Consider the following 56,061-nt stretch of genomic DNA (forward strand, 5'->3'; position numbering starts at 1 on the left):
TTGCTGCTGTCGCTGGGCAGCAAGACCACCAGCGAAGTCTGGGCGCTGGACGCCAATCAGCCGCACCTGCCGTTCGCCTGTCTGGCGCCCCGGGTCGAAGATCACGAATACGACGTCGACCACGGCCTGCTCGGCGGCGTCTGGACGTGGTTCATCCGCACCAACCGCGACGGCATCAACTTCGCCCTGTATCAGGCTGCGGATACCGGCGTACCGCCGAGCGAGGCCGACTGGCAGAACCTGATCCCGCACAGCGATGAAGTGATGCTCGACGGCGTCAGCCTCAACACCGAGGCGGTGACCTTGAGCCTGCGTGAAGGGGGTCTGCCGATCATCGAAGTTCATCCGCAGGGCCAAGCTTCATATCGCGTGCAACTGCCCGATGCGGCCTACAGCCTCCATGTGCAAAACAGCCTGGAGTTCGAGAGCGATCGCATTCGGTTGCGCTACGAAGCGTTGAACCGCCCGGCCCAGGTGCGCCAGTTGATTCTCGCCACGGGCGAGCAAACGGTGCTCAAGGAAACCCCGGTGCTCGGCCCGTTCGATGCCGACGCCTATGTCAGTCAGCGCCTGTGGGCCACCGCCCCGGACGGCACGCAGGTGCCGATCAGTCTGGTGATGAAGCGCGAGATGGTCGGCAAACCCGTGCCGCTGTATCTGTACGGTTACGGTGCCTACGGCTCCAGTCTCGATCCGTGGTTTTCCCACGCGCGCCTGAGCCTGCTCGATCGCGGCATGGCCTTCGCCATCGCCCACGTACGCGGCGGCGGCGAGCTGGGCGAAGCCTGGTATCGCGCCGGCAAGCAGGAACACAAACCCAACACCTTCAGCGACTTCATCGCCTGCGCTGAGTTTCTGGTGCTCAACGGCATCACCACGGCGGACAAACTGGCGATCAGCGGTGGCAGCGCCGGTGGCCTGTTGATCGGCGCGGTGCTTAACCAGCGTCCGGACCTGTTCGGCGTGGCGATTGCCGAAGTGCCGTTCGTCGACGTACTCAATACCATGCTCGACCCAGAACTGCCGCTGACCGTCACCGAATACGACGAATGGGGCAACCCGGAAGAACCGGACGTCTATGATCGGATCAAGGCTTATGCGCCGTACGAAAACGTCACCGCGCAGGCTTATCCACCACTGCTGGTAATCGCCGGCTACAACGACAGCCGTGTGCAATATTGGGAAGCAGCCAAGTGGGTAGCGAAATTGCGCGCAACCAAGACCGACGACAACCTGCTGCTGCTCAAGACCGAACTGGGCGCCGGGCATGGCGGCATGAGCGGGCGCTATCAGGGATTACGTGACGTAGCACTCGAATATACGTTTGTGTTCAAGGTTTTGCAGATTGCCTGAGGAACTCTGCGGGTGGCCTGGGTCTTAACACCAGACTCAACGCCTCCACCGATTCCCCTGTGTAGGAGCTGCCGAAGGCTGCGATCTTTTGATTTTTTAACAGCAAGATCAAAAGATCGCAGCCTTCGGCAGCTCCTACACAAGGAACGTGTGATACCCGGAAAATGTGAAAACAAAAAGACCGCATCGACATGTCCGAACCGACCTTCCTGAACAACGAAATCCGCGACTGGCTGATGGACTGTGGCCTGTTCGATCAATTGCAGCTGGCCGACTTCGCGGCCGCTTCCGGCTACTTCAGCATCAGCACCGTGGCTGAAGGCGAAGCGATTTTTCGCGAGGGCGATGCCGGCAGTTTCATGTGCATCATCCACACCGGCCAGGTCGCCGTGCAGAAAACCGGCGTCGACGGTCAGGTCATCACCATGGCCACCCTGCGCAGCGGCCGTGCCTTCGGTGAAATGGCCGTGCTCGATGGCGAACGGCGTTCGGCCACGTGCATTGCGGCAAGCAACTGTCAGTTGCTGAACCTGGGCAAGGACTCGCTGGAAAAAATGCTCAACGACGCACCGAAAATCGCCGCAAAGATCATCCGCGCCCTTGCCGTCTCGCTGTCCAAACGCCTGCGCATGGCCGACGGTCAATTGGCTGCGCAACAGGTTTAACCGCCGGGGGATTTAGCCTTGTTGCCGTTCGGCTCGATACCCGGCATCGGTTGATCCTTGCTCGGCGGGCTGGGCATTTCGATCGGCACCAGCGGCGGGCTGCCACTGCCGGCGCCCGACTTGGGCAGGGTAATCGGGGTGATCTGCGGATACGGCGTCGGCGTCGCGGTGCCGGGCGAGCCGGGTTGCGGCGTCGGACTGACCGGAATGCTCTGCTGGGCCTGGGCTGCAGTAATCGCGAGCGCGGCCAGGGTAATGACCGTTAGAATGGTGCGCTTCATCAAGGGCTCCGTTTGGCCTTTAGTCTGTGCTCAGGCTACTCCCAACGCGCCTGCTTGCCTTCCCCCCTTTAGAGATTTCCATGAAACGTTTCGTTCTGCTCGACACCACCCCGATCCCCGAAAACGGCGGTGCCCTGTGCCTGTTCGAGTATGGCGAGGACTTCGTCATCAAGATCCAGGGCGGCGACGGCGGGCAATTGATGAACACGCGCATGCACGGTTCCGAAGACGCATTGGCCGAGATTCCCTGCCGCAAGGTCGCCGGCCGGCCGAATTCACGCGTGCTGATCGGTGGCCTGGGCATGGGCTTCACCCTCGCCTCGGCACTCAAGCATTTGGGCAAGGCCGCCGAAGTGGTGGTCGCTGAGCTGGTGCCCGGCGTGGTCGAGTGGAATCGCGGCCCGCTCGGAGAAAAGTCCGGCCGGCCATTGCTCGATCCGCGCACGGTGATCCGCATGGAAGACGTCGCCAAGGTGCTGCAAAGCGAGCCGAACGGGTTCGACGCGATCATGCTCGATGTCGACAACGGCCCTGAAGGCCTGACCCAGAAAGCCAACAGTTGGTTGTACTCGGCCGCTGGTCTGAGTGCCTGCGCCAAGGCCCTGCGCCCCAAAGGCGTGCTGGCGGTGTGGTCGGCCAGCGCTGATCGGCAGTTTTCCGACAAATTGAAGAAGGCCGGTTTCAAGGCCGAAGAAGTCCAGGTCTTCGCCCACGGCAACAAGGGCACCCGCCACACGATCTGGATTGCCGAGAAGCTCAAGGGCTGAGCTAAACTCTGCGCATAACCGTCATCAGTCTTTTACAAAGGTGAACCCATGAGTTCGTCCACCCCCACCAACACGTCGAAGCTGGACCGCATCCTCGCCGACAACCAGCGCGACAAGGAAATGGGCTATCGCGACAAAGCCCTGAAGATGTACCCGCACGTCTGCGGCCGCTGCGCCCGCGAGTTTTCCGGCAAACGCCTGAGCGAACTGACCGTGCACCACCGCGACCACAATCACGACAACAACCCGCAGGACGGCTCGAACTGGGAGCTGTTGTGCCTGTATTGCCACGACAACGAGCATTCGCGTTACACCGACCAGCAGTATTTCGGCGACGGCTCGCTGAGCACACCGAAAATCGCCAAGGCCACGCATAACCCGTTTGCGGCCCTCGCTGGCCTGATGAAAAAAGAAGATTAAAAGCAAAGATCGCAGCCTTCGGCAGCTCCTACACGGTGTACGCCATTAGACTGTAGGAGCTGCCGAAGGCTGCGATCTTTTGATCTTATCCCCGTATAATCGCCCTCTTTTCCCGAAGGCACCCCGCTCGTGGCAGACAAACGGTACAGCTGCATTGGTTTGTATAATCCCAAATCACCGGAGAACGTCGGTTCGGTGATGCGCGCCGCAGGCTGTTATGGCGTGGCCTCGGTGTTCTACACCGGCAAGCGTTATGAACGCGCCGCCGATTTCGTCACCGACACCAAGCGCGTGCACTACGACATCCCGCTGATCGGCATCGACGACCTGAAAAAAATCCTCCCGCTCAACTGCGTGCCCGTCGCTGTGGAACTGGTGGAAGGCGCCCGCCCATTGCCGGAATACACCCACCCCGACCGCGCGCTGTACATCTTCGGTCCGGAAGACGGTTCGCTGGATAAAGAGATTCGCGACTGGTGCGAAGACGTCGTGTACATCCCGACCACCGGCTGCATGAACCTCGCCGCTACGGTCAACGTCGTGCTTTACGACCGCATGGCCAAAGGCCTGAACACCCGCTCCGGGCCGAAATTCCGCTGAAGCGTCGCACATTCGATGGAACAAGCTGACCGCCGCGGCAGTCAGCTTATCTATCAATCGCACCCTGCCTGGAGATAGATCATGAGCGAGCTCAAACGCGTAGAACGCATCGAATCCACCCCGTTCCAGTCGCCTTCGCACAAGAACGTGCACGGCTGGGAACGCGTCGGCTCGTTGACCGGCGGCGTGCTGATGGTCGGCAAGGGCCTGCGCCGTGGCGGCGTGTTCGGCCTGATTCAAGTGGCGCTCGGCGGCATGGCCGTGGCCCGCGGCATCACCGGCCATTGCTCGGCGAAAAGCCTGTTGGAGAAAGGTCGTCAGGACATGAACAACGTACGGGCGAAGATCGAACGCGCCGGAGAAGAACTGAGCAAGCTGAAGACCAACGCCGAAGTTGCCACGGAAACGGCGACCGTTACCGGCAATGATTCGCTGACCTCGCCGAAAGCCGGCGTTTGATCCAAATAATGCGTTGAGGCGAATTACGCCATCGCGAGCAGGCTCACTCCTACAATTGAAACGCGCTCACCTGTAGGAGTGAGCCTGCTCGCGATAGCGGTTTCGAATCCCTTCACCATCAGCCCGCGCGAAAAATCAGGTGATCTTCCCAGTCATCCTCCGGCACGCTGCCTTCGGCGAGCATGCGTCCGGATTGGGAAATTCGCTCGTGGTGCACTGCATCGCGATCACCGCACACCAGGTGATGCCATAACGGCAGATCCTTGCCCTCGCTGACCAGACGATATCCGCAGGTCGGCGGCAGCCATTTGAATTCTTCCGCCTGCCCCGGGGTGAGCTGGATGCAGTCAGGCACAAACTTGATACGGTTCGGATAATCGCTGCACTGACAGGTCTTCAGATCCAGCAGTTTGCAGGCGATGCGCGTGTAATAGACGCTGTTGTCTTCTTCATCCTCGAGTTTTTGCAGGCAGCACAGACCGCAGCCGTCGCACAGCGATTCCCATTCCTCGTGATCGAGTTGATCGAGGGTTTTGCGTTTCCAGAACGGTTCGACTATGGCGGCCATGGTTCAAGCATCAACATCAAGGTGGTGAAAAGGCCGCCAGTCTAGTGCCAGCGGGCGCGGTGGCCAAGCGCCGGCGACTGTCGGTAAATCCGCTTGTCAGCCCCAGCGCCGCCCAGTAGGGTTTTGCAGCGAACTTCTCCCCATCCGTTGCAAGGAATCCGTGCATGAGTGCCAACCCTCGCGTTGCCGATTACGCCATTCACCCGCAGTTCACCGAGCGCTGGTCGCCCCGCGCTTTTAACGGCGAAGCGATCCCTGAAGAGACCTTGCTGAGCTTCTTCGAAGCCGCGCGCTGGGCGCCGTCGGCGTACAACTCGCAACCGTGGCGCTTTCTCTATGCACGCCGCGATACACCGAACTGGCAGCGTTATCTGGGCCTGCTCAACGAATTCAACCGCAGCTGGGCGCAGCATGCTTCAGCGCTGGTGATCGTGATTTCGAAGACCACTTTCGTGGCACCGGGCGCTACCGAGGAAACCCCGGCGCTTTGGAGCACGTTCGATACCGGCTCGGCGTGGGGCCATCTGGCGCTGCAGGCGAGCCTCAGCGGCTGGCACACCCACGGCATGGCCGGTTTCGATCAGGAATTGACCCGCAAGGAACTGAACATTCCTGAGGAATATGCCCTGCATGCGGCGGTGGCGGTGGGCAAGCTCGGTGACAAGGCAACCCTGGCCGAGTACCTGCAAGCCCGCGAAACGCCGAGCCCGCGTCGTCCGCTGAGCGAGCTGGTGGCCGAAGGCGATTTCACCCTTTAAAAGCCACGCCATAAAACCACTGTAGGAGTGAGCCTGCTCGCGATGACGCCGTGTCAGTCGACATCAATGTTGACTGACACACCGTTATCGCGAGCAGGCTCACTCCTACAAGAGGTACCGCGCAGAATCAGTAACCGCGGGTGAAATCCACTTCCCCACGCAACGCCTCACCCGCCTCATACGCCTTCAGGTTCTGGACAAACAAATCCACCATCAGCGCCGGCGACGTTGGTGCCGAGCTGTGCCCGGTCAGCAGCAAGCCCCACGCGGTCCAGAATGGATGGCGTTGCGGCAATGGCTCCTGACGGCAGACGTCAATCACCGCACCGGCCAGGTGCCCTTCCTTCAAAGCCTCGACCAGATCGGCATCGACCACCGCGACACCGCGCCCGGCGTTGATGAACAACCCGGTCGGCTTGAATTGCTTGAACAGCGCCGCGTCGTAGATATCGTGGGTGTGTTCGGTGTTCGGCAGCAGGTTGACCACGTAATCCACCTCGCCCACCAGACGCGGAAGATCGGCCAGCGCGCCGACTTCGACGAACGGCGCCTGTTCGCGGGTGCTGCTGGCGATGCCGTACAACTCGACGCCGAATGGCAGGAGAAATTGCGCGACACTCTGGCCGATGTCACCGGTGCCGACGATCAGTACCTTGCGCCCGACCAGACTCTGGCCGCTGCGGTTGTCCCACTTGCGCTCGACCTGGCTGACCAGCCGCGCCAGCACTTCGCGCTCGTGGCCGAGGATGTAGGTCAGCACGTATTCGGCCATGACCTGACCGAAAATCCCCACCGCACGGGTCAGGCGATAATCGCGGCGCAAGCCGTCGGCGAGCAGCGGCGTGATACCGGCCCAGGTCGATTGCAGCCATTGCGGTTGATGGCCCTGGCGCAGCAGGGTCGCCAGCAGGTCCGGCTGGCCCAGCCAGACCGGGCAATCGGCGGCCTGACGCGCCAGTTCGGCGGAGTCGCCGCTGGTCAGGACTTCAAGCTCGGGCAGTGCCTGACGCAGCAGTCGGGCGTATATCGCGTGGTCGTGTTCGGCAATCAGAACGCGCATCTTCAAACCTTTCGCAAACCGTGCAGACGGCCGCCGGGATCGGGCCGGCCATCGCGGTAAAAACAGTTCCAGGGTTAACCGAGGCCCAGGACAGGGCCTCGCGGGTCAGACCGGGTCGTTGCGTCGCAGCAACTCTTCGGGCAAGTGCTCGATGTACTCGTCCTCGGCCGGTGGCATTTGCAGGTGATAGCCCTGCTTGTCGAGGTTTTCCAGGACCACGGTGATGTCTTCGCTGGCCAGCTTGCGCTCGGGCGACAACACCAGATCGAAGGAATGCTTCGCTTTGCCGAAAGCCGTCATCAGCGCTTCCGGCACGCGCTCGAGCGCATCGCTCTTGAGCACATAGAGATACATGCCGCTGCGCTTGGAGCTTTGGTAGATGGAGCAAATACGTTTCAAGGCTGTTCTCCGGCGGTGGACAGGCTGTCGAGCAGCTTCTGACCGAGCAATTCGCGGCGCCAGCCACGCAGCGAATCGGGCAATTGGTAAGGCCCCTCGGGGAAGCCGCTTTTGACCAGGGCTTCGAGGGTTTTCTTGCGCAGCATCAATTCCGGGGCGATCCCGAGGCGTTCGGCCTCGGCCTGACCCAGCGCGCGCAGTTGCTTGATCAACGCAGCAGCTTCGATCGGCAACGGCTCCGGCACTGCCGGTGGCCATTGATCAGGGCCCACACTGCCAGAGCGCTTGATCAGATCAAGCAGAAACTGGCCGTCCTGACGCACGGTACGCGGGTGCATGTCTTCGATCTTGCCCAGCGCCGCGAGGTTATCCGGCTGCGTGCGGGCCAAGGGCCACAGCGAGTGTTCACGAACAATGCGGTTACGCGGCAAGTCACGGGCGCGGGCTTCTTTTTCGCGCCAGGCGCACAGCTCACGCAGCACGGCCAGTTGCGCGCGGGACAGCTTCCACGCCAGTTTCGCCTCGCGATAGACCTCGTAAGGATCGGTTTCGCGGCGCAGGTTGGCGACCAGTTCGGCGCCATCTTCCAGTACCCAGGCGAACTTGTCGTCGGACAGCTTGGGCCGCAACTCGACGAACACCTCGGCCAGATGCACGGCGTCTTCGGCGGCATAGCTGATCTGGGTTTCGGACAACGGACGCTGCAACCAGTCGGAGCGGGTTTCACCCTTGGGCAGGTCGATGCCGAGCACTTCCTGCACCAATCGCGAGTAGCCCATGGAAAAACCGAGGTTCAGGTAAGCGGCGGCCAGTTGCGTGTCGAACAGCGGCGCCGGCAGGCTGCCGGTCAGGCGCAACAGCACTTCGAGGTCTTCGCTGCAGGCGTGCAGGACTTTGAGGACCGCCGGGTTTTCCAGCAACGCGGCCAGCGGTTGCCAGGCGTTGATGGTCAGCGGATCGATCAGGTAGGCGCGTTTGCCGTCGCCGATCTGCAACAGGCCGGCAATCGGGTAGAAGGTGTCGACCCGCATGAATTCGGTGTCGAGGGCAACGAACGGCAGTTGCTGCCACTCGGCGCAAAACTGCGCGAGGCTTTCGTTGTCGCGAATCCAGTGAATATCGATAGCCACACGGCTCTCCCTTGAAGAATGGCGCGCAGTATATATCGCCACTGGCGATTTACGCGCCTTTGAAGGGCAAGAGCTGTAAGGAAATGTCTTGCCTGCCAGCAAGAATAGTCTGACAGCGGAAACAGAAAGGCCCGTCGCATCAGCGCGACGGGCAGGAAACGCCTCACTGCTTGGCCAGTACGCCGTCGATCACCGCGCCGCGACAGCCGGCAAACATGTCCAGCGCCGGCTGGTACACGCTGCTGCGCACCTCGAGCAGGCCGAGCATGGAGTGGAACAGGTTGTCCTGACTCAGCGGCTTGTCGCGGCTCAGTTGCAGGCAATGCGTATCGACCGAGTAGGCTTTCTGATAGCTGTCGGAGAACCACGCCAGCATCGCTACATGCTTCTGCTGCTCGGGCGCCAGCATGTACGGCGTGCCGTGCAGAAACAGGTTGTATTCGCCCAGCGATTCACCGTGATCCGACAGATAGAGCATGGCGGTGTCGACTTTGTCCTGATTGCTGCGCAGCACATCGATCAGGCTCGCCAGCACATGGTCGGTGTACAACAGCGTGTTGTCGTAACCGTTGACGATACTTTCGCGGCTGCAATTATTCAGCGCGTTACTCTCACAGACCGGGGTGAAGTGTTCGTACTCCTTGGGATAACGCTTGAAGTAATCCGGGCCGTGACTGCCCATCTGGTGCAGAACCAGCACCGTATCTTTATCCAGGTGATCGATAAAGCTCTGCAAACCCTGCAGGAGGATTTCATCGCGGCATTCGCTGTAGGCGCACAACGCCGGGTCCTGCAATTTGCTGACATCCTGCACCGTGACCCGGTCGCAAGTGCCTTTGCAGCCGGACTGGTTATCGCGCCAGATCACATCGATGCCGGCGCGCTTGAGCACATCGAGCAAACCCTCTTCATTCTTCGCCTTGCTGGCGTTGTAATCCTTGCGGCCCATGTTGGAGAACATGCATGGCACCGAGACCGCGGTCTCCGTGCCGCAGGAATGCACATCGGTAAAGGCGATCAGCCCCGCCTCTTTGTCCAGTTGCGGCGTGGTGTCCCGGTCGTAACCGAGAATGCCGAAGTTCTGCGCCCGCGCACTTTCCCCGACCACCAGCACGGTCAGCGATTTGCGGGGCTGGAATTGCAAGTCGGGATTGCGCTGGGCATCTACGCCGATCTTGATGAACGGCTGCTGCGCCGAGACGACTTGCTCTTGCAGGTAGCCGAGGGACGCGCCGATGTAATTGCTCGGCACCAGCATCAGGCGAATTTCATGATGGTTGCGAAACAACGAAGACAACCCCTGATAGTTGGCCAGTGCCACGACACCGATCACCGCCGCAGAGGCGACACTGACAATAACTTTGCTGAACAACTCATGATGCCAGCGCCGATAAGTGACCGGCATTTTCCATAACACCAAACACGGCAAAATACCCAGAAAGACGATATAGGCAAACAACTTCATTGAAAGCAGATCACGCACTTCCGTCGCATTGGTTTCAGCAAAGTTTCGCAACATACCCGCATCGATCATCACGCCGTATTGGCTCATGAAATAAGCCACGCCAGCGCTGATTAAAAACAACAGGGTCAATAACGGTTTGAGCAGGGGGCGGAAAGCGAACAACGTCAGGACAATATTGAACGCGGCGAAGATCATTACGCCGAACGCCAGGCGCAGGGCGCTGCCCTTGCCATCCGCAGCGGTTATCTCGAACAGATGTTGCCAGAGCACCAGGTTGAAACCGAGCAACAAAAAGGCGCTGGCGAACAACGTCACCCATTCCGGGCGCACGGCTTTTAACTTCAACATGATGAGTGACTGTTCCTGAAAGAAGAGCCTCGTCACTTGTGAAAATTTCATTCACCGAGGCATGACAAACTTTAGGCAGCCATGGATCAATTTTTCGTGAAAAAGATGCTAATGATTAGTTGCCTTCGGGCATTGTTCTGGAAGTTTGCGCGTATTTGCGAATGGTTCAGGTTTCATTCAGTTAATTGCCCACCTACGCCCCCTGTAGGAGCGAGCCTGCTCGCGAAAGCGGTGTGTCAGTCAATATTTATTCATCTGATACATCGCTATCGCGAGCAGGCTCACTCCTACAGGGGGATGCGGTGTTATCGAGTTTTCAGGTCTGGCGCGGGATTTTCTGATTTGCCGATCTGCGCGACGCGACGCCTAATCATCAGCTTCCGCAATCGAAGGCCTACTGATGAATCATCACCGCCCCGCCGCTTGGCTGATATTCGCGATCATCCTTGTCGCACTTAATCTGCGCCCATCAATGGCCGCCGTGGGACCGTTGCTGTCGGCGATCCGTGGCGATATCCCGTTGAGCTTCAGCGCTGCCTCCCTGCTGACGATGTTGCCGGTCATGGCCATGGGGCTGGCGATGTTCTTCGGCCTGAGCGTCAGCCAGCGCTTCGGCGCACAGCGCACGGTGCTGCTGTCGTTGCTGATCATCGGGCTGGCGACGCTGTCGCGGTTGTTTATCGATTCGGCTCTTGCGCTGATCCTCAGCGCCATAGTGGCCGGCATCGGCATCGCCATGATTCAAGCGTTGATGCCGGCGCTGATCAAGTCGCGCTTTCCCGACAAAGTAGCGTTATGCATGGGCGTCTACGTGACGTCGATCATGGGCGGCGCGGCGATTGCCGCATCATTGGCGCCACTGGTGATGGTGCAGACCGGTAACTGGCGCGCAGGGCTGGCCGTTTGGGCCGGGCTGGCGGTGCTCGCCTTGCTGGTCTGGTGTCTACAGCACGCGCGTGCCATATCAACAGGGATCAAGCGGGAGTCTGTTATCACCCGCCGTCGCGCCTGGTTGCTGGCGATTTTCTTTGGGCTCGGTACGGCGTCCTACACCTGTGTCCTCGCCTGGCTCGCCCCGTACTACGTGAAAAAGGGCTGGAGCGAACAACACGCCGGGCTGCTGTTGGGTTTTCTCACAGCGATGGAGGTCATTTCCGGCCTGGCGGTGCCTGCGATTGCCAACCGAAGCCGTGATCGACGCGCAATATTGGCGGCTCTGCTGTTACTGATCATCGGCGGTTTCTGCGGGCTGATTCTCGCCCCGGCGCAGCTGGCCCTGCTCTGGCCGTGTCTGTTGGGACTGGGTATTGGCGGTCTGTTTCCGATGAGCCTTATCGTCGCGCTCGATCATTGCGACGACCCGCAGCAGGCCGGTGGCCTCACTGCATTTGTGCAGGGTATCGGTTACCTGATCGCTGGCCTCTCGCCGCTATTGGCAGGGACAATTCGTGATCGGCTGGGCAGTTTTGAAGGCGCGTGGTGGGCGCTGACTGCGGTGATGGTGAGCATGTTGCTGATGGTCGTGCGCTTCAATCCTCGCCATTACACACGTCACTTGCCTTGCCCGGGCTAGAGGCCTCTGGCCATCTTTTCCGCACGAAATAGGCTACGTCGTGTTACTAAAAGTTTCTGTCCCACATGTGTCCGTGAAATGTCCTACGAGGGTTTCTCCTGGCACCATCGTTCCGCTAGGATCGTACGCACACGTTTGCGCGAATTCTGCGCAAGGGGCACAGCGAGACGGAACTCATGCTGAACAGTAATTTGCTTCGCAAGCTCGACATGCAGGATTTGATGGTATTTGTTGCTGTGTATGAGCAGAGCAGTGTCACCGATGTCTCGGAAACCCTGTTTGTCAGTCAGTCCACTGTCAGTTATTGCCTGAAGAAACTGCGCACCAGTTTCGAAGACGAATTGTTCATCAACACCCGCACGGGCATGCGCCCGACTTACAAGGCCTGCAGCATGTACGGCCATGTGCAGAAGATCCTCGAAAGCATCAACCTCTGCCACGCCGGAGCACCGGCCTTCGACCCGAGCCGGCAGGCGGTGACCTTCAACATCTGCGCCCCGGAATATTTCGAGCAGTTGATCCTGCCGCGCCTGTTGAAGCGCTTCGACTTCGACGATTTGCCGGTGATGGTCAACATGCACAAGTTCGAAACCGACGTGCCCGCCGATGAGTTACGCGACGGCTCACTCGACCTGGTGATCAGTTTCGGCCCGCACTTTCACCGCCAGCATGCGGATCTGAAATCACGGATGTTGCTTGAAGATGACCTGGTCTGCGTCTTCGACAAGCGCGCCACGCCATTGGAACCGCGTTTGAGCCTTCAAGCATTTACCGAGCGTCGGCATGTGTTCCCGACGCCGTGGACATCGAGCACCAACATGGTCGACGGCTGGCTGGCGCGCCAGGCGCAGAAACGCCAGATCGTCGCGCGATCGAACAGCTACAGCGCCGCGTTGAAGATGATCACCGGCACTGACTTCATCCTCACCCTGCCCCGGCGCATCCAGCGTTTGCTGACCAACGACGCGGTATTCAAACACTGCGAGGCACCCAACGGTTTGCCGGGCTTCACCCTCGATATGCAGTGGAGCCAGAACGTCGATCAGGACAGCGCCAATGTCTGGCTGCGCGAGCAGGTGATTCAGGTGTGCAGCGAGCTGGAAAGCGCCTGAGCCTCAGATGCCGATCGCGGTCTTGCTGTAGGACTCGCGATCGATGTCGAGCAGTTCGACGCACAGTTGCACTTCGAGCCCGGCCGGCCATTCGCAGAGCTCCTGCAACACCGCCAGCAGGCTTTGCGACAACTGCTTCTTGATTTCTGCCGAGCGCCCGCTGAGCAAGGCCAGCTTCACATGGACGAAGGCACGCTCGCCGAGAGCCGTGCCGACCTTGAAGTGTTCGACCTTGATCGCGCGGCTCTTGATATCGAACTCCGCCCCGAACTGACCGGAACCGACCAGGGTGTTGTTGAGCCTGATCAGGGCAATGTCGGCGTTCAACTGCGTCAGGTTGGCGGTGTATTCCATGTGCAGGTGTGGCATTGCGGATCTCCAGTCGGGGGGTGCGGGGGCGTACGTATAACACATGCGAATCAGCGGACTTTCTGATGGAACTGTCGAGTGGAACGAGGCTGCGAGCTTTTGATCCTTCATTTGAAGATCAAAATCAAAAGATCGCAGCCTCGTTTCACTCGACAGCTCCTACAAGGGATCGTGGTGTTCAGTTGGCCGTTCGCTCATGAATGCTTCCAGTCGCGAACGCAGCCAGCGTTCGGCCGGGTCGCTGTCGACATGACTGAGCCAGACCATCGACAGGTCCAGCGTCGGCGTCTTGAACGGAAACGGTTCCTGGAACAGCGCCCCGGACGCCGCCATCGCCGCTGCGGTATAGTCCGGCAGGCTGGCGATCAGGTCGGTGCCCGCCAGCAGCGCCGGCAGCGCGCTGTACTGCGGCACCGACAACACCACCTGGCGCGTCCGGCCCAGCTCCGCCAGCCATTCATCGGCATAGCCACTGACATTGGCCGTGTGCGACACCAGTACATGCGGGCGAGCGCAATATTCGTCGAGAGTCAGCGGCGTATCAGAGGCGTCGGCGCGCAGGATGCTCGGCTGGATATGTCGCAGCAGTTTGCGTTTGGCGTTGGCCGGCAGGCCACGGGTCTGGCTGATGCCGACGGTGATATCGCCAGCCGCGAGAAGATCGGGAATCCGCCAGTAATCGACATGCTGCACGACGAACACCACGTTCGGTGCTTCCTGGCGCAGAGCGCGCAACAGCGGCGGCAGGAGGCCGAATTCGACGTCATCGGACAGGCCGATGCGAAAGGTCATGGTGCTGGTGGCGGGGTCGAAATCGCGGGTCAGGCTCAGCGCCGCCGACAGCGAGTCGAGTGCCGGTTTGAGATGGCGGTAGATATCTTCGGCACGGGCCGTCGGTTCCATGCGATGACCGACGCGGATGAACAGCGGGTCGTTGAGCATCGTGCGCAAACGGTTGAGCGCCGAGCTGATGGTCGGCTGGCCGAGGAACAGCTTCTCCGCGGCGCGGGTCACGTTGCGTTCGAGCATCAGAGTCTCGAACACCACCATCAGGTTGATGTCGGCCTTGCGAAGTTCATTGCGGTTCATCCATTGCCCCTGCTCCCCGGAATAGCGGCAGTGTAGAAAGGCCTTGGGCATTGCGTCCATAAACGTTTCCGAGACAGCGTTGCAGAAACATCCGCGAACGATTGGAAACAAATCCGCGATAGCCAAAAAAACCCTCTGCGCTAGGCTTGCGTCGATGCGCCACACAGGTTGGCGCGCCTATCGATCGCAGGGAGCGAACCGTATGTATTTCGAAATCTACCGACAAACCCGAGGCACCCCGAGCACCGGCAAAGGCCAATGGCGCTGGCGCCTGCGTGCGCGCAACCACGAGACGGTGGCCAGTGGTGAGTCGTACGTGAACAAGGCCGATTGCCTGCATGTGATCAACCTGATCAAAGCCGTACAGGGCGAGACGCCGATCAAGGAGATTTGAGCCAGGCGACGGTCCTTGTTGTTTCTGGAAAGACGGGCCGTTGGTCGCCATTCAGAACGGTTGCTTGAATACTCATCCGCTATGCTCATCAAAGGTGCATGTGCTGCGATTGTTGCTGCCATGCACCTGACCGTCCATTGATCCCGCAGAGGTTACGCGCGATGAAATCACTTGCCGCAATCTGCCTTGCAATACTGGTCCTGAGCGCCCAGCCCGGCCACGCGGACACCCTCGACGCTTTCGTCGAAGAAGCGGCCCAGCAGAGCCTGTTCCAGAACAACAGCGCACATATCGCGCTGGAAAAGGCCACCCTGCCCGAGGTCAAAGCGTTCGCCAGACAAATGATTGCCGACCATGAGCGTTTCGATAAACAGCTCCGGCAGCTGGGGGAGAGCCAACGCATGGCGGTGCCGACAGAACCTTCAGTAGCCTCGAAAGCCAAGCAACTGCGCCTCGAGTCTCGCGACGATTCCTTCGACCGTATCTACATCGACAGCCAGGCCGAAACCCTCGAGCAAAAACTGATGCTGTTCAAGAAAGAAGCCATGTCGTCGCAAGATCCGCAGCTCAAGGCTTTCGCTCAAGCAGTCTTGCCGGGCATTGAAAAACAGGCGAAAACTGCTCGGGACCTGCAGGAAAAACTCAAACCGTCAGCGGGCGCGCTGAAGTCCGTCAACCCTTGAGCGAACCGCGGAACGATCAAAACTGCAAAAGAATCACACCCACCAATACGGCGATTACCGCAGATACCGCCATCACTTGGGTCGAGGTGAACGCCAGCGCCGCCTCCTTGGAACGGCCGACGAAGCGGCCACGAATCTGATGTAAACCTGGCTGCGCTTCGAACAGGTTGTCCGGGTGCTCGTTGTCCTCAGGTTCACTGGTCTGCTGACCGGTCCAGGCGCTGCGCGCCAGCAAACGATCCAGCAAACCTGGCATGACCGACTGGCCAACGATCGCCTTGATCGTCGACCATCCCAGCCACAACTCTCGCGGCGGGTGTTTGACCACGCTGAAAATCGCTCGCGCTGCCACGTCCGGGTCATGGATCGGCGGCACAGGTTGCGGGCGTCTGGGCAATTTGTTGCGTGCCCAGTCGAACTGCGGCGTGTTGATCGCCGGCAGTTGCACCATGCACACGCGGATACCGCTGCGCTCATGTAGTAACTCGCAGCGCAACGCGTCGGTAAAACCGCGCACGGCGAATTTTGCCCCGCAGTAAGCGGCCTGCAACGGAATGGCGCGATATGCCAGCGCCGAGCCGACCTGAATGATCAGCCCCTTGTTGCGCGGGCGCATCAACGACAGCGCTGCCAACGTGCCGTGGACGGTGCCGAGATAGGTCACCTGGGTGACGCGCTCAATCTCGGCGGCGGACAATTGCTCTATCGGCGAGAGCACTGTGACCATCGCCGCATTGATCCAGACCGTCAAAGGCCCGAGCCTGGCTTCCATTTGCTGCGCGGCCTCCTGCACGGCAAGCGCATCGGCAACGTCGACGCTGACGGCAGCCACCTCGACCCCATACATTTCCAGTTCCTGTTGCGTAGCGGCCAATCCTGCGGGATCGCGCGCCAGCAAGCCGATGCTATACCCGCCAGCGGCAAACCGATGCGCCACCGCGCGCCCGACGCCAGCACTGGCGCCGCTTATCACCACCAAAGGTTGCTCCTGCATGAACCGTCCTCGTTGACGCTCAGTCAATCGGCCCGATATTGATCATCAGGTCGTCACCCAGCCCTTGCACCTTGGCCAGCACATCCACCGGCGTTTCGCTGGAAAAATGCACGACATAGCCCATGCCGCTGCCGTCCTCTTCGATCGCGCTGACCCACAGCTCGACCTCGTCGGCGTCCAGCCCCAGCGCCTGGCCAAACTGACGGTTGCGGTGATCGGAATCGGTTTCGTCCATCGGGTAATCGCTCATGACCAACATCTCCTCGGGGATCAGTCCCCTCACTGGTTGCTCAATGGGGTCTTAAGGATGGACGCCTGCCGCGCGACGACAGTTCGTTTTTTTAATCGAGCATCGAGCGCAGCTTGCGCAACAGGTCCACCGGCGCGTAGGGCTTGGCGATCAATTCGAATTCATTGTCAGTCAGCTCATCCGGCGTCGACTCGTCCGCGCAGTACCCGGTCGTGAGCAGGATTTTAATGGCCGGATAGCGTTGGCTGACTTCCCGCGCCAGTGCCAGCCCGTTCATCTCGCCGGGCATGACCAGATCGGTGAATACCAGGTCGTATTCGCTACTCTGCAGCACGACCAGTGCCTCGCTCGCATCTGCAACGAGGTCAGTGTGATAACCCTGTTCGGACAATACAAAGCGCGCCAGTTCAGCGACTTCGGCGCGGTCCTCGACGATCAGGATGCGCTCGGTGCCCTTGAGGTTTTCCTCGGTTACAGGCGAGCCGGTTGCCGACAGCTGACTGTCATCTGCGGGGAAGAACAGGCGCACCGTAGTGCCGAGTCCCGGCGTCGATTCGATTTTGACCACGCCGCCGGATTGCTTGACGAAGCCGTAGACCATCGAAAGCCCGAGACCGGCACCGTTGCCTTCTTCTTTGGTGGTGAAAAAAGGCTCCATCACTTTGTCGAGATCGTCGGCGGCTATACCCACACCGTTATCGGCAACCGCGATGCAGACGTAACGCCCCGCCGCCAGTCCGGCCTGATGCGGATCCGTCGGATCCGGTACATCGACGTTGCGGGTCTGCACGGTGATCACAGGTTGCTGCTGGTCAACCAGCGCATCGCAGGCGTTGGAGAGCAAATGGTTCAGCGCCATCTCTGCCTGCGCCGGGTCGAGGCGGCAATTCCACAAATCCTCGGCCAACTCGAATTGCGGCTCCGGATCGCAGGATTCCGGCGCCGGCAGCGTTGACCGCTCGAGCAAGGCATTGAGATTGATCACCCGGCCCTCAAGCCGTTGCCGCCGGGAAAACGCCAGCAGATGCTGAGTCAGCAGACGGGCTTTTTCCGCCGCCGCACGGGCGTGACCAGCGCCGACCACGATGCGCTGCGGGTCGATGCTAGGGCGTTTAGCGGTGTGCTGGATCAGCTCGATGTAGCCGATCATCACTTGCAGCAGGTTGTTGAAATCGTGGGCGATGCCACCGGTCAACTGCCCCAGTGCTTCCATGTTCTCGCTGTAACGCAAACCGTCCTCGGCGTCACGGCGTCGGCTGACGTCCATTTGCGAGGCGAAGAAATACACCAGTTGCCCGCGCTCGTTGAATAACGGCGCGATAAACAGCTCGTTCCAGAACGATGAACCGTCCTTGCGATAGTTGAGCACTTCCACGCAGGTTTCGTGGTGATGTTTCAACGCTTGTTTGACCTGTTGCAACACGGCGCGATCGGTCTGCTCGCCCTGCAGAAATCGGCAGTTGCGCCCGAGCACCTCTTCCCGCTCGTAGCCACTGAGTTCAAGAAAGGCATTGTTGGCAAAAATAATGGGATCATCGGCCTGCGCAGGATCGGTGACGATCATGGCCATGCGGCTGACCTGCACCGCCGCGAAGAACACATCTTTGCGCTCTTGCGAAAGGACCGCCACATCGGCTCGGTCGACGATCGGCCTGGAATTTCTAGGCAAGTTGACCTCCGCTGAGTTACTTCCGTTTCGCTGAGACCACCATCACCGGTCGGAGTGCCGCGATCGAACGCCGGCAGCACAGGTGTCCGATGAGTTGCCGCAGACTGTCGAGGGATCCGAAGCGTGTCGCTGATTGTCGAAAGCACACCGAGCACTGCACGCGGTTATCGCGTTCGGCAGCCTGCATAGTCAAATCCGAACCGCCAGGGAGAACCACCGTGGATTTGTTGTTTCTGGGCACGTCAGCCGGCGTGCCGACCCGCCAGCGCAATGTCAGCGCCACGGCATTGATCGCGTCTGCGGGCAAGGGCTGGTACCTGATCGATTGCGGTGAAGGCACCCAGCATCAGGTTTTGCGCACACCGCTGTCGCTGAGCGAGCTGCGGGGGATTTTCATCACTCACGTGCACGCCGATCACTGCCTCGGCCTGCCGGGGTTGCTGGCGAGCACGGGCATGTCGGGGCGCACGCGGCCGCTGGATATTGTGCTGCCGACAGCGCTGCATCCGTGGCTGAAAATGAGCCTTGAGGTGACGCAATCGCACCTGCCCTTTGAGATCAACCTGCACGCCGTGGAAACGCTCACAGAGTGGCGCAACGTCAACGTTCAAGTGCAGACCGTCGAGCTGTCCCACCGTGTGCCGTGTCATGGTTATGTATTTACCGAGTCAGATCCGGAGCCGCGTCTGGACGTGCAGCGCCTCGAGGCCGAAGGCATAGAGCGCGGCCCGCTCTGGGGTCAGCTGGCCCATGGTCAGGACGTAGAGCACAACGGTCAGTTGTTGCATGCGCGGGATTACTTGCTCAGCTCACGACCTGATCGGCGCATCATTGTCTGCGGCGATAACGATCGCCCGGCACTGCTGGCCGAAGTGGCGCAATCGGCAGATGTGCTGGTGCATGAAGCGACATTCGTGCAAGCAGCGATCGACCGCGCTCGCGCCAGTTACGGCCACAGCAGCGCCGCCGCTGTCGCCGGTTTTGCCGAGTCCGCCGGCGTACGCAACCTGGTGCTGACGCATTTCAGCGCCCGCTATCAGGCCAATCCGGCTGTGAGTCCGTCGATCGAAGATGTGCGTAGTGAAGCGGCGTCGCTGTATCACGGCCAGCTGATTCTGGCGCGTGACCTGCAGCGTTATCACCTGGATCGGTCGGGGCATTTGCAGCCGGTGGCGACTGAGCGCAAACCGCTGCAGGTCGCGCCATAATCCGCTACCGCGTCCGCCCGGCTGACAGGCGGACGCTGGCACGCGGGCTTACTTCTTGGCTTCCTTGTCCGGATCCGCCGAGCGTTCGAGAAACGCTTCGGTCAGTTGCGGCAGATGCTTGAGCAGCCATTCGGACATGGCCACTTCCTGCGGCAGAATCTTTTCGCAGGCCTTCTGTGTCTGCTTGTCCCCCGCCGCTTTCGCCGCTGCAATAAGCACGGTGTAACTGGCGATTTCCATGTTTTCGAATACATAACCGGCCATGGCGCCCTTGATCACCTCGTCGCTCATCAAGGAGCCGCCGACGGCCTGACCGAACGCCATCAGCTTGCCGCCCAGGTCTTTGATCGTCGACGAATCACCGCCCAGGCGTTGCAGGCATTCGTCGATGAGTTTCTGCTGGCCGAGGGTTTCTTCGATGTGCTGATCAATGCGCGCCTTGAGCTTCGGGTAATGCTCCAGACGCTTGGACTGCGCCTTGAGCATCTGCTCGGCCTGTTGCTCCATGGCGTGGGCGTCACGCAGCCAGTCGAGCAGATTTTCCTGTGGAGTAGCCATTGTCGAGTCCTCTTCTTGATGATTTCCCAATGATCAACCGGGGCGCGCCGTGAAATGTCAGGCGCGCCCCACGTGCCTTACAGCCCTGGTTTGGCCTGCGCGCCAGAGCCCAGGTCCGCTCCAGTGACCGGCTCGCTGTTGGGGTCGGACATGGTGCGCATCTTCATGTTTTCCAACAGCGCTTCGTCGGCGCTGTCCAGTTGCACGGTGGCCAGACCATCGCCGCCGTCGACTGCTGGCGTCGGGTCTTCGACAAACTCCCAATCGTCGCCCTGGTTCCACGGACCGCGCATGCTTTCGGTGCCTTGCGACATGTTGAAGTACACGTTGGTGAACTCCGGCATGCCCGGCAGCTTGCCTTGCGGGAAGTTGGGCTGGATCGAGTGCAGGGCTTTTTCGAAAGACAACTGGTGGGCAATCTCGCGGGTCATCAGGAAGCCCAATGCTTCTTTTACGCCGGGATCATCGGTCACGTTCATCAAACGCTCATAGACGATCTTCGCCCGAGCTTCGGCGGCGATGTTGGAGCGCATGTCGGCGGTGGGCTCGCCGATGGTATCGACGTACGCCGCCGTCCATGGCACGCCGGCCGAGTTGGTCAGCGGCGAACCGGCACCGTAGAGCAGGCTGGTGATGTGCGAGTCATTGCCGTTGCCATTGAGCGAACGATACAGCTCGCCCTCCTGCTCGACGCCTTCGGCCATCCGGCCTTTTGCGCCTTTGTTGAGCATGACGATGATCGAGCCAATGATCTCCAGGTGACTGAGTTCTTCAGTGGCGATGTCCATCAGCAAGTCTTTGCGTCCCGGATCTTCCTCGGCCAGGGCTTGAGTGAAATAGCGCGAAGCCGCCGCCAGTTCACCTTGTGCGCCGCCAAATTGCTCGAGCAACAGATTGGCCAGCCCCGGATTGGGCTCGGCAACACGAACGGTGTATTGAAGTCGCTTGTTATGTAGAAACATGACAAATCTCCTCAGTCGGATAAGCGTGGCAAGTCGTCGGGTGAAAGCCTGCCTACCCTTTTGTGAAGCATTGTCTTTGCGGAAATTTCAAAAAAATTGCGGTAACAGGACAAATGGTTTGAACCGTATGGGCAAGTGAAACGGCGGCTTGCCGCTGGTACGACTCGCACTTGGTTAAATGGAACCAATGACAAAAGATCGGGTTGTCCGCCCGCGAGTTCGAGCTGGCCGGGCCTGCCTGGGTCAACGCAGCAAATGCACCAGCAACCCGATCAGCGCACAGCCCAGCAGCACCTGAATCACCCCGCGCTTGAAGCGAAACAGCGCAATGGCCGCGGCAATGGCAATCAATGCCGACGGCCAGTCCAGGCTGCCGCTGAAGCCCTGCGGCCAGAGCAGGTGGTAGCCGAAGAAACACGCCAGATTGAGAATCACGCCAACCACCGCGGCGGTGATCGCGGTCAGCGGTGCAGTGAATTTGAGTTCATCGTGGGTCGACTCCACCAGCGGGCCGCCGGCGAGGATGAACAGAAATGAGGGCAGAAAGGTGAACCACGTCACCAGCGCAGCGGCGACCGCGCCGGCGAGAAACACCTGATCGGCGCCAAACACCTGCGACACATAAGCCCCGACAAACCCGACAAACGCCACTACCATGATCAGCGGTCCGGGGGTGGTTTCGCCCAGCGCCAGGCCGTCGATCATCTGCGTCGGCGTCAGCCAGCCGTAGTGACCGACGGCGCCCTGATAGACATAGGGCAGCACCGCATACGCCCCGCCAAAGGTAAGCAGCGCAGCTTTGGTGAAGAACCAGCTCATCTGCGTCAGCGTGCCATGCCAGCCAAACAGCGCAGTCAACACGCCCATCGGCAATGCCCATAGCGCGGCGCCGATCACGGCGAGCATCGCCAGTTTCGTCCAACTGAAGCGGGCATGTGCTGGCGATGGCGTGTCGTCATCGATCAATGCCGGGCCGAAAGACTTGTTCGCCGCGCTATGCCCGCCGACCCTGAACTTCTCAGGCGCCAGTCGACCGCCGAAGTAGCCGATCACCGCCGCGCCCAGCACGATCAGCGGGAACGGCACATTGAGCACAAAAATCGCGGTAAACGACGCCGCCGCAATCGCCCACAGCCAATTGTTCTTCAGCGCCCGCGAACCGATGCGATGCGCCGCCTGCACAACAATGGCCGTTACCGCAGGCTTGATCCCATAAAACAAACCGGCCACCACCGGTACTTCACCGAAAGCGATGTACAGCCAAGAGAGGAAAATAAGGATGAACAGCGACGGCAACACAAACAACGCACCGGCCACAATCCCGCCCCAACTTCGATGCATCAACCAGCCAATGTAGGTCGCCAGCTGCTGCGCCTTCGGCCCGGGCAGCAACATGCAATAGTTCAACGCGTGCAGAAAACGCCGCTCGGAAATCCAGCGCCGCCGCTCGACCAACTCCTGGTGCATGATCGAAATCTGCCCGGCCGGCCCGCCGAAACTGATAAACCCCAGCTTCAACCAGAACCAGAACGCCTCGCGCAAACTCACGGCCTGCGGCTTCACCTCGCCACCACCCGCCAACGGCTGAACTTCACTCATCGAGCTGTCCTTTAGTGCAGTCGGCAGGTTGTACCCGAAAAGCGCAACGAACAAAACGCCAGAAACGAAAAAGCCCCCGTAATCAGCAATGATTACGGGGGCTTTGTCTTGTTCAATAATGGCGGAGAGATAGGGATTCGAACCCTAGGTACCGGTGAAGGTACAACGGATTTCGAATCCGTCCCATTCGGCCACTCTGGCATCTCTCCAACGGCGCGCATCATAACAACACTTTCGTTGGTTGCGAACCCCCCAAACGAAATTTTTTCCGTGCTATCAGATGCTTGCGTCGATTAAAGCGGTACGCCCAGACGAGCGGCGACTTCTTCGTAGGCTTCGATGACGTCACCGAGGCCCTGGCGGAAGCGGTCCTTGTCCATCTTCTTCTTGGTGTCCTTGTCCCACAGACGGCAGCCGTCCGGGCTGAACTCGTCGCCGAGGACGATGGAGCCGTCGCTGAACACGCCGAATTCAAGCTTGAAGTCGACCAGCAGCAGGCCGGCGTCGTCGAACAGTTTGCTCAGGACTTCGTTGACCTTGAGCGACAGTTCCTTCATGCGCGCCAGTTGCTCGGCGGTGCCCCAACCGAACGCCACGACGTGGGATTCGTTGATGAACGGGTCGCCTTTGGCGTCGTCCTTGAGGAACAGTTCGAAGGTGTACGGGTTGAGCTTCATGCCCTCCTCGACGCCCAGACGCTTGACCAGGCTGCCGGCAGCGTAGTTACGCACGACGCATTCGACCGGGATCATGTCGAGCTTCTTCACCAGGCATTCGTTGTCGCCCAGCAGTTTGTCGAACTGGGTCGGTACGCCGGCCGCTTCGAGCTTCTGCATGATGAAGGCGTTGAACTTGTTGTTCACCATACCTTTGCGATCAAGCTGTTCGATGCGCTTGCCGTCGAACGCCGAAGTGTCGTTGCGAAACAGCAGGATCAAGCGGTCAGCGTCGTCGGTCTTGTAAACCGATTTGGCTTTGCCGCGGTAGAGTTCTTCACGTTTTTCCATGATGGGCTCCGCTTGCTAAGTAGGTGGGCTAGGCGATGTGGCGCCAGTCGAGCCCTGAATCTTGATCGGCCAGTTGCAGCCAGTCCGGGTCGCACCCGAGGGTGTCGACAAAACATTGCCGGGCCAGCTGCGGCAGGTTGTTCTTGCTGCTCAGATGGGCCAGGACCAGGTGTTGCAAGCCCTGCCAGCCCAACTCGGCCACCAGGAATGCCGCCTGATGGTTGTTCAGATGTCCGCGTTCGCCGCCCACCCGCTGCTTGAGAAAGTACGGGTAGTGACCACGGGCGAGCATGTCGCGGCAATGGTTCGACTCGATCATCAATGCATCGAGGTCCCGGTAGCCATCCAGCACCCGCTCACAAAACGATCCCAGGTCGGTCAGCAGGCCGAAGCGCCGCTGTTCCTGATCGCTGAAGACGTACTGGGTCGGCTCCTGCGCGTCATGGGCCACGGCAATGACCCCGACGTTCAGTGCGCCGATCTGCATCTGCTCGCCGCCGGCCAGAAAGCCTGCCGGTTCAAGCGGTTTGCGCATCCCGCGCAGCGTGCCGCGACTGAGGTACACCGGCAGATTGTAGCGCCGAGACAGCAAACCCACGCCATGCACGTGGTCGGCATGTTCGTGGGTCACGAGTATCGCGCTCAGTTGCGCCGGGTGCACACCCAGGCGCAACAGACGTCTTTCGGTTTCCCGCAGGGAAAAACCACAATCCACCAGCACGTACGTATCGGCACTGGCGATCAGCGTGCCGTTCCCTTGGCTACCGCTGCCGAGAACGGCAAAACGCATATCGGATCAGCCCAGGTTGTCCTGAATCACGCTCAGCACTTTACGCGCGACATCGGCCGGCGCGACGGTGTTGATGTTCTTTTCGACGGTGACCTGGATGTTCTCGCCCACCTTGCTCAGGCGAACCTGATAACGCTCGGCGCGGGCTTCGACTTCTTCCTTGCTCGGCGCGCTGCCGAACAGGCCGCTGAAGAAGCCAGGCTTGTCGTCTTTGTTCTCGGCTTTTTCGGCCAGGTTGATGTAGTACAGGCCCAGGCTGCGGTTGATGTCTTCAACGCGCCATTCGCCCTGTTCCAGCGCACGGCCGACGCTCGACCAGGCGCGGTCCAGATCGGTACCGACGTTCAACACCGGATTGCCGCTGCCGTCTTCGCTGAGGCTGACGCGGCTCGGCGCATCGAAATCACGCGAGGCCAGCATCGACACCGAACCACCCTTCTCGGAGGTGCGGCTCATGCTCGCGAGCATGTCGTCGACCAGCGCAGCGTCCAGGCCAGTGTTGACCGAACGGTTGGTGAAAGCCACGTCGGCCGTGCTGCCGGCAGGACGCTCGGCGCTGACCACGTAGATTTCACTGGTGTTGCGCTGCACGCCCGGCTCGATGCGCACGCGCACGCGGGTTTCGCTGTCGCTGGCGATACCGGCCGCGCTCAGGCGCTTGGCCATCGAAGCGGACAGTTCGTCGGAGTGCTGCCAGGTGGTAGTGAACTCACCAGTTTGCGGACGCTGTTCATCCAGACGGAAACCGTTGTCCTGGAAGAACTGCAGCGCCACTGGCCATACTTCGGCCGGTGGATGCTGAGCCACGACCCAGCGCGAATCACCGCTTTTCTGCAGCGAGTAATCGGTGGCATCGGCAACCGCCGAAAGCGGCTGAGGGCGCGGAACCACGTATTCGCCCGTCGCGGTGTCGTCGGCCACGTTGCGCGGGATCGGCAACAGCGGATCGAGACGCTTGGCAGTGCTCACATCCGGTGGCAATTGCATCGGTGCAGTCTGTTGCGCTTGCAGGTAATCGCTTCCACGGTCGCGGAAATAACCTTCCGGCCCCCAGACCCATCCGCAGCCACTGGTGCTGGAGATAATCAAGGCAAGTGCGGAAAGTCCGGCCATTCGCTTCATGCGTTGTACTTCCTCAATTAAACCAGGACGCTGCACTGGCGCAGGGCCGAGCGCAGCGTTTCATGACAAGGAGTGCTCAGCCAGGTCAGTGGCAGGCGGATGCCTTCGTGCATCAGGCCCATTTCGACCAAAGCCCACTTCACCGGAATCGGGTTGGCTTCGATGAACAGGTCCTTGTGCAGCGGCATCAGTTTTTCGTTGATTGCGCGTGCGGTGTCGGCGTCGCCTTTCAGCGCGGCCTCGCACAGGTCAGCCATTTCGCGCGGGGCGACGTTGGCGGTGACCGAGATGTTGCCCTTACCGCCGAGCAGGATCAGCTCGACTGCGGTCGGATCATCGCCAGACAACACGATGAAATCCTTGCTCACGCCATCGATGATCGCCTTGGCGCGTTTCAGATCGCCGGTGGCTTCCTTGATGCCGATGATGTTCGGCACGCTGGACAGGCGAATCACGGTCTCGGCCTGCATGTCGCAGGAGGTGCGGCCGGGAACGTTGTAGAGAATCTGCGGAATGTCGACCGCTTCAGCGATGTGCTTGAAGTGCTGGTACAGACCTTCCTGGGTCGGCTTGTTGTAATAAGGAACCACCAGCAGGCAGGCATCGGCGCCGGCGGCCTTGGCGTTGCGGGTCAGTTCGACGGCTTCGCGGGTCGAGTTGGCGCCGGTGCCGGCGATGACCGGAATGCGCCCGGCAACATGTTTGACCACGGCTTTGATGACGGCGATGTGCTCTTCTACATCAAGGGTGGCCGACTCGCCGGTAGTCCCGACGGCGACGATGGCATGGGTGCCGTTCTTGAGGTGGAAGTCCACGAGTTTGCTGAGGCTGTCCCAGTCAAGACGCCCTTGTGCATCCATGGGAGTGACCAGTGCCACCATACTGCCCGCAATCATGAAACCGCTCCTGCCGGAAAAAGAGAGCGGTAATGGTACTGGCGCCAAGATGCTTGCACAAGCGAAGTACTGCGCCGCCGCCATTCCCCTTGGCGCCGCTTTTCGCTACCCTTCAGACTTTGATCGGTACAGATCAGCTTGTACGCCGGGTTTCAGCCTCCCTTTTCGGCCTCCCAGGCCCCGTTCCAGCGTCGCATCGACGCGCTCCCGCACAGTGGAGCGAGCCGCGAGCGCAGGCCGGGTCTCTTTATATGGACCGCCAGAACAGGCACTCCCGACCAGCAACGCCCGTCAACCTACCGACCGCTCATCGCTTTAGGAATGCTGCATGTCCACCCCCACAGTTCGCGAACAATTCCTTGTCATCAGTGCCCTCGGCGCCAACCCCATGGAGCTGACCAACGTCCTGTGCCGCGCCAGCCATGAAAACCGCTGCGCCGTCGTCACCTCCCGCCTGACCCGCCACGGCGAGTGCAGCGCCCTGGTGCTGGAAGTTTCCGGTAGCTGGGACGCCCTGGCGCGCCTCGAAGGCAGCCTGCCGCTGCTGGCCAAGCGTCATGCGTTCACCGTCAACGTGGTGCGCAGCGCGGCGCTGGAAAATCGTCCGCAGGCCCTGCCTTACGTGGCCTACGTCAGCTCGGCCTATCGCCCGGACATCATCAATGAGCTGTGCCAGTTCTTCATGGACCACAACGTCGAACTGGAAAACCTCACCTGCGACACCTACCAGGCGCCCCAGACCGGCGGCACCATGCTCAACGCCACGTTCACCGTGACCCTGCCGGCCGGCACCCAGATCAGTTGGCTGCGCGATCAGTTCCTCGACTTCGCCGACGCAATGAACCTGGATGCCCTGATCGAGCCCTGGCGCCCACAAAACCCAATGTAAGGAAGCTTTCATGGCCGTTGTCATCGACCAACCGGTTGCGGATTTCACCGCGCCTGCGACCAGCGGGCAGACCGTCAGCCTGTCCGAACTCAAGGGCAAGCAAGTGGTGATCTACTTCTACCCGAAAGACAGCACCCCGGGCTGCACCACTCAGGGTCAGGGCTTTCGTGATCAACATGCGGCTTTCAAGGCTGCCAACACCGAAGTCTTCGGCATTTCCCGCGATAGCTTGAAGTCGCACGAAAACTTCAAAGGCAAACAGCAATTCCCCTTCGAGCTGATCAGCGACAAGGACGAGGCGGTTTGCCAGTTGTTCGACGTGATCAAGCTGAAGAAGCTGTATGGCAAGGAATACCTGGGCGTTGATCGCAGCACATTCCTGATTGATAAGGACGGCGTGCTGCGTCAGGAATGGCGTGGTGTGAAAGTGCCGGGGCATGTTGATGCCGTGCTGGCGGCAGCTGAAGCTCTGAATAAAGCCTGATGTTTCTGTTGCGTCTTTGAAGACGCCTTCGCGAGCAAGCTCGCTCCCACAGTTGGAATGCCATCAACTGTGGGGGCGAGCCCGCTCGCAAATAGCCTCTCTGCAAAATCCGGATCAACCGCTAAAGCAACGGCGCCACCACCGGTTCCTTGCGCGGCCATGCATCCAGCACAGCCTTGAACAGCGTCGCCAGCGGGATCGCAAAGAACACACCCCAGAATCCCCACAACCCGCCAAACAACAACACCGCACAGATAATCGCCACCGGATGCAGGTTGACCGCTTCCGAGAACAACAGCGGCACCAGCACGTTGCCGTCCAGCGTCTGAATGATTCCGTAGACCGCCATCAGATAAATGAACTGATCGCTCCAGCCCCACTGGAACAGCGCAATCAGCAGCACCGGCACGGTCACCACTACGGCGCCGACATACGGCACCACCACCGACAAGCCGACCAGCAACGCCAGCAGTGCCGCATAGTTCAGACCCAGGGCGATAAAAGCGATGTAGGTCACGCCGCCGCAAATCACGATCTCGATGCCTTTACCACGGATGTAATTGGCGATCTGCCGGTTCATTTCCTGCGCTACGCGGGTGATCAACGCGCGCTCGCGGGGCAGATAGCCGCGCACCCACTCGCCGATCATCGCCCGATCCTTCAGGAAGAAAAACACCAGAATCGGCACCAGCACCAGGTAGATCATGATGTTCACCAGCAGCGGCAAACTCGACAGCGAGAACGTCAGCGCCCACTGGCCGAACTTGCCGATCTCGCCCCGCGCCGCTTCGATCGCTTGCAAGACTTGCTCATCGGACACCAGATGCGGATAGCGCTCCGGCAATAGAAGCAGCAACGACTGCCACTTGGCGAGCATGCCTGGCAGTTCGTTGAACAGCGTGATCAACTGGTGCCACAACAGCGGCAGAACCACGACGATAAACAGCATCAGCGCGCCCATGAACAGCGCGAACACCAGCCCCACCGCCACGCCGCCGGGCACGCGCAGCCGCTCGAGTGTCACCACCAGGCCCTGCATCAGATACGCCAGCACCATGCCGGCGAGCACCGGGGCGAGCATGCCGCCAAGGGTGAGCACGGCTGTGAAGGCGAGAACCAGCAGCACCGCCAGCACCACGGCTTCTTCATCGGAGAAGTAGCGCTGAATCCAGTCGCGTAACACTTTGAACATCAATAATCCCTTCGATTGTTAACGCGGTCGCTTCAGGCTTTCTTCAACCAGTAACGGTAGATCCCGGCCTCGTCCTCTTCACGCAGCAGCGCATGACCCGCCAGTTTGGCAAAGGTACGGAAGTCGCGCTGCGAACCGGCGTCCGTGGCGATCACCTTGAGCACGGCACCACTTGGCAGTTTATTGAGTTCCATTTTTGCCTTGAGCAACGGCAACGGACAGTTCAGGCCACTGGCGTCCAGTTCCACGTCATGGGCTACAGCGTCAGTCATTGCGTCACTCCGTTCGGGTTATCGAGCTGCCTAGAATATCTGGTCGCGGCTTCGGTGTCCGGCTACAGTAAGGTCTTTGTCCTTCAAGGCTTTGTGCATGACTTTTCTGCGCCCTACCCTGCTGACGCTCGCTTGCCTGCTCGCCTCACCAGGCTTTGCCGACGATCTGCCGTCACTTGGCGACGCCAGTTCTGCCATCGTCTCGCCGCAACAGGAATACCAGCTCGGCCGCGCCTGGCTGGCCATGCTGCGCAGTCAGGTTTCCCAGCTCAACGATCCACAGCTTAAGGATTACGTTGAATCCAGCGTGTACAAGCTCGTCGAGACCAGCCAGGTCTCCGACCGACGCCTGGAATTCATCCTGATCAACAGCCCGCAACTCAACGCCTTCGCAGCGCCGGGCGGCGTGGTCGGGGTCAACGGCGGCCTGTTCCTCAACGCCCAGACCGAAGGTGAATACGCCTCGGTGCTCGCTCACGAATTGGCGCACTTGTCGCAACGCCACTTCGCTCGCGGCGTCGAAGCCTCACAAAGAATGCAGGTGCCGATGATGGCCGCGTTGCTGGCGGGTATCGTCATCGCGGCGGCAGGCGGCGGTGATGCCGGTATAGCCACCATCGCCGGCACCCAGGCTGCGGCGTTGCAGGAACAACGGCGCTTCTCACGGCAGAACGAACAGGAGGCCGACCGTATCGGCATCCTCAATCTGGAAAAGGCCGGGTACGACCCGCGCTCGATGCCGACCATGTTCGAGCGTCTGATGCGCCAATACCGCTTCGATGCCAAGCCGCCGGAATTCCTCCTGACTCACCCGGTCACTGAATCGCGTATCGCCGACACCCGCAACCGCGCCGAGCAGGCGAAACCGGGCGGCATCGAAGACAGCATGCGCTACCAGTTGATCCGCGCGCGGGTGCAGTTGATCTACGAGGAAACCCCGGGGCTGGGAGCCAAGCGGTTCCGCGCCCTGCTCGATGAGAATCCGAAAAACGATGTCGCCCGTTACGGCCTGGCCATCGCCCAGATCAAGGGTGGCCAACTCAACGAAGCACGGGAGAACCTCAAGCAGTTGTTGACCAAATCGCCGAACGAGATCATCTACAACCTCGCGCAGGTCGATCTGGACATCACCAACAATCGTCTGCCCGATGCGCAGTCGCGAGTCGACCGCATGCTCACGCAATACCCGGGCAACTATCCGCTGAACCAGGTGCGCGTCGATCTGCTGCTGAAACAGAATCGCGCCGCCGATGCCGAGAAGGCGCTCGACAGTCTGCTCAAGTCACGCCCGGATGATCCGGACGTCTGGTATCAGGTTGCCGAAACCCGCGGCCTGTCGGGCAACATCATCGGCCTGCATCAGGCGCGGGCCGAATACTTTGCGCTGGTCGGCGACTATCGGCAGGCCATTCAGCAACTGGACTTCGCCAAGCGCAAGGCCGGCAGCAACTTCCCGCTGTCCTCGCGCATCGATGCCCGCCAGCGTGAACTGATGGAGCAGGAGCGCATGGTCAAGGACATGATGGGCTGAGTCTTCCCGCAAGACATAAAGTGCAGACACAAAAAAACCGCCTCTTACGAGGCGGTTTCTCTTTGCCCTTTTGCGGGCTTATTCAGCCAGTTTGAAGGTGATGAAGCTGGCACGACCCTGACGCAGTACGCGCATCGACACCGACCGGTTCTTCGGCAACGCCTTGGCGATGTCGGTGAACTCCTTCGCCGAGCCAATGGCCTGGTTGTTCAGGTGGGTGATCACGTCACCCGGCTGCAGACCGATCAGGGCCGCAGGACCGTCCTGCACTTCCTTGATTACCACACCACCTTTGAGGTCGTAGGTTTTCTTCTGCTCGGCGGTCAATTCACCGACCGCAACACCGAGGCGGTTGCTGCTGCTTTCAGCGCCGGACTTCGGCAACGCGTTCAGCTCTTTGTCTTCGTCCGGGATCGCGCCGACAGTCAACTCGACGTTCTTGCGCTTGCCTTCACGAATCACTTCCAGATTGGCCTTGGCGCCAGCCTTCAGCGCGCCGACCAGATGCGGCAGATCAGCCGACATGACGATCGGCTGACCGTTCATGCTCAGGATCACGTCGCCAACCTGCAGGCCGCCCTTGGCCGCAGGGCCGTCATCCTGGATCTGCGCAACGAGGGCGCCGGCCGGCTTGTCCAGACCGAACGACTCGGCCAGATCCTTGTTCACTTCCTGAATGACCACGCCCAGCCAGCCGCGGCTGACTTTGCCACCACTCTTGAGCTGGTTGGAAACGTCCATCGCCACGTCGATCGGGATCGCGAACGACACACCCATGAAGCCGCCGGAGCGGGTGTAGATCTGCGAGTTGATGCCTACCACTTCACCGTTCAGGTTGAACAGCGGGCCACCGGAGTTGCCCGGGTTGATCGGCACGTCGGTCTGAATGAATGGCACATAGTTTTCGTTCGGCAGGCTACGGCCGACGGCGCTGACGATGCCTTGGGTCACGGTGTGGTCAAAGCCGAACGGCGAACCGATCGCGACGACCCACTGGCCGGCTTTCAGGTCCTGGGATTTGCCGAGTTTGAGCACCGGCAGATCCTTGCCTTCGATTTTCAGCAATGCCACGTCGGAACGTGGATCGGTGCCGATCAGCTTGGCCTTCATCTCACTGCGGTCAGCCAGACGGACGAGGATTTCGTCGGCATCGGCGATCACGTGGTTGTTGGTGAGAATGTAGCCATCCGGCGAAATGATGAACCCCGAACCCAGCGATTGCGCTTCACGCTGGCGCCCGTCGCCACGTGGCGAGCGCTGTTGAGGTGGCATGCCGCGCTCGAAGAATTCGCGCAACATCGGTGGCAGGCCTTCCAGATCCGGCATCTGCTGATTGACGCGGCGGTCCGGCAGTTTCTGCGTGGTGCTGATGTTCACCACCGCTGGCGAAGCTTGTTCGACCAACTGGGTGAAATCAGGCAGATCGGCCGCTTGCGCAGCAGGGACCGCCTGACCGAGCAACAGCACAGTGGCAAAGATGGAAAGGTAAGACTTCAAACTAGGTATCGACATACAGCTCCCGTTACGACGAGCAGGGTTAAGCGATATGGAGCAAAGGAACACCGGAAACCACAGACCGGCATTTTTGTTCCGGGAACAACAAACAAGGCCAGAGCCGTGAGGCTCTGACCTATAAAAAATTTTCAGGGGTTTTGCAAATGAAAATGCTCAGCAAACATTTCGACGTCTCGACGACGAAGTGGAAATGACTGAAATCAGCTCACTGCTTGCTGGTCGCAGCGCCATCGTTGTTACGCATCGATAGAGCGATTCGTTCGGCAGTACCAATCGGGATTTCGCCCACCACCGTGACCATCATTTCACCTTGCGGCGTGGTCAGGCGACGCGATACCGCGACGGTCGGACCCAGCTGAGTGCGGGTGTCGGTGACGGTTGCACCGTTCAACGGCTCAAGAAACACCGAGAACCGCGCCAGGCCATCGTCGTACATCAGGCTGCTGACCTGGGTCTTGGTCTGCGCATCCTTGTGCGAACTGCTGCTGGTCAGCTCGAAGCCTGGCGGCAGCCAGTCCGAACGCCAGTTCTGCACGGTCTTCGCTGCGGAAGCCTTGTCATTGCCGATAGTGATCGGCTTGCAATCGGCGTCTGCCAGCAATTCTTTGTCAGAAGGGATTTCATCAGTGTCGAGACTGGTGAACTGGAAACGTTCGAGCAACTGACCTTTATCGTTCAACAGCAACGACTTGAGCGGCAGCGCGGTTTTCTTGTCCAGATGCAGTTCGAAACCGTAACGGTGCTGATCACGAGGGGTCAGCGACACGATCACCGCGTCACGGCCGGCAACGCGCGACTTGCCGATAACCGCAAGGTCATACCAGTTCTTCAGCTTTTTGGGATCCAGCGCACGGGCGGCAGCGTTGGGTGAATCACCCAATCCCGCAATCAGGGTGCCGCTGACGCATTGAGTACGGCCATCAATGCGCACGACTTCCTGAGCCGAGCCGTCGAGCTGCAACAGCCGCTCGCGGACCTGACCATTCTGGACACGATGCCAGATGTTGTGCGTGGAAAAACTGCCGTTGCGCTCGTAAACGAAAGTACCGTTGAAGCTTTGCTGCTGCTCGGCCTGGCCCAGACGGGTCAACCAGTCCTGGGCCTCATCAGCGTGGGCTGGAACAACGAACCAGCCACTGAGCAGAAGCGAAAGTAGAGGGATGGCGCGCATGATCCTCCTTAACGGTTTTCCAGGCTTGCAGCACGTGCGTATGGCAGCGCGCTTTCAGTTCCCTTGAGTGCAGCCTGCTGAGCGTGCTGACGCAGATAGCCTGGCAGACGCTGATCATGCCAGCCTGGCTGACCTTGCAAAACGCCATTGGCCATCGGGCCAGTCGCTTCCGAGCTTTCGCTGTAACCAGCCAGAACTGCCGGACCCTTGACCTGTGGAGTGGCCAGAGTTGGTTGATTCGACTGCTGCGCCAATTCGACGCCAGCGATTTCGTCCTGGTTGTACAGGCGAACACCGGCCAGAACAGCCACGGTCACCGAAGCGGCAACAGCGAGGCGACCCAGGTTACGCCATGGGCTGCGGGATACTTTGGCCGGAGCCGTTTCGTCTTCCAGCGCAGCAGACACTGCCGCAGCGATATCCAGACGCGGAAGCAGCAGATCCTTGTGCATGGCTGCCCGAGCGATCTGGTAACGAGCCCAGGTCTCACGGGTATCAACATCATCCAGTGCGCTGAGCACTCGACGCAATTCCAGTTCGTCCGCTTCGTTATCCATCACTGCGGACAGCGATTCCTGCAGGGCTTCACGACTCATGGCGTTCCTCTCTTGGCTGTCGCCGCTGTCTCAGTTTTCCTGCAACAACGGTTGCAGGGCTTTGTCGATGGCCTCCCGAGCGCGGAAAATCCGGGAGCGCACGGTACCCACCGGACACTGCATGACGCTCGCAATGTCCTCGTAACTCAGACCATCGAATTCACGTAAAGTTAAAGCCGTACGCAAATCCTCTGGCAGTTGCTGGATGGTCCGATGGACAGTGCCTTCGATCTCATCCCGCAGCAACGCACGTTCTGGTGATTCGAGATCCTTGAGGCCGTGATCGCCATCGTAGAACTCTGCATCCTCCGAACTTACATCGCTATCCGGCGGCCGACGGCCGCGGGAAACCAGGTAGTTCTTCGCCGTGTTAATGGCAATACGGTACAGCCACGTATAAAACGCACTGTCACCGCGGAAATTTCCAAGTGCCCGATACGCCTTGATAAAGGCTTCCTGAGCAACGTCCTGGGCTTCATGGGTGTCGTGCACAAAACGCACGATCAACCCGAGAATTTTGTGCTGATATTTCAGCACCAGCAGATCGAAAGCTCGCTTGTCGCCACGCTGAACGCGTTCGACCAGCTGCTGATCCTCTTCCTGGGTTAGCATGAACACTCCTCGATAAGCCCGGAGGAGACTTGCATTACTAAACGACCAGACTTGCAAACATAGACTCGGGCTTTTCGCAAAAGTTCTCCCCCTCCAAGCAAGTTTCCTGCGGGCTCTGATTTGGCACGCACGAAAAACGCAGCGCGGGATAAACCGGCTGCGCGAATAATCTTGTTATCGGTTTCGCCGGCAGGAATCCAAACGCAGATTCCGCACTGAAGCCGACACTGTCCCTGGTTTCTGGCACCGTCTATTGATCTTGGGCCTTTGGCAAAAGTTCCAATTATTTATAGCCGGACCCACCTGACATTGCGCAACCGTGGGCGGAAAAGTCTGTTTCAGCGCCGATACAGGTGTCTTTTCCCACACACTGGGAAAAAATCTTCCGACGAAGCACAGCGCTTTTTACCCCGCTGTAGTCTCACAATGCCATCTGGGCCCGGCTATTGTGCCGTCCAACCCCTCTATATACTAGTGGGCTGTGTGGCTGTCTTGACTCGCCGATCCAGCTGTCTTGCGCCAACCCCGATCCGGGTCGCTTTGAGCGGAATCCTGAAATGAGCCAACAGTTCCAACACGATGTTCTGGTGATTGGCAGCGGTGCTGCCGGTTTGAGTCTCGCGCTGACCTTGCCCGGTCATCTGCGCATTGCCGTATTGAGCAAGGGCGACCTCGCCAACGGCTCGACCTTTTGGGCTCAAGGTGGGGTCGCCGCCGTGCTGGACGACACTGACACTGTCGAATCCCACGTCGACGACACCCTTAATGCCGGAGGCGGTTTGTGCCACGAAGATGCCGTGCGCTTCACCGTCGAGCACAGCCGCGAAGCCATTCAATGGCTGATCGACCAGGGCGTGCCGTTTACCCGTGACGAAAAGTCCGGCACAGAGGATGGCGGTTTCGAATTTCACCTGACCCGCGAAGGCGGCCACAGCCATCGGCGGATCATCCACGCGGCCGACGCCACCGGCGCTGCGATCTTCAAGACCTTGTTGGCCCGGGCCAAAGAGCGCGCGAACATCGAATTGCTGGAACAGCGTGTCGCCGTCGATCTGATCACCGAGCGCCGTCTGGGCCTGCAAGGCGAGCGGTGTCTCGGCGCCTACGTGCTGAACCGCGCCACCGGCGAAGTCGATACTTACGGCGCACGCTTCGTGATCCTCGCCTCGGGCGGCGCCGCCAAAGTCTACCTTTATACCAGCAACCCGGACGGCGCCTGCGGTGACGGCATCGCCATGGCCTGGCGCTCCGGCTGCCGGGTGGCCAATCTGGAATTCAACCAGTTCCACCCGACCTGCCTCTATCACCCGCAAGCCAAAAGCTTCCTGATCACCGAAGCCCTGCGTGGCGAAGGTGCGCATTTGAAGCTGCCCAACGGCGAGCGCTTCATGCACCGCTTCGACAAACGCGCCGAGCTGGCGCCGCGTGACATCGTCGCGCGGGCCATCGACCATGAAATGAAGCGCCTGGGCATCGACTGCGTTTATCTCGACATCAGTCACAAGCCCGAATCGTTCGTCAAAAGCCACTTCCCGACTGTTTATGAGCGCTGCCTGGGCTTCGGCATCGACATCACCAGTCAACCGATCCCGGTGGTTCCCGCGGCGCACTATACCTGTGGCGGTGTGATGGTTGATCAGCACGGTCGCACCGACGTGCCCGGGCTCTACGCCATCGGCGAAACCAGCTTCACCGGTCTGCACGGCGCCAACCGCATGGCCAGCAACTCGCTTCTGGAATGCTTCGTCTATGCCCGTTCGGCAGCGACAGACATTCTCGCGCAGCTGGATGATGTTGCGGCGCCGAGCGCCCTGCCCGTCTGGGACGCCAGCCAGGTCACCGACTCGGACGAAGACGTGATCATCGCGCACAACTGGGACGAATTGCGTCGTTTCATGTGGGACTACGTCGGCATCGTGCGCACCAACAAGCGCCTGCAACGGGCACAGCATCGGGTGCGCTTGCTACTGGACGAGATCGACGAGTTCTACAGCAACTATAAAGTCAGCCGTGACCTGATCGAGCTGCGCAATCTGGCGCAGGTGGCCGAGTTGATGATCAGCTCGGCCATGGAACGCAAGGAAAGTCGCGGCCTGCATTACACCCTCGACTACCCGGACCTGCTGCCGGAAGCGCTCGACACTATTCTGGTGCCGCCCACCTACGCCGGCTGAACTTGAGCCGCACTCGCAGGCGTCGGTGCAGATCCGCCGCCTGCGAATCCCGTGGCACGCAGATCGATCTGACCCGCCATTGCCCGCGCAAGCGAAAACGCAGAACCACGATCAGCGGCAGCGCCAGGCTGTCCGGTCGTAACTGCGCGGCCTGCCAACCGCACGCCCGATTCCAGACCTGCCAGCCATCGCCGTCGCGTCGCAATCCGCAAAATGCATTCGGGTGACTCAGCAGAATCTGCCGGGGCATCACCCAAAAGCCATGCAACAGACAGCCGGAAACACCGGCCAGACTGGCCCACAGCGGAATCGACAGTAGACACAACGAGCCCACGGCGAACGCCTGGGCCAACAGATACGCCGCCAGCAACTGCCGTGAGGCATGCCAGCGGCATTCGAACGTATTACTTGGGCTGAACACGATCCAGGATCATCCGGACCATGCGTTGCAGCTCAGGGTCTTCCGACTCGCTGCGCTCCATGAACCAGCCGAACATGTCCTGATCCTCACAGGTCAGCAAACGCACGTAGAGATCGCGATCCACCTGATTCAACGTTGCGTAAACCTCCTGCACGAACGGCACCAGCAACACGTCAAGCTCAAGCATCCCGCGACGGCTGTGCCAAAAGAGGCGATTCAGTTCAACTTGTTCGACCATGGAGCCCTCCTCGAATTTGCCGGGCAGTATACAGCCCCGGCGCGGCCCGCACAGTCGGCTTTGGTCGGGCACCCTTGATCCTTTATCAACTACCCATTTCAACCCTGCCCCCTTATGATGTGCCCCAGTCTATTTACCCTGCGATGACCCATGGCCGATTCTGCTTTTTTCTGCACCCTGTCTCATGAAGGCGTACTCGCGGTTCGCGGTGCGGACGCCGGAAAATTCCTGCAAGGCCAGTTGACCTGCAATATCAATTACCTGAGTGACACCCGCGCCAGCCTCGGCGCCCGTTGCACGCAGAAAGGCCGGATGCAGTCGAGCTTCCGTATCCTGCTGGAAGGTGACGGTGTGGTGATGGCGATGGCCAGCGAGCTGCTCGAGCCACAACTGGCCGACCTGAAAAAGTACGCGGTGTTCTCCAAATCGAAACTGACCGATGAAAGCGCCGCCTGGGTGCGCTTCGGCCTGGAGCATGGCGACGCAGCCTTGACCAGCCTCGGTCTGGCCCTGCCGGCGGAAACCGATAGCGTCGTGCGCCACGAAAGCCTGATTGCGATTCGCGTCTCGCCCGAGCGCGCCGAACTCTGGGTGCCCGCCGCCCAGGCGCAAAACATCCAGAGCCAACTGTCCTCGACGCTGCCCGAGGGCGATCTGAATCAATGGCTGCTCGGCCAGATCCGCGCCGGTATCGGTCAGGTCATGCCAAGCACCCGCGAGCTGTTCATCCCGCAGATGCTCAATCTGCAGGCGGTCGGCGGCGTGAGTTTCAAGAAAGGCTGCTACACCGGCCAGGAAATCGTTGCGCGCATGCAGTACCTGGGCAAGCTCAAGCGTCGCCTGTATCGCTTGCGCCTTGACACGGCTGAGCTGCCGGAGCCCGGCACTCAGTTGTTTGCCCCAAGCCACAACAGCTCGATCGGCGAAGTGGTGCTGGCGGCCAATGCCGAGGGAAACATTGAACTCCTGGCCGTGTTGCAGGCCGAAGCTGCCGAAGCCGGTGACTTGCATCTGGGCGCCCTCGAAGGCCCCGCACTGCACCTGCTCGACCTGCCTTACGAACTGGATCGCGACCGCGAAATCCAGCGCTGATCGCAGCATTGTTGCGACACCCTAGAGAGTCCAAATGAGCGAACTGGCGGAAAAGGTCCAACAGGATTTGGTTGCGGCCATCGATAACGATGACCTGGTTCTGCCAACGTTGCCGGAAGTGGCCCTGCAAATCCGCAAGGCCGCCGAGGATCCGGAAATCAGCGTCAGCGATCTGAGCAAAGTCATCGGCCGTGACACTGCGCTGTCGGCGCGCCTGATCAAAGTGGTCAACAGCCCGCTGCTACGCGCCGCGCAGGAAGTTACTGACCTGCACACCGCCATCACCCGCCTGGGCATCAACTACAGCAGCAACCTGGCGATCGGTCTGGTCATGGAGCAGATCTTCAACGCCCGCTCCGAAGTGGTCGAACAGAAGATGCGCGAAGTCTGGCGCAGCAGCCTGGAGATCGCCGGTGTGAGTTATGCGCTGTGTCGTCGTCACACTCAGCTCAAGCCGGATCAGGCGGCGCTCGGCGGCCTGGTGCATCAGATTGGTGTGTTGCCGATTTTGACCTACGCCGAAGACCACAACGAGTTGCTCTCGGATGCGGTCAGCCTCACCCATGTGATCGAGCAGATTCATCCATTGCTGGGCGAGAAGTTGCTGCGGGTCTGGGAGTTTCCCGAACGGCTGGTGCAATTGCCATTGCTGTACGAGGACTTTCAGCGCGACTCGGCCAAAATCGATTACGTCGATTTGGTGCAAGTAGCGAACCTGTATTGCCGCAAGGGTACCGACCATCCTTTCGCGCGGATTGATCCGCTGAGTGTTCCAGCGTTCAGAAAGCTGGGGATTGATCCGGAGAACAAACAGTTTTGCGCGGATCTGGAAGAGTCGCGGTCGATGTTTTACTGATCCGGGACCGAGGCGCGGCTTTCGCGAGCAGGCTCGCTCCCACAGGAAAAATGCATTTTCAATGTGGGAGCGAGCCTGCTCGCAAAGAAGATCACCCAGCGATAAAACTCACCCGCACCTTCAACCCCGCCTGCTCACCGTCATGCAAGGTGATCTGCGCCAGATGCGCCCGGCAGATCTCGCCGACAATCGCCAGGCCCAGGCCTGATCCGGCGACCTGCTGATTACGCCGGTAAAACCGCTCGAACACGCGATCGCGCTCTTCCTGCGGAATGCCTGGGCCGTCGTCTTCTACCTCAAGCACTGCCGGTGCCGTCACCCGCAAGATCACATTGCCACCCTGCGGGGTATGCGCCAGTGCGTTATCGACCAGATTGCTCAACAGTTCGTTAAGCAAGGTCGGTTCGCCACGCAGCCACACCGGCTCATCCGCCTCCAAGGCCAGCGCTACGCCGCGCTTGTGCGCCAGAGGCGCCATGGCCATACCCAGCTCGCGCGCCAATTGGCTCAGATCGAGCAGTTGCGCGCCGCCCTCGGCGATCGCCCGCGCACCGTTTTCGACGCGGGCCAGCGACAGCAGCTGATTGGCAAGATGCGTCAGGCGATCGGTGCTTTGTGCGGATGACTCGAGGGTTGTGCGCCAGGTCTCCGGCTCGTTTGAACGCAGGCCCAATTCCAGCCGAGCTTTCAGCGCCGCCAGCGGCGTACGCAATTCGTGGGCAGCATCGGCGATGAACTGCGCTTGTCGCTCGAACTGGCCGCGCAGGCGCTCGGTGAAGTGGTTGAGCGCGCGAACCAATGGCCCGAGTTCATGCTGGACTTCGACCAGCGGCAGAGGCCGCAAGTCGTCGGGCTGGCGCTCTTCCACTGCAGTGCGCAAGCGTTCCAGCGGGCGCAATGCCGCACTGACCGCAAACCACACCAGCAACAATGCACCCACGGCCAGCATGCCCAGGCGCAGCAAGGTATCCGCCGCCAGACTGCGCGCCATGCTGACCCGCGCTTCGTCGGTTTCGGCCACGCGAATCTCCGCCATGCCGTTCATGTTCGGCTCACTCACGGCTTTGAGCAGGCTGACCACGCGTACGTTCTGGCCGTTGTACTTGGCATTATAGAAGCGTGCGAGCGCCGGATAGCTGTCCGTGCGCGGCGTGCCGGGCGGTGGCCCGGGCAGATTCTCGTAGCCGGAAATAAGCTTCTGGTGGATGTCGTTGACCTGGTAATAGATGCGCCCGGCGCTGTCGTAGGCGAAGGTGTCCAGTGCCACGTAAGGCACGTCGGCGCTGAGACTGCCATCGCGCTGCGACAACCCCGCCGCAATGGTCCGCGCCGAGGCCAGCAGTGTGCGGTCATACGCGGTGTCGGCGGCTTCGCGACCATTCCAGTAAGCGCTCAAGCCACTGGCGAGCATCAGCACCACCAGCAACCATCCGAGGTTCCACAGCAACCGCCAGCGCAGGCTGCTGGGCTTATGCATCGCGGCTTTCCAGCAGGTAGCCGAGGCCGCGGAAAGTCACGATGGCCACGGGCTGGCCGTCGAGCTTCTTGCGCAAGCGGTGCACGTAGATTTCGATCGCGTCGGGGCTGGCTTCTTCGTCGAGGCCGAATACCTGGGCGGCGAGCTGTTCCTTGCTCATCACTCGCCCCGGCCGCGCGATCAACGCTTCGAGAACGGCTTGCTCGCGTGACGTCAGGGTCAGCAATTCTTCGCCGAGGGTGAAGCGTCGGGTGTCGAGGTCATACGCCAGCACACCACAGCGCTGCTGACGCTCGCCGCCCAGGACACTGCGGCGCAGCAAGGCTTTGACCCGCGCTTCCAATTCCGTCAGTTCAAACGGCTTGGCCAGATAATCGTCAGCACCGAGATTGAGACCATGTACGCGGTCCTTAACGTCACTGCGCGCCGTCAGCATCAGGACGGGCAGGTTCTTGCCGCGGGCACGCAGACGGGCCAGTACCTCGAAACCGTCCATGCGCGGCAGGCCGACGTCGAGAATCGCCACGGCGTATTCCTCACTGCCGAGCGCCAGGTCGGCGGCCACGCCATCGTGCAACACATCCACGGTCAGACCGGTGCTCTTGAGCGCCTGAGCCACGCTTTCGGCCAGTTGCAGATGGTCTTCGACGAGCAGGACACGCATGGATTGTTACCTCGTTCAGGGTCGGCCGACGCCGCGCTTTGCCGCGGAGTTTACAGCCGCAACCGCCGCTGTGAAGCCTGAAAACCGTGAAAGACAACTGAAAGGTTGCTGAAAGGTTAGCCGGTTAGAGTCGGCCCACGGACAGTTTCGACTGTCGCCGCTGCTGCCACACAGCGCAACGCAAAACGCCACGAAGCGTTTTCGACCAATAAGAACAATAATCGGAGTAACCCGCATGTCGTACATGCACACCCGGGCTTTCTCACAGGCCGACACCCTTCGCTGCAACCCCGCCCTCGCCGGTTTTTCCGTGACGGGCTACGCCGTTTTTCCTTCCGATATTCCAGTCAATGCGTCCGCGCAACGAACACCTGCGCCCGCTGCTGAGCAAAGCGTTGCCCTTTGGTAATTCTGCACGTCCATAACAACAACTCCCAAGGAGACTCAGATGAACTTATCACTGCGTAAAGTTGCGCTCGCCGCTGGCGCGATGCTGTTTGCCGGGCAACTGCTGGCCGAGCCGAAACGGCCTGAATGCATCGCCCCCGCCTCCCCCGGCGGTGGTTTCGACCTGACCTGCAAACTGGTGCAGAGCGCACTGGTCAACCAGAAGCTGCTGAGCAAGCCGATGCGCGTGACCTACATGCCCGGCGGTGTCGGTGCGGTGGCGTACAACGCAGTGGTTGCGCAACGTCCGGCGGATGCCGGCACGCTGGTCGCCTGGTCGAGCGGTTCGCTGTTGAACCTGGCTCAGGGCAAGTTCGGTCGCTTCGATGAAACCAACGTGCGCTGGCTCGCGGCGGTCGGCACCAGCTATGGCGCCATCGCGGTGAAAAGCGATTCGCCCTACAAGACCCTCGACGATCTCGTGCAGGCATTGAAGAAAGATCCAGGCTCGGTGGTCATCGGCTCCGGCGGCACCGTCGGCAGCCAGGACTGGATGCAAACTGCATTGATCGCCAAGGCCGCCGGGATCAATCCCCGTGAGCTGCGCTACGTGGCACTCGAAGGCGGCGGCGAAATCGCCACTGCTCTGCTCGGCGGTCACATCCAGGTTGGCAGTACCGATATCTCCGACTCCATGCCGCACATCCAGAGCGGTGACATGCGCCTGCTCGCGGTGTTCGCCGACAAGCGTCTCGACGAGCCGGAAATGAAAGACATCCCGACCGCCCGCGAGCAGGGCTACGACATCGTCTGGCCGGTGGTGCGCGGCTTCTACCTCGGGCCGAAAGTCAGCGACGAAGACTACGCCTGGTGGAAAGACGCGTTCGACAAACTGCTGGCCTCCGACGAGTTCGCCACCCTGCGCGATCAGCGTGAACTGTTCCCGTTCGCCATGACTGGCGCGGAACTGGACACCTATGTGAAGAAGCAGGTAGCCGACTACAAAGTGCTGGCCAAAGAGTTCGGCCTGATCCAGTGATCGTCTCTGTCTAGTGGCCGCGCTCCCCGCTTCGGGGGCGCGGCACAGGAGTTCTCATGCTTATTCAACGCATTTTCGCCTCGGTGTTGCTGCTGGTTTGCGCCGGTCTGGCACTGATGGCGTGGCCGTACCAGGCGGCTTTTTCCTACGAACCGGTCGGCCCGCGCGCCTTCCCGCTGCTGATGCTTGGCCTGATGGGCCTGGCGCTGCTGTACATGGTGTTCCGGCCGGCGCCGATCAAACACAGTGAAGACGAGCCGCCGCTGGACCGCGAAACCCTGACCAAGATTGCAATCTGCGTCGCACTGTTGCTGGTGTTCGCCGGCCTGTTCGAACCGCTGGGTTTCATCCTCAGCAGCATCGTGATCGGCATTCCGATGGCACGCCTGTACGGCGGGCGCTGGGTGCCGAGCATCGTCGTCACCACGCTGATGGCCATTGGTCTGTACCTGTTGTTCGATCGGGTGATGGAAGTCCCGCTGCCCCTTGGCCTGCTCGACGTGCTGGAGAACTGATATGGATACCCTCGGTTATTTGGGTCAAGGCTTCGGCGTCGCGCTGAGCCCGTACAACCTGGTCACGGCGCTGACCGGCACCTTGATCGGCACCGTCGTCGGCCTGCTGCCGGGCCTCGGCCCGATCAACGGCGTGGCGCTGCTGATCCCGATTGCGTTCGCACTCGGTTTGCCGCCGGAGTCGGCGTTGATCCTGCTCGCGGCGGTGTATCTGGGCTGCGAATACGGCGGCCGGATCAGCTCGATCCTGCTGAACATTCCCGGCGAAGCATCCACCGTCATGACCACCCTCGACGGCTACCCGATGGCCCGCCAAGGCATGGCCGGTGTGGCGTTGTCGCTGTCGGCGTGGAGTTCGTTCATCGGCGCGTTCATCGCCACGTGCGGGATGGTGTTGTTTGCGCCGCTGCTGGCGAAGTGGGCGATTGCTTTCGGACCGGCGGAATACTTCGTGTTGATGGTGTTTGCGATCGTCTGTCTCGGCGGCATGGCCGGTGATCGACCATTGAAGACCTTTATCGCGGCATTGATCGGCCTGTTCCTGTCCAGCGTCGGCATCGACGCGAACAGCGGCGTGTACCGTTTTACCGGCGACAATATTCACCTGACCGACGGCATTCAATTCGTGGTGCTGGTGCTGGGTCTGTTCTCGATCAGCGAAATCCTCTTGCTGCTGGAAAAAACCCATCGCGGCCAGGAAGCGGTAAAAGCGACCGGGCGCATGATGTTCAACTTCAAGGAAGCGGCTTCGGTGTTCGTGGTGAACATTCGTTGCGGCCTGCTCGGTTTCATCATGGGCGTGTTGCCGGGTGCGGGCGCGACATTGGCCAGCGCCGTGGCCTACATGACCGAGAAACGCATCGCCGGTGCGAGCGGCAAGTTCGGCCAGGGCGATGCCCGTGGCCTGGCTGCACCGGAAACGGCGATCGGTGCTTCGGCCTGCGGCGCGCTGGTGCCGATGCTGACACTGGGCGTACCGGGTTCGGGCACCACGGCGGTGATGATCGGCGCGCTGTCGCTGTACAACATCACCCCAGGCCCGCTGCTGTTCCAGCAACAACCGGATATCGTCTGGGGCCTGATCGCGTCGTTGTTCATCGCCAACATCATGCTGGTGATCCTCAACATCCCGATGATCCGCATTTTCACGCGCATCCTCGCCGTGCCGAACTGGGCACTGGTGCCGGTCATCGCGATCATCACCGGGATCGGCGTCTACGCGGTTCACGCCACCACTTTCGACCTGTTCCTGATGGTCGGCATCGGCATCTTCGGGTACATCCTGCGCAAGCTCGACTTCCCGTTGTCGCCGGTATTGCTGGGCTTCATCCTCGGCGGTCTGATGGAGCAGAACCTGCGTCGCGCGCTGTCGATTTCCAACGGTGCGCTGGAAATCCTCTGGTCGAGCCCGATCACTTTCGGTGTGTGGGTGCTGACCGCGCTGATGCTGCTGTTCCCGCTGATTCGCATCTGGCGCAAACGCGCGGTCGCTCGTCGCGCTATCGCCGATGTCTGATCGCTCGTCCCTGAAAGCCTGGTGGGGCACCCCGCTGGTCGGTCTGCTGGGCGGTTTCATCGCCAGTCAGATCGGCTGGCCACTGCCGTGGATGGTCGGCTCATTGCTGGCGATCATCCTCGTACGCTGCCTTACCCCGTGGCAACTGGCGGAAATCCCTGGCGGGCGCAAGTGCGGCCAGTGGATCGTCGGCATCGGTATCGGCCTGCACTTCACCCCGTTGGTGATGGAGCAGGTGCTCAGTCATTTCGGTCTGATCTTCTTCGGTGCGCTGGTCACTAGCCTGTCGGCGGTGGTCGGGGTGTGGCTGATGCGCCGCACCGGCGAGGATCGCGCCACCGCATTTTTCTCGAGCATGCCCGGCGGTTCCGGAGAGATGGTCAACCTCGGCGCGCGCAACGGTGCTTTGCTCAGCCATGTCGCGGCGGGGCAAAGTCTGCGGGTACTGGTGGTGGTGTTGTGCGTGCCGGCGGCGTTCAAGTATCTGCTCGGTGACGGCACGCCGATTTCTCATGCCGGCAGCGTCGATTGGCGCTGGTTGGCGATTCTGTTTCCGGCGGGTGCCCTGCTCGCCTGGCTCTGGCAGCGTCTGCGCCAACCCAATCCATGGCTGTTCGGGCCGTTGCTGGTCAGCGCGGCGGTGAGCATCACCTGGGATTTGCACATCGGTTTGCCCAACGGCGGCAGCCAGATCGGCCAATGGCTGATCGGCAGCGGTTTGGGCTGTCACTTCAATCGGCAATTCTTCCGACGCGCGCCGTCGTTCATGGGCCGGACGTTGATCGGCACGGCGCTGACCATGTTGATCGCGTCGCTGGCGGCGTTGGGCTTGAGTGCGCTGACCCATCTGGATCTGCGTTCGCTGACTCTGGGCATGATGCCGGGGGGGATTGCCGAGATGAGCCTGACGGCAGAGACCCTGCAATTGTCGGTGCCACTGGTGACGGCGATGCAGGTGATGCGGTTGTTGTTTGTGCTGTTTCTGGCGGAGCCGTTGTTCAGGTACTGGAATCGCAATGCCGCATGAGTCTTAAGACCGAGTCGCCCCAATCGCGAGCAGGCTCACTCCTACAGGGGAATGTATTGCAAAGTAGGAGTGAGCCTGCTCGCGATGCGTTTAGATTGGTGGAAGGCGCCAGTCGATCGGCGTTTCGCCATTCTGTTCGAGAAACTTGTTGGTCCGGCTGAAATGCCCACAGCCCAAAAACCCTCGATAGGCCGACAAAGGTGATGGATGCACCGAGGTCAGCACCAGGTGCTTGGTGGCGTCGATCAGCTTCTGCTTGCTCTGCGCATGGGCGCCCCAGAGCATGAACACCAGATGCGGCTGCCGTTCGCTGACCACCTCGATGATGCGGTCGGTGAAGTGTTGCCAGCCCTTGTCCTTGTGCGCATTGGCGTTGGCGCGTTCGACGGTCATGGTGGTGTTGAGCAGCAGCACGCCCTGATCGGCCCAGCTCTGCAGGTAGCCGTGGTTGGGAATGTCGATGTTGAGGTCGCGCTTCAGCTCTTTATAGATGTTGACCAATGATGGCGGCGCCGGCACGCCCGGTTGCACCGAGAAGCACAGACCGTGGGCCTGGCCCGGGCCGTGATACGGATCCTGACCGAGGATCACCACTTTCACCTTGTCCAGCGGCGTCGAGTTCAGCGCATTGAAAATCAACGGCCCAGGCGGGTAGACCTCCTTGCCGGCCGCCCGCTCCTGCTGCAGAAAGCTGCGCAACTCTGCCATGTAAGGCTGGTCGAACTCAGCACGCAGTGCCTCCTTCCAGCTCGGTTCGAGTTTGATACGGTCGTCAGCAGTCATGGTCATTTCCGGCAAAAACAATGGGGCGAACCCTAGGAAAGCCGGCCACGCTTGTCAATTGATCTGACGCAGATCCGGCACTTTCCCCCACAGCGATCATACTGATCGCTCAAATTTCCGATCGAGGTCACGATGAATCTGCACTTCGAAGAACGCACCGGCACCGACGGCGCCCGCATCGGCATCGCCAGCCTGGATGCCGAAAAGTCGCTGAACGCGCTGTCCCTGCCGATGATCAACGCCCTCAGCGACAAATTGAAAGTCTGGGCCGATGATCCGCAAATTGTCTGCGTATTGCTGCGCGGCAACGGTGCCAAGGCCTTCTGCGCCGGCGGCGAGGTGCGCAGCCTGGTCGAAGCCTGCCGCGCTCATCCCGGCGAAGTGCCGCCACTGGCCGCGCAGTTTTTCAGCGCGGAATATCGCCTGGATTACAGCCTGCACACCTATCCGAAACCGCTGATCTGCTGGGGCCACGGTTACGTGCTGGGCGGCGGCATGGGCCTGTTGCAGGGCGCCAGCACGCGGATCGTCACGCCGAGCAGCCGTCTGGCGATGCCGGAAATCAGCATTGGCCTGTATCCGGATGTTGGCGCCAGCTGGTTTCTCGCACGGCTGCCGGGCAGGCTCGGCTTGTTCCTCGGGCTGACCGGCGCGCACATCAACGGTCGCGATGCGCTGGATCTGGATCTGGCCGACCGCTTCCTGCTCGACGAACAGCAACCGCAACTGATCGAAGGCCTGCTGCAATTGAACTGGCAGGAACAGACCGCCATGCAGCTCAACAGCCTGCTCAAGGCTCTGCAGCAGGAGGCTCTTGAGCAAATGCCCGAAGCGCAATGGCTGCCGCGTCGCCAGCAGATCGACGAATTGCTCGACGTCAGCGACGTCACCTGTGCGTGGAAAGCCATCAGCCTGCACCGTGACAGCAGCGATCCGTTGATTGCCCGCGCGGCGAAAACCATGGCCGAGGGCTCGCCGCTGACCGCGCATCTGGTCTGGCAACAGATCCTTCGCGCGCGGCATATGTCGCTGGCCGAAGTATTCCAGATGGAATACACCCTGAGCCTCAACTGCTGCCGGCACCCGGAATTCAGCGAAGGCGTGCGCGCACGTTTGATCGACAAGGATCAGAAGCCGCACTGGCACTGGCCGGATATCAATAACGTGCCGGATGCGGTGGTCGAGGCGCACTTCCATAAAGTCTGGGAGGGGCGACATCCCTTGGCAGATCTGATCCAGTATTGAGCTGACGCGTTGCTCGCGATGGCGACTGGCTTTCCATCGCGAGCTGGCTCAATCGGGCGCCATACGACTCAGACATTCAGCTCGTAAAACTGGATGATTTCCATCATCGCCCGCTGCGCTTCATCGTCGCCCTTTATCAAAATGTCTTCGACATCCCTCAGTGGCGAAAGCGGGTGCAGACGTTCAGCAATTTGCCCTGCGGTGTAGTCCTGAATCGTTGCTCCTTGGCTGACTCTTATGAAGCCGATAGCGCTTTCACCTGCGGCAAAATGATTGGAAACCCGGATTTTCGGTGCCATGCCGTAATCCACCACGATCACCAGATCATCGCGATCACGGTGAAATTTCAGGTTGTCGATAGTCAGCCTGCGCTCGGAAAAATCGATTCCATCCAGGCCACCTCCGCTGTTGATGATCACATCTCTGCCGAGGCCATCGTATCGGTAGATATCATTTCCAGCGCCGCCGGACAGCGTGTCGTTGCCCGGCCCCCCCAGCAGCAGATCATCACCGGGGCTGCCCGTGAGCATGTCGTCACCCTGCATGCCGCGAATCTCTCCGGCGCCGGTTATCGTGTCGTTGCCACGACCGCCCACCAAGGGAAGTGCTCGTCCGTCTCGCAAGGCAGTGAAACGCGCGGGATTGCTGACGATGACGCCAGTATGAGAAGTGTCGGGCGCGGGGCTCAGCTGACTTGATTCCAAGAGTTGCTTCACACTTACGACCGACCCATCGCCGAACTTTACGAGCTCAATCCCGGCCCCCTCAAGTTCACCGTTGAGGGGCAAGACGATGCGGACTTTCTGCGTCCCGCCCCATTGGATATCGAGAGTCGGATGGAGCATTTTCGCCCTCGGCGGATTGCGGTAAGCCGCGCGACCTGGGTTGGGCTCCGGCTCGACATGGGTGGTTTCTATCAACGCAGCACCCCAGCTCAAGTGCAGTGCATCGCGCTGTGCATCTGCTGGCAGAACGACCGTGTCCTGATCGATCAATCCGAACTCGTCTTTCCACCCCGCTGCGCCAACTTCTGCTCGGTGGAAAACCGGGTTCGGTACATCCGCAATCGTGGTGGTCGCTCCGGCGTGCGCTTGGACGATGTAGGTGTCGGCACCGTCTTCGCCGTAGAGCCAATCGTCACCTGAGCCGCTGAGCAGATAGTCGGCGCCCTCGGAGCCCAGCAAGGTATCGTCCCCTGCCCCTGCGGATAAATACGCGCCCGGTGTTCTGTCACCGACAGTGCCGTAGTCGAGTGGGGAGCCTGCATAAGCGACAATCAGATCATCTCCCGCACCGCCATGAAAAACGTTCTCCACTTCGATATTGACTCGCCCACCGACGTCGTCGCCTTGGACGATTTTGTTTTTGATCGTTGTGCTTTCGATATCCCATCGGAATTCCCTGCGCACCGTTTCGCTCGAACTGAAACTTGCCGCCGGATAGACGTACCAGCCTTCAAGGGCGCCGGACTCCTGCCGGTCTTCAACCAATACATCCCCGATATTGAATGAAAAACCGCTGGCAGAACCGGATCGATAATAGCGAGGCGCCAAGCTTGAGGAGGGCATTGTTCCCTCAGCTTTCACCTGTTTATGTTCGACCCGCGTTGTGGTTTTCGACTGCCTTTCACTGACCACGGCTTGCCCGCCATCAGCTTTCATCCACTGCGGCGTTTCAGACAGTGAACCTGCTTCGACGCTGTGATCGATCAGCTCAGTGTGGGTGGTGTAACCGGTGTCGCTGGTGGTGATATGACTGCGAACCCAGAACCCTTGTTCATTCAGGGTAAAACCAGTGGCGTGTCTGCGGGCGGAGCGTTTTGAATTGATTTGCGCGAGGAATTCCTCGGTCCAGTCAACCGTTTGAACAGATGCCACTGGGCGTGGCTTCGGAGCAGTTACATCGTCTGACTGAAGCGGGTCCTCAACTCTGCTTTCAACGGTTCCTGGGGCGGTTACACCTTCCGGTACGGGTAACTCAGGCACCTCCATCTGCGGCAATGTTTTGTGCAAGACATCGTCATAACCCAGTACCACGCCGTCGCTGAAACTGAATGTGGAGTCCTTCCACTTCTCGTGATTCTTGATGAGTATCGCGTCGCCCATGCCATTGGCCAGTCGCAACACCGTGCCGACGGTAACTTCGATAACGTCGGCCTTCAGGCTTTGCGCGGAAAACCCTGCACCGAACCTGATGATGTTGCGGCCACCAGAATCGGTAACAACATCCAGGCCATCGCCAGTGCCGAAATAATAAATGTCAGCACCCTCCAGCCCGTCCAACACGTCGTGACCGGGACCGCCATCAAACACGTTGTCGCCGGAATCACCGCGAAGGTAGTCCGTGCCTTCTGCGCCCAGCAACGTGTCGTTGCCGGCGCCACCGAGCAACGTGTCGTTACCTGAGCCACCGTCCAGATAATCGGCATTCAGCTCGGTTTCAGCGCTATTTTCGTAATCGCCGGCAAGAATGTCGTCGCCCGCGCCGCCGTACAGTGTGTCGGCACCGAAGCCACCCTGTAAGGTATCGTTTCCTTCGCCGCCCTGAAGCAGGTCATTGTTGATTCCGCCCGGCTGCAGGTCAGACACATCGCCATCCAGGAAATCCGCTCCTGCCCCACCCAGCAGCGTGTCCGACCCCCCCATGCCACGCAGCGTGTCGTCCCCCGCACCGCCATCGAGGAAGTCGTTACCCTGATAACGAACAGGATGGTCAGGGCTATCGCCGATCAGATCGTCATTACCTTCGCCGCCGAAGATCAGATCATCGCCACCGCCGCCCCAGAGCCTGTCGTCACCGGGACCACCGTCTAGCAGATCATCGCCAAAAAAATCTGCGGCGTTACCGTTGACGCCGTCGATTACGTCGTCATCACCCTGCAAAGTGTCGTTGCCAAGGCCGCCATACAACGCGTCGCTGCCACCGTTACCGGCGAGCAAGTCATCACCGCTACCGCCGTCCAGCACATCGTTGCCATGATGCTTGCTGGGTAGCCCCCCGCCCCAATCGAGATTGTCACCGAGCATCGTGTCATCGCCGCTGCCACCGGCCAGGGTGTCGTTCCCTTGCTCGCCTTTGAGCAAATCGTCGTCAGCCCCGCCGTCGAGCAGGTCCTGACCCCAGCCGCCGCTGATGAAGTCCTTGCCACCCTGCCCATACAGCACGTCATCACCGCCCTCGGAGGCACTGTTAATCGAGGCCTTTGAATAGACCGTTCGATGACTGGTGACACCGCCAGCTATGGCGACGTCAGCGCGCTTGACCGCCCAACCCTGTTCCAGCGCACCGGTGGTTTCGTCTCCGGATAAAACGTCGTCGCCAGCGCCGCCGATCAGGGTATCCCGGTCGTTGCCACCGAGCAGAACGTCTCGGGATGCCGTACCGATAAGCAAATCGTCGCCCTGCCCGCCGTCGAGCCAGTCGCCGCGACTTGCCTTGGCCTTGGCGTCACCGTCGGCCATGGCCTTTTCGATTGTCGTCTGCTTGTCGCCGAATACCCGATCGTCTCCAGCCTTGCCGAACAATCGATCAGAACCACCCAGGCCGAGAACAACGTCGTCTGCAGCGGAACCGTAAAGTACGTCGGCCTTGTTGCGCTGTTTTACCTTGGGCAGCAGCACAACGTTGCCCAGCTCATCAAAGGAGGGTTGATCGCCGGGGGTAGTGGGATCAGCGTCTTTGGCTTTCCAGTCGCCCTGAAGTGTCAGATCTGCAACTGTGACCGGCTGCCCCTCATGGTCGGGGAGTAGGATGCCAAGCATCCCGGGCTGGAAGTTCTTGATCACCACCAGATCGCTCTGGCCGTATTTGATGTTGAGCGTGTCTTCAATGAGCGTCAGGGTGATTGCCTGATCCTCGGTAGACCAAATGTTGCTCGAAGGTGTGCGGCGCTTCAGCGTGGGGATCGGCGCGCCGTTGATCCACAGCTGCCCATTGGCGTTGGCATCGAAAATCTCATCAATGCCATCGCCGCTGAAGAACTCGTAGCGGTCACTGCCCTCGCCTCCGATCAAAGTGTCGTTGCCCTTACCTCCGATCAGCACATCATCACCGCCCATTGCGTACAGCGCATCATTGCCATCGCCTCCGCTTAGCGAGTCATTGCCGCGGCCTCCTTCAATGACATCGTTACCCGCCAATCCGGCGATCGAGTCATTTCCCACGCCGCCATACAGATGATCGGCATTGGTGCCGCCGGCGAAAGATCGCCCATCGTCATCACCGAACGTGACCAGCGGGTTCAACACACCGGTGGTCATCCGCGCCTGTTTGCCTGAGGCGAGATCGGCGTAGGAATACTTCTGCAGCGTGTGTTCCCCAAACGAGCCTTGGGTCCGGGCAATCAACCGCGCCAGCATCTGCGCACGATCCACCAGCCACTGCGCGGTGATAAAACCTTCGCCGGTCAACGGATCGTAGAGTTCAAGTTTGCGGCCGGGATAACCGTCGGTTCGCTCTATGACGACTTCGCTGAGTTGCTGTAAGGAGTTGCGCAACGCCAGGCCGAGCGGTGTCTCCTCGCCTGCCAGTTTCGCCCATGCACTCGCATTGCCAAACTCGCCGATTGTTCGGGTGACGATGCTTTGCGACTGCTCTGGGGAAAACGCCGAAAAGAATGCGTAAGCGTTGCTGGCGAAGGTTTCGTTGGTGGTGGGTGTAGCAGCGGAATCGCCATCGTAAGTGCGCTTGAACATGTCGAGAAATTCGTTCTGGCCGTAGCGCAATATCAGGTCGACCACGGCGGCGACAGGTGTGCCTTTCACTACATGCTGGATCAGTGGATTCACACTGCCACTGGCTAGAGCAATGTTGATCTGCTCCGGCACCACTGAAAGCAGACTTTGCAGTGGGTTGATGCCGAAATTGCTGATCGCCGCTCGCAGGCCGACGCTGTAGGAGTCGATGGCGAAGAGAATGTTTTTATAGTCGTCGAGCCGGTTGGCTTTTGCCTGAATGGGTGGGCCGTCATCTTCCGCATCCGGTTCGCCCGCAGAGATCAGTCTCCACGTTTCATAGGGAGGTTTACCGCCCAACAGGCTGAAGCCGACCGTTCCGGACCAACCGGCATTGCGTTTCACGGCGGTATCGTCCTCCCCGCAAACCTCCTTGAACAGTGCCTCGCCAATCGCGCTGGCATCGATTTCAGCGATCTGGCTGATCGACGGAACGGTCCAGGGCGCCAGTTGACCGGCGAGGGATCCTTCCAACAAGGTATTGATGAAATTGGCAGCGACCTGATTGGATGAAAGCTGCATCAGATCTTCATTGAAGATTTGATTCAGCCTCAGTTCGCCTTGGCGCGAGGTGTAACCGCGAATCAGGGCAGAGTAGGCACCGTTTCCACCGTTTGCATCGATGGCCACGGCAAGCCAGAGCCTGGCGTTTTTCAGAACCTCTCCAACCTCTTTATCGGCAGCGAAGACCTCTGAGACTTTTCCGCCAATAATATCGAATAGCTTTTGATACAGGGGAGCGCAGCTAGCCCCTGCTATTTTCAGCGCATCGTACTGAACTCTATCTGAACGCAGCTTTATACCCTTGCAAATATTGGCAGCGGAAAAAATTGCTGTTTTTTCCATATCGCTAAAAACATAACTCATTGTTACTTCCTTGTAATAACAGAGCGTGAAAGATAATCACTGAGATACTTGAGCATCTCAGGTGCTTCGCGTAATGACGCTAGTCCGAGCCCTACGCTACCGTGCCCGCCAGCAAAGTCGAAGTTATCGAGATTGATATTGCAGAAAAAATTCAACTTGCCGAAATCAAGATCTTCCAATTCAGCTCTGCTGAACATTGCCAGTTTCTCGTCAGTCAGCTTTTCTTCGGAAGCCGGGCGAATCAAACCATCGCAGTAAATTAGCCGAGGAGTGCCATCACGCCGCGGCCAGCCGGTAATTACAAACGTTCTAACGGAAACCTCATTCTTGAAGTGCGGCGGAGGTGCATCCAGCCAAATCTCCAGCCCCGGATAATTTTTCAATTTCACAATCAACTCATCCGGCCAGTTGACGTGCCGATAACCGCGCTCATGAGGCTCGGTGGTTTCTTTTCTGGTAAAAAGTCCGGCATTCAATTTATAAAGCCGCCAACTTTTGGGTATCGGCTCCAGGCGCAGATCCTGGTAACGGTGCAGTCCCGCGCCGGTCCACCAGAAAAAACCCTTCAGAGCAATTGCCAGGCAAGCTTTCTTATTCACCATTTCAGGCATGCCAACGTAAAACTCCGGGACCATCGTCTTATCCACATAGGCACCGCCTAATATCGGCACCTGCTTCATGCTCGCCAGCTTGTTCTGACAGGCTTTCTCGTTTGCCTGGTGAATAGCCGCCGACTCGGCGGATTGTTCTTTTTGGATATAAAATTCCGCTACGCAGTAACAGACATACACCAACAGGCCATACTTCAATAACCTTTTGAACCACTTGATCGCCTGCTTACGCCACTTCCTGGACATTTCAACCCTCCCGATCAAACTGCGGAACGGTTGATATATCGTCATGCCCGGACATCGCCCTTTCAAAAATCTCAAAGTATTGGCTCACGCCCGATTTCACACTGAACCGACTTGCCGTCAACTTCGCAGCGCTGGCAAGACCATCGTACTCACCCGCCGATGTCAAAACCTTGCATACATTTTTGGCAATTTCTTGATGATCGAAGAAATCCACCAGCACTCCATTAATCCCATCAACGATCACTTCCTTTACCGGGGCCGTATCCGACGCAATGACCACGCAACCAGACGCCATCGCCTCCAATAACGACCACGACAAAACAAACGGATACGTCAAATAGACATGGACTTTCGAACACTGCAGCACCGCCCGGTAAGTCTGGTAAGAAAGCTTTCCTGTGAAATGCACTCTGGAGTGATCAAAACTTACTTCCGCCTCCATCCTGCGGCGCCAGTTTGCATACCCAACCGGCTTACTCCCATAACTGACGCTATCGCCGCCAACCACGATGACTTGCGCACCCGGGCACTCAGCCTGAATACGCGGGATCGCTCGCATAAAGCTGTGAAAGCCGCGATAAGGCTCAAGGTTTCTCGCGACAAAGGTAACGATCGGCTGCCCGGCTCTGAGCTCGATTCCGTCAGGCAACCTGACGGCCCCGACTTTCGCCCTATCAGAACCTTGTATGACACCCTCGTGAATGACCCGAATAGCCGACCGGTAAGCGGCCGGAAAAAGGCTGCGCTGCCACTGCGTAGGCGAAATTGCGATATCACATTGTTCAAGATTCAAAAGATGCAGCGAATTGAGCACCCGCAGCCGTGACGATTCCGCCGTGGCCCGCGCAAACTCGGGGTCGAAGCCGGAATCGGCGCCCTGCGCTCGATAGTAGTACTCGCAATAGTGGATAAGCGGCGTATCGGGATAGACGTCCTTGGCGAACAGCGTCTCTCCCCATCCGGGATGAGCGAGAATCGCGTCTGGTCGATAACCCGACCGTTTCAGCCTGCTCAGGATTGCGAAAACTCGCTGCCCATCCATCACGGCTTGTTCGTAGCGAATCAGATAGGGGTGTGTATTACCGGGCGCTCGGCTGGTCGCTCGATAGCGATAGATTTTCACCCCGACGACGCCCGGTGCCGTGTCCCGGCCTATCGCCACAACCTCGTCATGCCGGGCCATCGCCGCCAGTACCACATGACGGAACTGACCCGGAAAATTTTGGTGAACAACCAGAAGCTTCATAGCGCTAACGTCCATTTTTCGCCGCTATTGAGCTGAGGATCTCTCGCGTCGTTCGGCATCCACAAACGCTAACAAATGCCACGAAATGAAACTGTAGGACGCTTCCGGGAATCC

General features: G+C 59.9%; 55 protein-coding genes and 1 tRNA gene (1 of these 56 running past the window's edge). 23 read left to right on the top strand and 33 right to left on the bottom strand.

Annotation, left to right across the window (positions count from 1 at the left end):
• Positions 1–1,353, top strand: partial view of a S9 family peptidase gene (locus AEQ63_RS07440; protein WP_064362538.1) — the 3' portion only. The gene continues 702 nt to the left of window position 1, outside the view; the window shows 1,353 of its 2,055 coding nt (coding positions 703–2,055); its start codon lies off the left edge, out of view; the stop codon is at positions 1,351–1,353.
• Positions 1,354–1,544: 191 nt separating this feature from the next.
• A complete protein-coding gene (locus AEQ63_RS07445; RefSeq protein ID WP_042607432.1) occupies positions 1,545–2,018 on the top strand; it encodes a cyclic nucleotide-binding domain-containing protein in 474 nt (157 codons plus the stop codon).
• Here AEQ63_RS07445 and AEQ63_RS07450 read toward each other — a convergent pair.
• A complete protein-coding gene (locus tag AEQ63_RS07450) occupies positions 2,015–2,299 on the bottom strand; it encodes a hypothetical protein (protein ID WP_064362540.1) in 285 nt (94 codons plus the stop codon). The two genes, AEQ63_RS07445 and AEQ63_RS07450, sit on opposite strands and share 4 nt — an antisense overlap.
• Before the next feature lie 80 nt (positions 2,300–2,379).
• On the opposite strand from AEQ63_RS07450, the gene AEQ63_RS07455 reads away from it, so the two are divergent.
• The 4 genes from AEQ63_RS07455 to AEQ63_RS07470 all read left to right on the top strand — a co-directional run bounded on the left by AEQ63_RS07455 (position 2,380) and on the right by AEQ63_RS07470 (position 4,545).
• Positions 2,380–3,066: a spermidine synthase gene (locus AEQ63_RS07455; protein WP_064362541.1), complete on the top strand. Its 687-nt coding sequence runs from the start codon at positions 2,380–2,382 to the stop codon at positions 3,064–3,066.
• 48 nt (positions 3,067–3,114) lie between these two features.
• Positions 3,115–3,486: a YajD family HNH nuclease gene (locus tag AEQ63_RS07460; RefSeq protein ID WP_003222612.1), complete on the top strand. Its 372-nt coding sequence runs from the start codon at positions 3,115–3,117 to the stop codon at positions 3,484–3,486.
• A 129-nt stretch (positions 3,487–3,615) separates the two neighbouring features.
• Positions 3,616–4,086, top strand: coding sequence for an RNA methyltransferase (locus tag AEQ63_RS07465; RefSeq protein WP_007911337.1), 471 nt, complete (start codon positions 3,616–3,618; stop codon positions 4,084–4,086).
• Between the two features lie 81 nt (positions 4,087–4,167).
• A complete protein-coding gene (locus AEQ63_RS07470; protein ID WP_042607429.1) occupies positions 4,168–4,545 on the top strand; it encodes a YgaP family membrane protein in 378 nt (125 codons plus the stop codon).
• A 118-nt stretch (positions 4,546–4,663) separates the two neighbouring features.
• On the opposite strand, the gene AEQ63_RS07475 is transcribed toward AEQ63_RS07470, so the two are convergent.
• Positions 4,664–5,113, bottom strand: coding sequence for a YcgN family cysteine cluster protein (locus AEQ63_RS07475; RefSeq protein WP_016771232.1), 450 nt, complete (start codon positions 5,111–5,113; stop codon positions 4,664–4,666).
• A gap of 164 nt (positions 5,114–5,277) precedes the next feature.
• On the opposite strand from AEQ63_RS07475, the gene AEQ63_RS07480 reads away from it, so the two are divergent.
• On the top strand, positions 5,278–5,871 hold the full coding sequence (locus AEQ63_RS07480) for a nitroreductase family protein (RefSeq protein WP_064362544.1): 594 nt from the start codon (positions 5,278–5,280) through the stop codon (positions 5,869–5,871).
• A gap of 127 nt (positions 5,872–5,998) precedes the next feature.
• Here the strand turns inward: AEQ63_RS07480 and AEQ63_RS07485 are convergent, their stop codons facing one another.
• The 4 genes from AEQ63_RS07485 to AEQ63_RS07500 all read right to left on the bottom strand — a co-directional run bounded on the left by AEQ63_RS07485 (position 5,999) and on the right by AEQ63_RS07500 (position 10,273).
• Positions 5,999–6,931, bottom strand: coding sequence for a D-2-hydroxyacid dehydrogenase (locus tag AEQ63_RS07485; RefSeq protein ID WP_064362546.1), 933 nt, complete (start codon positions 6,929–6,931; stop codon positions 5,999–6,001).
• Between the two features lie 105 nt (positions 6,932–7,036).
• Positions 7,037–7,330, bottom strand: coding sequence for a YcgL domain-containing protein (locus AEQ63_RS07490; RefSeq protein ID WP_041478850.1), 294 nt, complete (start codon positions 7,328–7,330; stop codon positions 7,037–7,039).
• On the bottom strand, positions 7,327–8,460 hold the full coding sequence (rnd, locus tag AEQ63_RS07495; RefSeq protein WP_064362548.1) for a ribonuclease D: 1,134 nt from the start codon (positions 8,458–8,460) through the stop codon (positions 7,327–7,329). The genes AEQ63_RS07490 and rnd overlap by 4 nt, the downstream gene beginning before the upstream one ends.
• Before the next feature lie 163 nt (positions 8,461–8,623).
• Complete coding sequence (locus AEQ63_RS07500; protein WP_064362551.1) at positions 8,624–10,273, bottom strand: phosphoethanolamine transferase; 1,650 nt, start codon at positions 10,271–10,273, stop codon at positions 8,624–8,626.
• Between the two features lie 400 nt (positions 10,274–10,673).
• Here AEQ63_RS07500 and AEQ63_RS07505 point away from each other — a divergent pair, with 400 nt between their 5' ends.
• A complete protein-coding gene (locus tag AEQ63_RS07505; RefSeq protein ID WP_064362553.1) occupies positions 10,674–11,846 on the top strand; it encodes a cyanate transporter in 1,173 nt (390 codons plus the stop codon).
• 176 nt (positions 11,847–12,022) lie between these two features.
• Complete coding sequence (locus AEQ63_RS07510) at positions 12,023–12,958, top strand: LysR family transcriptional regulator (RefSeq protein ID WP_064362555.1); 936 nt, start codon at positions 12,023–12,025, stop codon at positions 12,956–12,958.
• A gap of 3 nt (positions 12,959–12,961) precedes the next feature.
• On the opposite strand, the gene AEQ63_RS07515 is transcribed toward AEQ63_RS07510, so the two are convergent.
• The gene (locus AEQ63_RS07515) at positions 12,962–13,327 is read right to left on the bottom strand and encodes a 5-carboxymethyl-2-hydroxymuconate Delta-isomerase (RefSeq protein WP_064362557.1); all 366 of its coding nucleotides are present in this window, start codon (positions 13,325–13,327) and stop codon (positions 12,962–12,964) included.
• A gap of 159 nt (positions 13,328–13,486) precedes the next feature.
• A complete protein-coding gene (locus AEQ63_RS07520) occupies positions 13,487–14,416 on the bottom strand; it encodes a LysR substrate-binding domain-containing protein (protein WP_064362559.1) in 930 nt (309 codons plus the stop codon).
• Positions 14,417–14,618: 202 nt separating this feature from the next.
• On the opposite strand from AEQ63_RS07520, the gene AEQ63_RS07525 reads away from it, so the two are divergent.
• Positions 14,619–14,810 (top strand): YegP family protein, encoded by a 192-nt coding sequence (locus AEQ63_RS07525; RefSeq protein ID WP_016771242.1) that lies wholly within the window; start codon positions 14,619–14,621, stop codon positions 14,808–14,810.
• 161 nt (positions 14,811–14,971) lie between these two features.
• Positions 14,972–15,493: a DUF4142 domain-containing protein gene (locus tag AEQ63_RS07530; protein WP_064362560.1), complete on the top strand. Its 522-nt coding sequence runs from the start codon at positions 14,972–14,974 to the stop codon at positions 15,491–15,493.
• Between the two features lie 16 nt (positions 15,494–15,509).
• Here AEQ63_RS07530 and AEQ63_RS07535 read toward each other — a convergent pair whose 3' ends face one another.
• From AEQ63_RS07535 to AEQ63_RS07545, 3 genes are all read right to left on the bottom strand, one after another.
• Positions 15,510–16,487, bottom strand: coding sequence for an SDR family oxidoreductase (locus tag AEQ63_RS07535; RefSeq protein WP_064362562.1), 978 nt, complete (start codon positions 16,485–16,487; stop codon positions 15,510–15,512).
• A 19-nt stretch (positions 16,488–16,506) separates the two neighbouring features.
• The gene (locus AEQ63_RS07540) at positions 16,507–16,737 is read right to left on the bottom strand and encodes a hypothetical protein (RefSeq protein WP_064362564.1); all 231 of its coding nucleotides are present in this window, start codon (positions 16,735–16,737) and stop codon (positions 16,507–16,509) included.
• 91 nt (positions 16,738–16,828) lie between these two features.
• Complete coding sequence (locus AEQ63_RS07545; protein WP_082367747.1) at positions 16,829–18,406, bottom strand: histidine kinase famiy protein; 1,578 nt, start codon at positions 18,404–18,406, stop codon at positions 16,829–16,831.
• Positions 18,407–18,624: 218 nt separating this feature from the next.
• Between AEQ63_RS07545 and AEQ63_RS07550 the strand changes: the two genes are divergently transcribed.
• Positions 18,625–19,614 carry a ribonuclease Z gene (locus tag AEQ63_RS07550; RefSeq protein ID WP_064362565.1) on the top strand — a complete coding sequence of 330 codons (990 nt, stop codon included), beginning with the start codon at positions 18,625–18,627 and terminating at the stop codon, positions 19,612–19,614.
• Positions 19,615–19,662: 48 nt separating this feature from the next.
• Here the strand turns inward: AEQ63_RS07550 and AEQ63_RS07555 are convergent, their stop codons facing one another.
• The 8 genes from AEQ63_RS07555 to dapA form a co-directional block, all read right to left on the bottom strand.
• Positions 19,663–20,172 (bottom strand): ferritin-like domain-containing protein, encoded by a 510-nt coding sequence (locus tag AEQ63_RS07555; protein ID WP_042607417.1) that lies wholly within the window; start codon positions 20,170–20,172, stop codon positions 19,663–19,665.
• Between the two features lie 77 nt (positions 20,173–20,249).
• Positions 20,250–21,134: a manganese catalase family protein gene (locus tag AEQ63_RS07560; protein ID WP_064362567.1), complete on the bottom strand. Its 885-nt coding sequence runs from the start codon at positions 21,132–21,134 to the stop codon at positions 20,250–20,252.
• Positions 21,135–21,377: 243 nt separating this feature from the next.
• The gene (gene chrA, locus AEQ63_RS07565) at positions 21,378–22,733 is read right to left on the bottom strand and encodes a chromate efflux transporter (RefSeq protein ID WP_064362570.1); all 1,356 of its coding nucleotides are present in this window, start codon (positions 22,731–22,733) and stop codon (positions 21,378–21,380) included.
• Between the two features lie 119 nt (positions 22,734–22,852).
• Positions 22,853–22,942, bottom strand: a tRNA-Ser gene (locus AEQ63_RS07570).
• Positions 22,943–23,026: 84 nt separating this feature from the next.
• A complete protein-coding gene (gene purC / locus AEQ63_RS07575; protein ID WP_016771262.1) occupies positions 23,027–23,740 on the bottom strand; it encodes a phosphoribosylaminoimidazolesuccinocarboxamide synthase in 714 nt (237 codons plus the stop codon).
• Between the two features lie 28 nt (positions 23,741–23,768).
• Positions 23,769–24,530: an MBL fold metallo-hydrolase gene (locus AEQ63_RS07580; protein ID WP_042607414.1), complete on the bottom strand. Its 762-nt coding sequence runs from the start codon at positions 24,528–24,530 to the stop codon at positions 23,769–23,771.
• Between the two features lie 6 nt (positions 24,531–24,536).
• On the bottom strand, positions 24,537–25,652 hold the full coding sequence (bamC, locus tag AEQ63_RS07585) for an outer membrane protein assembly factor BamC (RefSeq protein ID WP_042607413.1): 1,116 nt from the start codon (positions 25,650–25,652) through the stop codon (positions 24,537–24,539).
• Positions 25,653–25,669: 17 nt separating this feature from the next.
• A complete protein-coding gene (gene dapA, locus AEQ63_RS07590) occupies positions 25,670–26,548 on the bottom strand; it encodes a 4-hydroxy-tetrahydrodipicolinate synthase (protein ID WP_064362572.1) in 879 nt (292 codons plus the stop codon).
• A gap of 328 nt (positions 26,549–26,876) precedes the next feature.
• Between dapA and AEQ63_RS07595 the strand changes: the two genes are divergently transcribed.
• Together AEQ63_RS07595 and AEQ63_RS07600 are read left to right on the top strand one after the other, a co-directional pair.
• Positions 26,877–27,437, top strand: coding sequence for a glycine cleavage system protein R (locus AEQ63_RS07595; protein ID WP_042607411.1), 561 nt, complete (start codon positions 26,877–26,879; stop codon positions 27,435–27,437).
• 10 nt (positions 27,438–27,447) lie between these two features.
• A complete protein-coding gene (locus AEQ63_RS07600) occupies positions 27,448–27,921 on the top strand; it encodes a peroxiredoxin (protein WP_064362574.1) in 474 nt (157 codons plus the stop codon).
• Positions 27,922–28,042: 121 nt separating this feature from the next.
• Here AEQ63_RS07600 and AEQ63_RS07605 read toward each other — a convergent pair whose 3' ends face one another.
• Positions 28,043–29,113, bottom strand: coding sequence for an AI-2E family transporter (locus AEQ63_RS07605; protein WP_041478862.1), 1,071 nt, complete (start codon positions 29,111–29,113; stop codon positions 28,043–28,045).
• A gap of 32 nt (positions 29,114–29,145) precedes the next feature.
• Positions 29,146–29,385, bottom strand: coding sequence for a sulfurtransferase TusA family protein (locus tag AEQ63_RS07610; RefSeq protein ID WP_064362576.1), 240 nt, complete (start codon positions 29,383–29,385; stop codon positions 29,146–29,148).
• Positions 29,386–29,482: 97 nt separating this feature from the next.
• Between AEQ63_RS07610 and AEQ63_RS07615 the strand changes: the two genes are divergently transcribed.
• Positions 29,483–30,916, top strand: a complete 1,434-nt coding sequence (locus AEQ63_RS07615) for a M48 family metalloprotease (protein WP_042608135.1) — start codon at positions 29,483–29,485, stop codon at positions 30,914–30,916.
• 78 nt (positions 30,917–30,994) lie between these two features.
• Here AEQ63_RS07615 and AEQ63_RS07620 read toward each other — a convergent pair whose 3' ends face one another.
• The 4 genes from AEQ63_RS07620 to rpoE form a co-directional block, all read right to left on the bottom strand.
• The gene (locus tag AEQ63_RS07620) at positions 30,995–32,428 is read right to left on the bottom strand and encodes a DegQ family serine endoprotease (RefSeq protein ID WP_042608136.1); all 1,434 of its coding nucleotides are present in this window, start codon (positions 32,426–32,428) and stop codon (positions 30,995–30,997) included.
• 208 nt (positions 32,429–32,636) lie between these two features.
• Entirely contained in the window at positions 32,637–33,602 is a 966-nt protein-coding gene (locus AEQ63_RS07625) for a MucB/RseB C-terminal domain-containing protein (protein ID WP_064362578.1), read from the bottom strand.
• An 8-nt stretch (positions 33,603–33,610) separates the two neighbouring features.
• Positions 33,611–34,198, bottom strand: coding sequence for a sigma-E factor negative regulatory protein (locus tag AEQ63_RS07630; RefSeq protein WP_008077804.1), 588 nt, complete (start codon positions 34,196–34,198; stop codon positions 33,611–33,613).
• A 30-nt stretch (positions 34,199–34,228) separates the two neighbouring features.
• Entirely contained in the window at positions 34,229–34,810 is a 582-nt protein-coding gene (rpoE, locus tag AEQ63_RS07635; protein WP_003172477.1) for an RNA polymerase sigma factor RpoE, read from the bottom strand.
• A 557-nt stretch (positions 34,811–35,367) separates the two neighbouring features.
• On the opposite strand from rpoE, the gene nadB reads away from it, so the two are divergent.
• On the top strand, positions 35,368–36,984 hold the full coding sequence (gene nadB, locus AEQ63_RS07640) for an L-aspartate oxidase (protein WP_064362580.1): 1,617 nt from the start codon (positions 35,368–35,370) through the stop codon (positions 36,982–36,984).
• Here nadB and AEQ63_RS07645 read toward each other — a convergent pair.
• Together AEQ63_RS07645 and AEQ63_RS07650 are read right to left on the bottom strand one after the other, a co-directional pair.
• Complete coding sequence (locus AEQ63_RS07645; RefSeq protein ID WP_064362582.1) at positions 36,953–37,405, bottom strand: protein YgfX; 453 nt, start codon at positions 37,403–37,405, stop codon at positions 36,953–36,955. The genes nadB and AEQ63_RS07645 overlap by 32 nt on opposite strands.
• A complete protein-coding gene (locus AEQ63_RS07650; RefSeq protein WP_007911418.1) occupies positions 37,389–37,643 on the bottom strand; it encodes an FAD assembly factor SdhE in 255 nt (84 codons plus the stop codon). Before AEQ63_RS07650 ends, AEQ63_RS07645 begins: the two co-directional genes overlap by 17 nt.
• A 150-nt stretch (positions 37,644–37,793) precedes the next feature.
• On the opposite strand from AEQ63_RS07650, the gene ygfZ reads away from it, so the two are divergent.
• On the top strand, positions 37,794–38,735 hold the full coding sequence (gene ygfZ, locus AEQ63_RS07655) for a CAF17-like 4Fe-4S cluster assembly/insertion protein YgfZ (protein ID WP_064362584.1): 942 nt from the start codon (positions 37,794–37,796) through the stop codon (positions 38,733–38,735).
• Positions 38,736–38,769: 34 nt separating this feature from the next.
• Positions 38,770–39,591 (top strand): HDOD domain-containing protein, encoded by an 822-nt coding sequence (locus AEQ63_RS07660; protein ID WP_042608142.1) that lies wholly within the window; start codon positions 38,770–38,772, stop codon positions 39,589–39,591.
• A 91-nt stretch (positions 39,592–39,682) separates the two neighbouring features.
• On the opposite strand, the gene AEQ63_RS07665 is transcribed toward AEQ63_RS07660, so the two are convergent.
• Both AEQ63_RS07665 and AEQ63_RS07670 read right to left on the bottom strand, forming a co-directional pair.
• Complete coding sequence (locus AEQ63_RS07665; protein WP_064362586.1) at positions 39,683–41,068, bottom strand: sensor histidine kinase; 1,386 nt, start codon at positions 41,066–41,068, stop codon at positions 39,683–39,685.
• Entirely contained in the window at positions 41,061–41,732 is a 672-nt protein-coding gene (locus AEQ63_RS07670) for a response regulator (protein WP_034153139.1), read from the bottom strand. The genes AEQ63_RS07665 and AEQ63_RS07670 overlap by 8 nt, the downstream gene beginning before the upstream one ends.
• Positions 41,733–42,180: 448 nt before the next feature.
• Between AEQ63_RS07670 and AEQ63_RS07675 the strand changes: the two genes are divergently transcribed.
• Genes AEQ63_RS07675 through AEQ63_RS07690 form a run of 4 tightly spaced genes read left to right on the top strand, consistent with a single transcriptional unit; the run spans position 42,181 to position 46,216 of the window.
• Positions 42,181–43,158 (top strand): Bug family tripartite tricarboxylate transporter substrate binding protein, encoded by a 978-nt coding sequence (locus AEQ63_RS07675; protein ID WP_042608144.1) that lies wholly within the window; start codon positions 42,181–42,183, stop codon positions 43,156–43,158.
• Between the two features lie 56 nt (positions 43,159–43,214).
• Positions 43,215–43,673 carry a tripartite tricarboxylate transporter TctB family protein gene (locus AEQ63_RS07680; RefSeq protein WP_039760883.1) on the top strand — a complete coding sequence of 153 codons (459 nt, stop codon included), beginning with the start codon at positions 43,215–43,217 and terminating at the stop codon, positions 43,671–43,673.
• A 1-nt stretch (position 43,674) separates the two neighbouring features.
• Positions 43,675–45,189, top strand: a complete 1,515-nt coding sequence (locus AEQ63_RS07685; protein ID WP_042608145.1) for a tripartite tricarboxylate transporter permease — start codon at positions 43,675–43,677, stop codon at positions 45,187–45,189.
• Positions 45,182–46,216 (top strand): AbrB family transcriptional regulator, encoded by a 1,035-nt coding sequence (locus AEQ63_RS07690; RefSeq protein WP_064362588.1) that lies wholly within the window; start codon positions 45,182–45,184, stop codon positions 46,214–46,216. The genes AEQ63_RS07685 and AEQ63_RS07690 overlap by 8 nt, the downstream gene beginning before the upstream one ends.
• A gap of 90 nt (positions 46,217–46,306) precedes the next feature.
• Here the strand turns inward: AEQ63_RS07690 and ung are convergent, their stop codons facing one another.
• Positions 46,307–46,999 (bottom strand): uracil-DNA glycosylase, encoded by a 693-nt coding sequence (gene ung / locus AEQ63_RS07695; protein ID WP_064362590.1) that lies wholly within the window; start codon positions 46,997–46,999, stop codon positions 46,307–46,309.
• Positions 47,000–47,131: 132 nt separating this feature from the next.
• Between ung and AEQ63_RS07700 the strand changes: the two genes are divergently transcribed.
• Positions 47,132–48,244 carry an enoyl-CoA hydratase/isomerase family protein gene (locus AEQ63_RS07700; protein WP_064362591.1) on the top strand — a complete coding sequence of 371 codons (1,113 nt, stop codon included), beginning with the start codon at positions 47,132–47,134 and terminating at the stop codon, positions 48,242–48,244.
• 68 nt (positions 48,245–48,312) lie between these two features.
• Here the strand turns inward: AEQ63_RS07700 and AEQ63_RS07705 are convergent, their stop codons facing one another.
• The 3 genes from AEQ63_RS07705 to AEQ63_RS07715 are packed head-to-tail and all read right to left on the bottom strand — an operon-like array spanning position 48,313 to position 55,947.
• Positions 48,313–53,844 (bottom strand): calcium-binding protein, encoded by a 5,532-nt coding sequence (locus AEQ63_RS07705; RefSeq protein ID WP_064362593.1) that lies wholly within the window; start codon positions 53,842–53,844, stop codon positions 48,313–48,315.
• Between the two features lie 2 nt (positions 53,845–53,846).
• Positions 53,847–54,701, bottom strand: a complete 855-nt coding sequence (locus AEQ63_RS07710) for a hypothetical protein (protein WP_064362595.1) — start codon at positions 54,699–54,701, stop codon at positions 53,847–53,849.
• Between the two features lies 1 nt (position 54,702).
• Positions 54,703–55,947: a glycosyltransferase family 4 protein gene (locus AEQ63_RS07715; protein ID WP_064362597.1), complete on the bottom strand. Its 1,245-nt coding sequence runs from the start codon at positions 55,945–55,947 to the stop codon at positions 54,703–54,705.
• Between the last annotated feature and the right edge of the window lie 114 nt (positions 55,948–56,061).

Source organism: Pseudomonas sp. RIT-PI-o (assembly GCF_001297215.1).
In the GTDB taxonomy this organism is placed as follows: Bacteria; Pseudomonadota; Gammaproteobacteria; order Pseudomonadales; family Pseudomonadaceae; genus Aquipseudomonas; species Aquipseudomonas moraviensis_A.

Coding starts and splice junctions, on each gene's coding strand:
- AEQ63_RS07685 (WP_042608145.1), top strand. CDS start 43,675: ATGGATACCCTCGGTTATTTGGGTCAAGGCTTCGGCGTCGCGCTGAGC.
- AEQ63_RS07600 (WP_064362574.1), top strand. CDS start 27,448: ATGGCCGTTGTCATCGACCAACCGGTTGCGGATTTCACCGCGCCTGCG.
- chrA (WP_064362570.1), bottom strand. CDS start 22,733: ATGAGTGAAGTTCAGCCGTTGGCGGGTGGTGGCGAGGTGAAGCCGCAG.
- AEQ63_RS07485 (WP_064362546.1), bottom strand. CDS start 6,931: ATGCGCGTTCTGATTGCCGAACACGACCACGCGATATACGCCCGACTG.
- AEQ63_RS07630 (WP_008077804.1), bottom strand. CDS start 34,198: ATGAGTCGTGAAGCCCTGCAGGAATCGCTGTCCGCAGTGATGGATAAC.
- AEQ63_RS07595 (WP_042607411.1), top strand. CDS start 26,877: ATGTCCACCCCCACAGTTCGCGAACAATTCCTTGTCATCAGTGCCCTC.
- AEQ63_RS07505 (WP_064362553.1), top strand. CDS start 10,674: ATGAATCATCACCGCCCCGCCGCTTGGCTGATATTCGCGATCATCCTT.
- AEQ63_RS07500 (WP_064362551.1), bottom strand. CDS start 10,273: ATGTTGAAGTTAAAAGCCGTGCGCCCGGAATGGGTGACGTTGTTCGCC.
- AEQ63_RS07715 (WP_064362597.1), bottom strand. CDS start 55,947: ATGAAGCTTCTGGTTGTTCACCAAAATTTTCCGGGTCAGTTCCGTCAT.
- AEQ63_RS07675 (WP_042608144.1), top strand. CDS start 42,181: ATGAACTTATCACTGCGTAAAGTTGCGCTCGCCGCTGGCGCGATGCTG.
- AEQ63_RS07525 (WP_016771242.1), top strand. CDS start 14,619: ATGTATTTCGAAATCTACCGACAAACCCGAGGCACCCCGAGCACCGGC.
- AEQ63_RS07710 (WP_064362595.1), bottom strand. CDS start 54,701: ATGTCCAGGAAGTGGCGTAAGCAGGCGATCAAGTGGTTCAAAAGGTTA.
- AEQ63_RS07670 (WP_034153139.1), bottom strand. CDS start 41,732: ATGCGTGTCCTGCTCGTCGAAGACCATCTGCAACTGGCCGAAAGCGTG.
- AEQ63_RS07705 (WP_064362593.1), bottom strand. CDS start 53,844: ATGAGTTATGTTTTTAGCGATATGGAAAAAACAGCAATTTTTTCCGCT.
- AEQ63_RS07605 (WP_041478862.1), bottom strand. CDS start 29,113: ATGTTCAAAGTGTTACGCGACTGGATTCAGCGCTACTTCTCCGATGAA.
- nadB (WP_064362580.1), top strand. CDS start 35,368: ATGAGCCAACAGTTCCAACACGATGTTCTGGTGATTGGCAGCGGTGCT.
- dapA (WP_064362572.1), bottom strand. CDS start 26,548: ATGATTGCGGGCAGTATGGTGGCACTGGTCACTCCCATGGATGCACAA.
- ung (WP_064362590.1), bottom strand. CDS start 46,999: ATGACTGCTGACGACCGTATCAAACTCGAACCGAGCTGGAAGGAGGCA.
- AEQ63_RS07700 (WP_064362591.1), top strand. CDS start 47,132: ATGAATCTGCACTTCGAAGAACGCACCGGCACCGACGGCGCCCGCATC.
- rpoE (WP_003172477.1), bottom strand. CDS start 34,810: ATGCTAACCCAGGAAGAGGATCAGCAGCTGGTCGAACGCGTTCAGCGT.
- AEQ63_RS07530 (WP_064362560.1), top strand. CDS start 14,972: ATGAAATCACTTGCCGCAATCTGCCTTGCAATACTGGTCCTGAGCGCC.
- purC (WP_016771262.1), bottom strand. CDS start 23,740: ATGGAAAAACGTGAAGAACTCTACCGCGGCAAAGCCAAATCGGTTTAC.
- AEQ63_RS07665 (WP_064362586.1), bottom strand. CDS start 41,068: ATGCATAAGCCCAGCAGCCTGCGCTGGCGGTTGCTGTGGAACCTCGGA.
- AEQ63_RS07460 (WP_003222612.1), top strand. CDS start 3,115: ATGAGTTCGTCCACCCCCACCAACACGTCGAAGCTGGACCGCATCCTC.
- AEQ63_RS07625 (WP_064362578.1), bottom strand. CDS start 33,602: ATGCGCGCCATCCCTCTACTTTCGCTTCTGCTCAGTGGCTGGTTCGTT.
- AEQ63_RS07660 (WP_042608142.1), top strand. CDS start 38,770: ATGAGCGAACTGGCGGAAAAGGTCCAACAGGATTTGGTTGCGGCCATC.
- AEQ63_RS07690 (WP_064362588.1), top strand. CDS start 45,182: ATGTCTGATCGCTCGTCCCTGAAAGCCTGGTGGGGCACCCCGCTGGTC.
- AEQ63_RS07510 (WP_064362555.1), top strand. CDS start 12,023: ATGCTGAACAGTAATTTGCTTCGCAAGCTCGACATGCAGGATTTGATG.
- AEQ63_RS07480 (WP_064362544.1), top strand. CDS start 5,278: ATGAGTGCCAACCCTCGCGTTGCCGATTACGCCATTCACCCGCAGTTC.
- AEQ63_RS07650 (WP_007911418.1), bottom strand. CDS start 37,643: ATGGTCGAACAAGTTGAACTGAATCGCCTCTTTTGGCACAGCCGTCGC.
- AEQ63_RS07540 (WP_064362564.1), bottom strand. CDS start 16,737: ATGAGCGATTACCCGATGGACGAAACCGATTCCGATCACCGCAACCGT.
- AEQ63_RS07450 (WP_064362540.1), bottom strand. CDS start 2,299: ATGAAGCGCACCATTCTAACGGTCATTACCCTGGCCGCGCTCGCGATT.
- AEQ63_RS07445 (WP_042607432.1), top strand. CDS start 1,545: ATGTCCGAACCGACCTTCCTGAACAACGAAATCCGCGACTGGCTGATG.
- AEQ63_RS07620 (WP_042608136.1), bottom strand. CDS start 32,428: ATGTCGATACCTAGTTTGAAGTCTTACCTTTCCATCTTTGCCACTGTG.
- bamC (WP_042607413.1), bottom strand. CDS start 25,652: ATGAAGCGAATGGCCGGACTTTCCGCACTTGCCTTGATTATCTCCAGC.
- AEQ63_RS07535 (WP_064362562.1), bottom strand. CDS start 16,487: ATGCAGGAGCAACCTTTGGTGGTGATAAGCGGCGCCAGTGCTGGCGTC.
- AEQ63_RS07580 (WP_042607414.1), bottom strand. CDS start 24,530: ATGCGTTTTGCCGTTCTCGGCAGCGGTAGCCAAGGGAACGGCACGCTG.
- AEQ63_RS07555 (WP_042607417.1), bottom strand. CDS start 20,172: ATGGCTACTCCACAGGAAAATCTGCTCGACTGGCTGCGTGACGCCCAC.
- AEQ63_RS07515 (WP_064362557.1), bottom strand. CDS start 13,327: ATGCCACACCTGCACATGGAATACACCGCCAACCTGACGCAGTTGAAC.
- AEQ63_RS07680 (WP_039760883.1), top strand. CDS start 43,215: ATGCTTATTCAACGCATTTTCGCCTCGGTGTTGCTGCTGGTTTGCGCC.
- AEQ63_RS07455 (WP_064362541.1), top strand. CDS start 2,380: ATGAAACGTTTCGTTCTGCTCGACACCACCCCGATCCCCGAAAACGGC.
- AEQ63_RS07470 (WP_042607429.1), top strand. CDS start 4,168: ATGAGCGAGCTCAAACGCGTAGAACGCATCGAATCCACCCCGTTCCAG.
- AEQ63_RS07520 (WP_064362559.1), bottom strand. CDS start 14,416: ATGAACCGCAATGAACTTCGCAAGGCCGACATCAACCTGATGGTGGTG.
- AEQ63_RS07610 (WP_064362576.1), bottom strand. CDS start 29,385: ATGACTGACGCTGTAGCCCATGACGTGGAACTGGACGCCAGTGGCCTG.
- AEQ63_RS07475 (WP_016771232.1), bottom strand. CDS start 5,113: ATGGCCGCCATAGTCGAACCGTTCTGGAAACGCAAAACCCTCGATCAA.
- AEQ63_RS07560 (WP_064362567.1), bottom strand. CDS start 21,134: ATGTTTCTACATAACAAGCGACTTCAATACACCGTTCGTGTTGCCGAG.
- AEQ63_RS07615 (WP_042608135.1), top strand. CDS start 29,483: ATGACTTTTCTGCGCCCTACCCTGCTGACGCTCGCTTGCCTGCTCGCC.
- ygfZ (WP_064362584.1), top strand. CDS start 37,794: ATGGCCGATTCTGCTTTTTTCTGCACCCTGTCTCATGAAGGCGTACTC.